This window comes from Streptomyces sp. NPDC048560, from assembly GCF_040650955.1.
In the GTDB taxonomy this organism is placed as follows: Bacteria; Actinomycetota; Actinomycetes; order Streptomycetales; family Streptomycetaceae; genus Streptomyces.
In genome coordinates this window covers 1-55,245 of record NZ_JBEZIJ010000014.1, presented here as the reverse complement: position 1 = coordinate 55,245, position 55,245 = coordinate 1, and the positions used below count along the sequence as shown (strand labels likewise).

General features: G+C 70.4%; 57 protein-coding genes and 1 pseudogene (1 of these 58 only partly in view). 28 read left to right on the top strand and 30 right to left on the bottom strand.

The features are described 5' to 3' along the window. The 4 genes from AB0C82_RS31510 to AB0C82_RS31495 form a co-directional block, all read right to left on the bottom strand. A protein-coding gene (locus tag AB0C82_RS31510; RefSeq protein WP_362848754.1) for an ABC transporter permease crosses the window boundary here: on the bottom strand, positions 1-165 show its 5' end (the start). The gene continues 792 nt to the left of window position 1, outside the view; the window shows 165 of its 957 coding nt (coding positions 1-165); it begins with the start codon at positions 163-165; its stop codon lies off the left edge, out of view. Beyond that, entirely contained in the window at positions 162-1,040 is an 879-nt protein-coding gene (locus AB0C82_RS31505) for an ABC transporter ATP-binding protein (protein ID WP_362848751.1), read from the bottom strand. The genes AB0C82_RS31510 and AB0C82_RS31505 overlap by 4 nt, the downstream gene beginning before the upstream one ends. Positions 1,041-1,044: 4 nt before the next feature. Further along, positions 1,045-2,115, bottom strand: a complete 1,071-nt coding sequence (locus tag AB0C82_RS31500; protein ID WP_362848748.1) for an ABC transporter substrate-binding protein — start codon at positions 2,113-2,115, stop codon at positions 1,045-1,047. 584 nt (positions 2,116-2,699) lie between these two features. Beyond that, positions 2,700-3,911: a bifunctional class I SAM-dependent methyltransferase/NUDIX hydrolase gene (locus AB0C82_RS31495; RefSeq protein ID WP_362848745.1), complete on the bottom strand. Its 1,212-nt coding sequence runs from the start codon at positions 3,909-3,911 to the stop codon at positions 2,700-2,702. 272 nt (positions 3,912-4,183) lie between these two features. Here AB0C82_RS31495 and AB0C82_RS31490 point away from each other — a divergent pair, with 272 nt between their 5' ends. Beyond that, a complete protein-coding gene (locus tag AB0C82_RS31490; protein WP_362848743.1) occupies positions 4,184-5,098 on the top strand; it encodes an adenosine kinase in 915 nt (304 codons plus the stop codon). A gap of 127 nt (positions 5,099-5,225) precedes the next feature. On the opposite strand, the gene AB0C82_RS31485 is transcribed toward AB0C82_RS31490, so the two are convergent. The 6 genes from AB0C82_RS31485 to AB0C82_RS31460 all read right to left on the bottom strand — a co-directional run bounded on the left by AB0C82_RS31485 (position 5,226) and on the right by AB0C82_RS31460 (position 12,006). Further along, positions 5,226-6,980, bottom strand: coding sequence for an ABC transporter ATP-binding protein (locus tag AB0C82_RS31485; protein ID WP_362849224.1), 1,755 nt, complete (start codon positions 6,978-6,980; stop codon positions 5,226-5,228). Positions 6,981-7,340: 360 nt separating this feature from the next. Continuing rightward, the gene (locus tag AB0C82_RS31480) at positions 7,341-7,829 is read right to left on the bottom strand and encodes an MSMEG_6728 family protein (RefSeq protein ID WP_362848741.1); all 489 of its coding nucleotides are present in this window, start codon (positions 7,827-7,829) and stop codon (positions 7,341-7,343) included. A 101-nt stretch (positions 7,830-7,930) separates the two neighbouring features. Then, complete coding sequence (locus tag AB0C82_RS31475; RefSeq protein ID WP_362848738.1) at positions 7,931-10,060, bottom strand: MMPL family transporter; 2,130 nt, start codon at positions 10,058-10,060, stop codon at positions 7,931-7,933. 127 nt (positions 10,061-10,187) lie between these two features. Then, positions 10,188-10,673: a MarR family winged helix-turn-helix transcriptional regulator gene (locus AB0C82_RS31470; protein WP_362848737.1), complete on the bottom strand. Its 486-nt coding sequence runs from the start codon at positions 10,671-10,673 to the stop codon at positions 10,188-10,190. Between the two features lie 4 nt (positions 10,674-10,677). Further along, positions 10,678-11,169 carry a hypothetical protein gene (locus AB0C82_RS31465; RefSeq protein WP_362848734.1) on the bottom strand — a complete coding sequence of 164 codons (492 nt, stop codon included), beginning with the start codon at positions 11,167-11,169 and terminating at the stop codon, positions 10,678-10,680. Positions 11,170-11,385: 216 nt separating this feature from the next. After that, positions 11,386-12,006 carry a TetR/AcrR family transcriptional regulator gene (locus AB0C82_RS31460; RefSeq protein WP_362848731.1) on the bottom strand — a complete coding sequence of 207 codons (621 nt, stop codon included), beginning with the start codon at positions 12,004-12,006 and terminating at the stop codon, positions 11,386-11,388. A gap of 162 nt (positions 12,007-12,168) precedes the next feature. Between AB0C82_RS31460 and AB0C82_RS31455 the strand changes: the two genes are divergently transcribed. Further along, entirely contained in the window at positions 12,169-12,381 is a 213-nt protein-coding gene (locus AB0C82_RS31455; RefSeq protein ID WP_362848728.1) for a DUF4287 domain-containing protein, read from the top strand. Positions 12,382-12,578: 197 nt separating this feature from the next. Then, positions 12,579-13,085 (top strand): DUF1877 family protein, encoded by a 507-nt coding sequence (locus AB0C82_RS31450; protein ID WP_362848725.1) that lies wholly within the window; start codon positions 12,579-12,581, stop codon positions 13,083-13,085. 107 nt (positions 13,086-13,192) lie between these two features. Here AB0C82_RS31450 and AB0C82_RS31445 read toward each other — a convergent pair whose 3' ends face one another. Then, on the bottom strand, positions 13,193-14,020 hold the full coding sequence (locus AB0C82_RS31445) for an alpha/beta hydrolase (protein WP_362848722.1): 828 nt from the start codon (positions 14,018-14,020) through the stop codon (positions 13,193-13,195). A 337-nt stretch (positions 14,021-14,357) separates the two neighbouring features. Between AB0C82_RS31445 and AB0C82_RS31440 the strand changes: the two genes are divergently transcribed. From AB0C82_RS31440 to AB0C82_RS31430, 3 genes are all read left to right on the top strand, one after another. Then, positions 14,358-14,882, top strand: coding sequence for a hypothetical protein (locus AB0C82_RS31440; protein ID WP_362848719.1), 525 nt, complete (start codon positions 14,358-14,360; stop codon positions 14,880-14,882). Between the two features lie 161 nt (positions 14,883-15,043). After that, the gene (locus tag AB0C82_RS31435; RefSeq protein WP_362848717.1) at positions 15,044-15,460 is read left to right on the top strand and encodes a CBS domain-containing protein; all 417 of its coding nucleotides are present in this window, start codon (positions 15,044-15,046) and stop codon (positions 15,458-15,460) included. A gap of 68 nt (positions 15,461-15,528) precedes the next feature. Further along, positions 15,529-15,924, top strand: a complete 396-nt coding sequence (locus AB0C82_RS31430; protein ID WP_362848714.1) for a DUF2795 domain-containing protein — start codon at positions 15,529-15,531, stop codon at positions 15,922-15,924. Positions 15,925-16,051: 127 nt separating this feature from the next. On the opposite strand, the gene AB0C82_RS31425 is transcribed toward AB0C82_RS31430, so the two are convergent. After that, positions 16,052-16,207, bottom strand: a complete 156-nt coding sequence (locus AB0C82_RS31425; RefSeq protein ID WP_362848712.1) for a DUF6131 family protein — start codon at positions 16,205-16,207, stop codon at positions 16,052-16,054. A gap of 176 nt (positions 16,208-16,383) precedes the next feature. Next, on the bottom strand, positions 16,384-16,542 hold the full coding sequence (locus tag AB0C82_RS31420; protein ID WP_362848709.1) for a CsbD family protein: 159 nt from the start codon (positions 16,540-16,542) through the stop codon (positions 16,384-16,386). 149 nt (positions 16,543-16,691) lie between these two features. On the opposite strand from AB0C82_RS31420, the gene AB0C82_RS31415 reads away from it, so the two are divergent. After that, positions 16,692-17,657, top strand: a complete 966-nt coding sequence (locus AB0C82_RS31415) for an LLM class F420-dependent oxidoreductase (RefSeq protein WP_362848706.1) — start codon at positions 16,692-16,694, stop codon at positions 17,655-17,657. A gap of 44 nt (positions 17,658-17,701) precedes the next feature. Then, positions 17,702-17,872, top strand: coding sequence for a hypothetical protein (locus AB0C82_RS31410; RefSeq protein ID WP_362848704.1), 171 nt, complete (start codon positions 17,702-17,704; stop codon positions 17,870-17,872). 29 nt (positions 17,873-17,901) lie between these two features. On the opposite strand, the pseudogene AB0C82_RS31405 reads toward AB0C82_RS31410, so the two are convergent. From AB0C82_RS31405 to AB0C82_RS31395, 3 genes and pseudogenes are all read right to left on the bottom strand, one after another. After that, positions 17,902-18,539, bottom strand: a pseudogene (locus tag AB0C82_RS31405) (DUF6766 family protein). Between the two features lie 17 nt (positions 18,540-18,556). Next, positions 18,557-18,883, bottom strand: a complete 327-nt coding sequence (locus AB0C82_RS31400; RefSeq protein ID WP_362848701.1) for a plasmid stabilization protein — start codon at positions 18,881-18,883, stop codon at positions 18,557-18,559. Positions 18,884-19,051: 168 nt separating this feature from the next. Then, positions 19,052-19,756, bottom strand: coding sequence for a hypothetical protein (locus tag AB0C82_RS31395; RefSeq protein WP_362848698.1), 705 nt, complete (start codon positions 19,754-19,756; stop codon positions 19,052-19,054). A 211-nt stretch (positions 19,757-19,967) separates the two neighbouring features. Here AB0C82_RS31395 and pgm point away from each other — a divergent pair, with 211 nt between their 5' ends. Next, positions 19,968-21,614 carry a phosphoglucomutase (alpha-D-glucose-1,6-bisphosphate-dependent) gene (pgm, locus tag AB0C82_RS31390; protein ID WP_362848695.1) on the top strand — a complete coding sequence of 549 codons (1,647 nt, stop codon included), beginning with the start codon at positions 19,968-19,970 and terminating at the stop codon, positions 21,612-21,614. A gap of 55 nt (positions 21,615-21,669) precedes the next feature. Here pgm and rho read toward each other — a convergent pair whose 3' ends face one another. The 5 genes from rho to mutA form a co-directional block, all read right to left on the bottom strand. Then, complete coding sequence (gene rho / locus AB0C82_RS31385; protein WP_362848692.1) at positions 21,670-22,809, bottom strand: transcription termination factor Rho; 1,140 nt, start codon at positions 22,807-22,809, stop codon at positions 21,670-21,672. A 378-nt stretch (positions 22,810-23,187) separates the two neighbouring features. Next, positions 23,188-24,852, bottom strand: coding sequence for an ATP-binding cassette domain-containing protein (locus tag AB0C82_RS31380; RefSeq protein ID WP_362848689.1), 1,665 nt, complete (start codon positions 24,850-24,852; stop codon positions 23,188-23,190). A gap of 357 nt (positions 24,853-25,209) precedes the next feature. Next, positions 25,210-26,232, bottom strand: a complete 1,023-nt coding sequence (gene meaB / locus AB0C82_RS31375; protein WP_362848686.1) for a methylmalonyl Co-A mutase-associated GTPase MeaB — start codon at positions 26,230-26,232, stop codon at positions 25,210-25,212. 12 nt (positions 26,233-26,244) lie between these two features. After that, positions 26,245-28,485 (bottom strand): methylmalonyl-CoA mutase, encoded by a 2,241-nt coding sequence (gene scpA, locus AB0C82_RS31370; RefSeq protein ID WP_362848684.1) that lies wholly within the window; start codon positions 28,483-28,485, stop codon positions 26,245-26,247. Then, the gene (mutA, locus tag AB0C82_RS31365) at positions 28,485-30,347 is read right to left on the bottom strand and encodes a methylmalonyl-CoA mutase small subunit (RefSeq protein ID WP_362848681.1); all 1,863 of its coding nucleotides are present in this window, start codon (positions 30,345-30,347) and stop codon (positions 28,485-28,487) included. Before mutA ends, scpA begins: the two co-directional genes overlap by 1 nt. 297 nt (positions 30,348-30,644) lie before the next feature. Between mutA and AB0C82_RS31360 the strand changes: the two genes are divergently transcribed. From AB0C82_RS31360 to AB0C82_RS31345, 4 genes are all read left to right on the top strand, one after another. Continuing rightward, positions 30,645-31,442, top strand: coding sequence for a tyrosine-protein phosphatase (locus tag AB0C82_RS31360; protein WP_362849220.1), 798 nt, complete (start codon positions 30,645-30,647; stop codon positions 31,440-31,442). 125 nt (positions 31,443-31,567) lie between these two features. Continuing rightward, a complete protein-coding gene (locus AB0C82_RS31355; protein ID WP_362848678.1) occupies positions 31,568-32,491 on the top strand; it encodes a hypothetical protein in 924 nt (307 codons plus the stop codon). Positions 32,492-32,576: 85 nt separating this feature from the next. Next, positions 32,577-32,981, top strand: a complete 405-nt coding sequence (locus AB0C82_RS31350) for a DUF1992 domain-containing protein (RefSeq protein WP_362848675.1) — start codon at positions 32,577-32,579, stop codon at positions 32,979-32,981. Positions 32,982-33,014: 33 nt separating this feature from the next. Beyond that, entirely contained in the window at positions 33,015-33,506 is a 492-nt protein-coding gene (locus AB0C82_RS31345; RefSeq protein WP_362848673.1) for a GNAT family N-acetyltransferase, read from the top strand. A gap of 91 nt (positions 33,507-33,597) precedes the next feature. Here the strand turns inward: AB0C82_RS31345 and AB0C82_RS31340 are convergent, their stop codons facing one another. Further along, positions 33,598-33,984 (bottom strand): VOC family protein, encoded by a 387-nt coding sequence (locus tag AB0C82_RS31340; RefSeq protein ID WP_362848670.1) that lies wholly within the window; start codon positions 33,982-33,984, stop codon positions 33,598-33,600. 194 nt (positions 33,985-34,178) lie between these two features. On the opposite strand from AB0C82_RS31340, the gene AB0C82_RS31335 reads away from it, so the two are divergent. Further along, positions 34,179-34,748 (top strand): DUF6328 family protein, encoded by a 570-nt coding sequence (locus AB0C82_RS31335; RefSeq protein ID WP_362848668.1) that lies wholly within the window; start codon positions 34,179-34,181, stop codon positions 34,746-34,748. Positions 34,749-34,762: 14 nt separating this feature from the next. On the opposite strand, the gene AB0C82_RS31330 is transcribed toward AB0C82_RS31335, so the two are convergent. Then, a complete protein-coding gene (locus AB0C82_RS31330; RefSeq protein WP_362848666.1) occupies positions 34,763-35,584 on the bottom strand; it encodes a VOC family protein in 822 nt (273 codons plus the stop codon). A gap of 126 nt (positions 35,585-35,710) precedes the next feature. Then, positions 35,711-36,046, bottom strand: a complete 336-nt coding sequence (locus tag AB0C82_RS31325) for a DUF6479 family protein (RefSeq protein WP_362848663.1) — start codon at positions 36,044-36,046, stop codon at positions 35,711-35,713. A gap of 175 nt (positions 36,047-36,221) precedes the next feature. On the opposite strand from AB0C82_RS31325, the gene AB0C82_RS31320 reads away from it, so the two are divergent. The 6 genes from AB0C82_RS31320 to AB0C82_RS31295 all read left to right on the top strand — a co-directional run bounded on the left by AB0C82_RS31320 (position 36,222) and on the right by AB0C82_RS31295 (position 42,651). Further along, complete coding sequence (locus AB0C82_RS31320; protein WP_362848660.1) at positions 36,222-36,608, top strand: hypothetical protein; 387 nt, start codon at positions 36,222-36,224, stop codon at positions 36,606-36,608. A 104-nt stretch (positions 36,609-36,712) separates the two neighbouring features. Then, positions 36,713-37,324 carry a 2Fe-2S iron-sulfur cluster-binding protein gene (locus tag AB0C82_RS31315; protein ID WP_362848657.1) on the top strand — a complete coding sequence of 204 codons (612 nt, stop codon included), beginning with the start codon at positions 36,713-36,715 and terminating at the stop codon, positions 37,322-37,324. After that, positions 37,321-38,331: a xanthine dehydrogenase family protein subunit M gene (locus AB0C82_RS31310; RefSeq protein WP_362848654.1), complete on the top strand. Its 1,011-nt coding sequence runs from the start codon at positions 37,321-37,323 to the stop codon at positions 38,329-38,331. Before AB0C82_RS31315 ends, AB0C82_RS31310 begins: the two co-directional genes overlap by 4 nt. 18 nt (positions 38,332-38,349) lie before the next feature. Continuing rightward, a complete protein-coding gene (locus AB0C82_RS31305; RefSeq protein ID WP_362848652.1) occupies positions 38,350-40,446 on the top strand; it encodes a xanthine dehydrogenase family protein molybdopterin-binding subunit in 2,097 nt (698 codons plus the stop codon). Positions 40,447-40,633: 187 nt separating this feature from the next. Then, entirely contained in the window at positions 40,634-41,095 is a 462-nt protein-coding gene (locus AB0C82_RS31300) for an ATP-binding protein (protein ID WP_362848649.1), read from the top strand. Positions 41,096-41,247: 152 nt separating this feature from the next. Beyond that, a complete protein-coding gene (locus AB0C82_RS31295) occupies positions 41,248-42,651 on the top strand; it encodes an NADP-dependent succinic semialdehyde dehydrogenase (RefSeq protein WP_362848647.1) in 1,404 nt (467 codons plus the stop codon). 147 nt (positions 42,652-42,798) lie between these two features. Here AB0C82_RS31295 and AB0C82_RS31290 read toward each other — a convergent pair whose 3' ends face one another. Beyond that, entirely contained in the window at positions 42,799-43,203 is a 405-nt protein-coding gene (locus tag AB0C82_RS31290; protein WP_362848644.1) for a hypothetical protein, read from the bottom strand. 153 nt (positions 43,204-43,356) lie between these two features. Beyond that, a complete protein-coding gene (locus AB0C82_RS31285; protein WP_362848642.1) occupies positions 43,357-44,472 on the bottom strand; it encodes a chemotaxis protein in 1,116 nt (371 codons plus the stop codon). A gap of 104 nt (positions 44,473-44,576) precedes the next feature. Between AB0C82_RS31285 and AB0C82_RS31280 the strand changes: the two genes are divergently transcribed. The 3 genes from AB0C82_RS31280 (at position 44,577) to glsA (ending at position 47,105) form a co-directional block, all read left to right on the top strand. After that, positions 44,577-45,071: a DUF1269 domain-containing protein gene (locus AB0C82_RS31280; protein WP_362848639.1), complete on the top strand. Its 495-nt coding sequence runs from the start codon at positions 44,577-44,579 to the stop codon at positions 45,069-45,071. A 108-nt stretch (positions 45,072-45,179) separates the two neighbouring features. Continuing rightward, positions 45,180-45,740 carry a hypothetical protein gene (locus AB0C82_RS31275; RefSeq protein WP_362848636.1) on the top strand — a complete coding sequence of 187 codons (561 nt, stop codon included), beginning with the start codon at positions 45,180-45,182 and terminating at the stop codon, positions 45,738-45,740. A gap of 12 nt (positions 45,741-45,752) precedes the next feature. Continuing rightward, positions 45,753-47,105, top strand: coding sequence for a glutaminase A (gene glsA / locus AB0C82_RS31270; protein ID WP_362848633.1), 1,353 nt, complete (start codon positions 45,753-45,755; stop codon positions 47,103-47,105). Positions 47,106-47,160: 55 nt separating this feature from the next. On the opposite strand, the gene AB0C82_RS31265 is transcribed toward glsA, so the two are convergent. Beyond that, positions 47,161-47,973, bottom strand: coding sequence for an endonuclease (locus tag AB0C82_RS31265; RefSeq protein WP_362848630.1), 813 nt, complete (start codon positions 47,971-47,973; stop codon positions 47,161-47,163). 293 nt (positions 47,974-48,266) lie between these two features. Between AB0C82_RS31265 and AB0C82_RS31260 the strand changes: the two genes are divergently transcribed. The 4 genes from AB0C82_RS31260 (at position 48,267) to AB0C82_RS31245 (ending at position 52,275) form a co-directional block, all read left to right on the top strand. After that, entirely contained in the window at positions 48,267-48,479 is a 213-nt protein-coding gene (locus AB0C82_RS31260; protein ID WP_362848627.1) for a hypothetical protein, read from the top strand. A 120-nt stretch (positions 48,480-48,599) separates the two neighbouring features. Continuing rightward, positions 48,600-49,757 carry a methyltransferase gene (locus AB0C82_RS31255; protein WP_362848625.1) on the top strand — a complete coding sequence of 386 codons (1,158 nt, stop codon included), beginning with the start codon at positions 48,600-48,602 and terminating at the stop codon, positions 49,755-49,757. 100 nt (positions 49,758-49,857) lie between these two features. Beyond that, positions 49,858-51,036, top strand: a complete 1,179-nt coding sequence (locus AB0C82_RS31250; RefSeq protein ID WP_362848622.1) for an acyl-CoA dehydrogenase family protein — start codon at positions 49,858-49,860, stop codon at positions 51,034-51,036. 57 nt (positions 51,037-51,093) lie between these two features. Then, on the top strand, positions 51,094-52,275 hold the full coding sequence (locus AB0C82_RS31245; protein ID WP_362848620.1) for a 4-hydroxybenzoate 3-monooxygenase: 1,182 nt from the start codon (positions 51,094-51,096) through the stop codon (positions 52,273-52,275). A 50-nt stretch (positions 52,276-52,325) separates the two neighbouring features. On the opposite strand, the gene AB0C82_RS31240 is transcribed toward AB0C82_RS31245, so the two are convergent. From AB0C82_RS31240 to AB0C82_RS31230, 3 genes are all read right to left on the bottom strand, one after another. Continuing rightward, complete coding sequence (locus AB0C82_RS31240) at positions 52,326-53,306, bottom strand: hypothetical protein (protein ID WP_362848617.1); 981 nt, start codon at positions 53,304-53,306, stop codon at positions 52,326-52,328. A gap of 22 nt (positions 53,307-53,328) precedes the next feature. Continuing rightward, on the bottom strand, positions 53,329-53,841 hold the full coding sequence (locus AB0C82_RS31235; protein WP_362848614.1) for a hypothetical protein: 513 nt from the start codon (positions 53,839-53,841) through the stop codon (positions 53,329-53,331). 248 nt (positions 53,842-54,089) lie between these two features. After that, positions 54,090-54,608, bottom strand: a complete 519-nt coding sequence (locus tag AB0C82_RS31230; RefSeq protein ID WP_362848611.1) for a hypothetical protein — start codon at positions 54,606-54,608, stop codon at positions 54,090-54,092. Between the two features lie 379 nt (positions 54,609-54,987). Here AB0C82_RS31230 and AB0C82_RS31225 point away from each other — a divergent pair. Then, on the top strand, positions 54,988-55,245 hold a 258-nt coding region (locus AB0C82_RS31225), incomplete at its 3' end, for a hypothetical protein (RefSeq protein ID WP_362848608.1).

Sequence of the window (55,245 nt, the reverse complement as noted above, 5' to 3'; positions counted from 1 at the left end):
GGCCCCCGCCGTGGAGGTTCGGCGCGCTCCCGACGGTGACGCGTCACGGGGCGGGGAGACGGTGGACGTGGCAGAGGCGGGGGAAGGGGCAAGGACGGGCTCGGCGGCGCTCACCGGGTCCGCGACCGTGGTCTTCTCGATGGCCGTGCCGGATATGGGGCTCATACGGAAGCCTCCTCCTTCTCCAACTGCTGGGCCCTGGCGACCTCGTCGTGCAGCAGTGACCAGAGCTCGTGGCGGTGTCGTGCGAATTCGGGACTGGAGCGGAGATCGTCCGTCGCCGTACGGGAGTTGAAGGCGACCGGCACGATCTGCTTGATGCGGCCCGGCCTCGATGTCATGACGGCGACGCGCTGCCCCAGGTAGACGGCCTCGTCGATGCTGTGCGTGATGAAGACGACGGTCTTGCCCGTGCGCTGCCAGATGCGCAGCAGTTCGTCCTGCAGCGACTCCCGGGTCTGGGCGTCCAGGGCGGCGAACGGTTCGTCCATGAGCAGGACATCGGGGTCGTAGGCGAGGCTGCGGGCGATCGCCACCCGCTGCCGCATCCCGCCCGACAGCTCGTGCGGATGGCGCTCCTCGAACCCGGTCAGGCCGACCAGGTCCAGGAACTCCCGTGCCAGTTGGGCGCGTTGACGGCGTGGAGCGCCGATGGCCTCAAGGCCGAACTCCACATTGCCCAGGGCCGTGCGCCACGGCAGCAGCGCGTACTGCTGGAACACGATGCCCCGGTCCAGGCCCGGGCCCGTGATGGGCTTCCCGTCCAGGAGGACCCGCCCGCCGGTGGGCTGGGTGAGGCCCCCGAGCAGATCCAGCAGTGTCGACTTTCCGCAGCCGCTGGGACCGACCAGGACGATGAACTCACCGGCCGCTATCTCCAGGTCGATGCCGTCGAGGGCGGTGAACCGGGTCGTCCGTCCGGCCCCCGCGCGGTCCGTGGCCGCTCTGCCCTTCCCGGCCCGGCCCTTGACGGCGAATTCCTTCCGCACGCGCTCGAACACGATCTTGGGTGTGCTGGATTCCTTCGTGTATGCAGACATGGGGTCAGTTCCCGCTCGTCGAAGGGGAGGGGGCGGCCGGGGAAGCCCCCGCGCCGGCCTTGCCGGCGGCGTTGAACTCGTTGGTGTAGAGGTCGGACAGGGTGACCTGGCCCTTCTGGATGTCACCGCGGCCTGCCAGCCAGTCGATCCACAGGCTGAGTTCCTTGCCGGTGATCCGGCCGGCCGTCTCGGCCACGCCGTAGGAGCGCCAGTACTTCAGCGGGTCGGTGTCCTCGTTGCGGCCGCGCTTCTTCACGATGTCGGTCATCCGGGAGATGACCTCGTCGCGCGGAGTGGAACGGGACCACTCGATGGCACGCCCCACCGCGGTGACGAAGGTCCGCGCGGTGTCGGGGTTCTGCTTCAGGAAGCGGTCCGTCATCACGTACGTGCCGGCGCTGAACGCGCCGAGCAGCTGATGGTCCGTGAACAGCGGCCGTATGCCCCCGGTGGCCAGCGCCTTGTCGCGCAGGATGCCGCCGAGCACGGCCACCTCGATCTGCTTCTGACGCAGCGACTGCTCGGTGTTGACCGGAGGCACCACGAGCGGCTCGACCTTGCTGATGTCCGCCCGGGACAGGCCGCCTCGCTGCAGATAGATGTCGAGCATGGCCTCGGAGTGGGCTCCGAGCGTGTTCATCCCGACCTTCTTGCCGAGCAGGTCCCGGGCCGAGCGGATCGGGCTGTCGTCGAGGACGTAGAAGCCGTTGTACGCGTGCTTGTCGGCGCCGTAGTAGCTGATGACGGCCTTGATGGGAGCGTTGTTCGCCGCCAGTTTGACGACCGCGCCGTTGAAGGCACCGCCGAAGTCGGTCTGGCCGGTGGCCGCGGACTGGATGTCCTGGGGCCCGCTGATGGTGTTGCCGACCCACTCCAGTTTCACGTCCTCCAGATAGCCGAGATCAGCGGCGAGCTCCGGCAACGTGACCTGACCCGCCCAGCCCTGGTAGCGCAGCGCCTTGGTCTGACCCTTGCCGGGGGTGGCTCCGGTCGCGGTGGTACCGCAGCTCACGGCCAGCGCCGAAAGACCGAGCAGAGAGAGGAAGTGACGTCGGGTCGATGCCGTGGGAGTCATGGAGAAGGGTCCTGTTCGAACGAATGGGGACGGCGGACGGGGAATCGGCGGACGCGCCTGCCCGGAGTGGCGAGAAAGCGACGCATGACGGTGTTCTTCGGCATGAGGGATCCCCACCCGAATGGGTCACGCGGTGTCTGGGCGCGGCAAAGCGAACACGGAACGGGGATACGGGAGCCGGCAGGAGTGCCTGGGAGAAATCAGTGGTCTACGACGGCGGTGGAACGGTCGCAGCAGCCGATTTCAGGAAAGGGAGCGAGAGAGCGCAGCGCTCGTCGGCAGGTTCAGTGGCCGACGGCACAGATGGCGCTGGCTTGACGTCGCAGATCGACGTGCAGGCGCGCGGCGAGGTTCTCGAAGTTGCTCACAGGCAAGAGAGTTGCAGCGATATCGGGCCACGTCAACGGCGTGTACGCCCATGTCTCATATCCTGAACCGCCCGACATACAGGTGAAGTAAGGCGTTCACAATTGCCTGGACCGCAGGCTGCGGGACGCCCTCAGATCACGCCGATTCCGGCCGGCGGATGCCGGTGATCACGAGGGGTACGGCCCTTGGGCCTGCGGCCGAAGCGGTCCCGCTGCTCATTCGGCCTGGACTCGGGGCCGGTCGGCCGCCTCCGGCTGTGTGGGCGTGGCGTACGGGGTGAAGTGAGCGGGGGTGTGGTCGATCGGCAGGTCCGGGCGCCAGGCGGTGAGGATCTGGGCACTGCACACGAACAGGCCGTCGGGCAGCTGGTCGAGGGGGTTCCACGTCCAGTCGCCGACGCTCTCGTGCGGCTGCGTGGCCGGCTGGCCCTGCCAGCCGGTGACGATGGCGCCGACGGTGACCCGCACGACGCCCCCGACGTGATCGACGAGTGTGCCCAGGAGCCTGACACCGTCGGTCGTTGCCGTCAGACCGGTCTCCTCGGCCAGTTCACGGATCACGGTCTCTTCGAGGGACTCCCCGGGCTCCACGGTTCCGCCGGGCAGTTCGAGGGTGCCGTGACGGTGACGGCCCAGGAGCAGGCCCCGGTCGCCGAGGACGATGGCTCCGACCCCGATGGCCCCATGTGGTGTGGGTGGTCTCGCTGTGCGGGAGCGGCTGGAGATGCGTCTCGGCGGATCGGGGATGCGGCGGGCCCTGATGAGCTGCTGTACGACGGTGCCGCTCTCCCCCGGGCGGCGTAGCAGGTCGATGGACTCGACCCGGAAGCCGTGTTCGGTGAGCAAGGCCTCCCACAGCCGGGGTGCCAGGACCCACATCTGTGTGGGGAGCGGCGGGTCGTCCCTCAGCAGGATCAGTTGCTCACGAGGTGCGACCGTGGTGGCGGGGCCGTGACCGTGCAGGTCGGTGTGGATGAGTGAGAGGACCAGCGGCGCTCCGGGGCGCAGGCCGTCACGCAGAGCGGGCAGAGCGCGGTGCGGGTCGGTGAAGGCCAGGGTGCCGATGGCGTACGCGGCGTCGAACGGCTCGGCGGTGCGAAGGTATTCGACCACGTCGCTCTGCACGAACCGCACACCGGGGACATCGCCGTGGGTGCCGACGGCACGCTGATGCTGTGTCGGCGACAGGTCGATCGCGGTCATGTCCGCGCCGTGGGCCCGGGCCAGGTGGACGGCGATGTGGCCCGTCCCGGAACCGATGTCCAGGACGCGGCGGCCGGCGATGTCACCGAGGATCTCGGCACCCGGACCGACACCTTCCCACGGCGCCCAGTTCAGCCGCTCCGGGACGGGCGGCATGAACGCACGGTCGAGTTGACGTCGGCCGTAGACGGCGCAGGCGTCGGCGTTCAGGTCCTCGACTGACACGGGCACTCCTCAGGTCACGCCGGCTGCGGAACGGTGGCACGTTCTACGTCGTGGAGCTCTCCGAGTCAGGTCCAGGGCGCCGGTCGCGCCCAGAGCGGCAATGACCTCGGACCCGATGTGCAAGAACTTTCGGTAAGTATCTGCAAGTTGTTGCCAAGGTGGTGACCGGCTGCTTGACTCTCCTGCCGGTGGACACAGATGACGGCCCGTTGACCGCGTGGGGGTAACGACGCCTCCGCGCCCCGCCCACCCACGGTTCGAGAGGTACGCACATGAGCACCGAGACCGACGTCCTCGTCCTGGGAGGCGCGGGCGTGGACACGATCGTGTACGTACCCGAGTTGCCGCTGCCCTACGCCGACAGTTACATGGTGCGGCCCGGAATCGAGACACGGGCGGGGCAGACCGGGGACTTCGTCGCTCTGGGAGTGAGCGCTCTGGGCCTGCGTACCCATCACCTCGATATGATCGGCGACGACCACGAGGGAGACCTGGTACGCGCGCTGCACCGCGACCGGGGCGTCGCGTTCACCGAAGTCCCGCTGCCCGGTGGTACCAAGAGGGCGGTCAACCTCGTCGGTCCCGACGGACGCCGGCTGTCCTTGTACGACGACAGCCGCTCGCGTGAGGAGGACCGGCTGCCGCCCGCGACGGTCCGGGCCCTGGCGGCGACGAGCCGCCACGCCCACGTCTCCATCACGTACCCCTGCGCCTTCGCCCTCCCCGAGCTGCGGAAGGCCGGCGTCTCCGTCTCGACCGACCTGCACAACTGGGACGGGGTCAACGCATACCACGAGCCCTTCGCCTATGAGGCGGACATCGTGTTCCTGTCCACCACCGCCCTGACGGACACGGAACGGACCATGCGTCAGGTCGCCGAGCGCGGCCGGGCCGACGTGGTCGTCGCGACGGCGGGGGCCGAGGGAGCGTACCTGCTGGCCGAAGGGGAGCTGAGCCACGTTCCGGCCCTCACGCCACCGCGGCCGGTGGTGGATTCCAACGGCGCGGGCGACGCCTTCGCGGCGGGGTTCCTCTTCGGCCGGCTGACCGGCGAGCCGCCCCGCCGGTGCGCTCTGTACGGCGCGGTCGCGGGAGCCCATGCCTGCACCGTTCCGGCCACCCGAGCCGACCCCATCGGCCGGAGCGAGCTCCTCGCCCGCGTCGCGGAGTACGACTCCGCGGCATGACCGACCACGCATGAAAGGCTGCGCGGGACCCAGGCGCAGGCAGGCCTGGGTCCCGCGCAAGTCGCAGGAAGGCCTCGCCGGACCTCACGTGCAGGCGGTCCCCCCGGACACCGGGCGCAGGAGGAGCCTATGCGGGGGCATCGTCCAGGAAGCCACCCGACTGGTGCTGCCACAGCCTGGCGTAGGAGCCGTCGGCGGCGAGCAGTTGCTGGTGCGTGCCCTGCTCGACGATACGTCCCCGGTCCAGGACCACGAGCCGGTCCATGGTGGCGACCGTGCTCAGCCGGTGCGCCACGACCAGTGCCGTCCGCCCTTCCATCAGGTGCCACAACGCCTTCTGGACGAGGACTTCGCTCTCGGAGTCGAGTGCGCTGGTCGCCTCGTCGAGGAGCAGGATCGGCGCGTCCCGCAGGATCGCCCTGGCGAGGGCCACCCGCTGGCGCTGGCCGCCGGACAGTTTGACGCCCCGCTCACCGACCATGGTGTCGAAGCCGTCCGGCAGCGCGTCGGCGAACTCCGTGACGTGAGCCGCCTCGGCGGCCCGGCGGATCTCGGCGTCCGTGGCGTCAGGCCGCGCGAACGCGATGTTCTCCCGGAGCGTGCGGTGGAACATCGCCGGGTCCTGCGGCACGTACGCGAACAGGCTGCGCAGATCGGCCTGCCGCAGCTTGCTGATGTCCTGTCCGCCGATGAGGATGCGGCCGGCGTCGATGTCCGTCATACGCAGCAACAGGCGGCTGAGGGTGGTCTTACCGCCGCCCGACCGGCCGACGAGCCCGATCTTCGCGCCGCTGCTCACCTCCAGGTCGAGGCGCTCGAACAGCGGCTTACCGCCGGCGTGGGCGAAGGTCACCTGCTCGAAGCGGACGTCGGCGGCCTCGGCGTACAGCGGCTCCGGTGCCACCGGGTCGAGCACCGTCGGCTGTGTGAGCAGCAGTTCGGTGAACTGGCCGGCCTCCGTCATCGAGCTCTCCAGACGACGGTAGATCTGGTTGAACTCGAACATGATCCGCGTCGCGTTGGTGTAGTACGTGAAGGCGACGACGACCGCCTCCACTCCGTGCCCGCCGCCGCCGAGGGTGACGGCGAGCAGCAGGCCCATGACGTTGGTCAGTACGGACATCGGAGCGACCAGCGTGTCGATGCGCAGGTTGCCGTAGTCCCAGGACCGCAGCGTGAGCCGCCGTGACTCGGCGACACGGGAGCGGTGTTCGGCCGCCTCCCGGTCTTCGGCGCCGAAGGCCCGGACCGTGTCCATGTTCATCAGGCTGTCGGCCACATGACCCGACACCTGCGCGATCGCCTCCTCGCGCCGGTCCACGAGTGCCTGACGGCGTCGGATGAGTGGCATGACACAGAACGCGGTCAGCGTGATCATCGCCAGGAGACCCACGACGAGCAGCGGGTCGTAACTCCACAGCACGACCGATCCGAACAGCAACGGCACGAAACTGCCCACGACCGAGAACGTCAGGGTGTCGACGAACTCCTCGAAGCGCGAGGCGAAGCTCAGGACCCGCTTGGTCAGCGACCCCGCGAAGTTCTCATGGAAGAACGTCGCGTCCTTCGCGAACAGCTCGTCCATGCCGATCACGTACAGCTGCTCGATGCCTCGGGCGTCGAGCCGGTTCAGGAAGTGCAGACCGATGCGCCACATGGCCTCCGCGAGCAGCAGCACCCCGGCGAAGCCGAGCAGGTAGGGCGTCATCGTGGCGAGGCCGGTGCTGCCGTCGTCGGCGATGTGGCCGACGAGCTTCGCGACGATCAGCGGCGCGATGTAGTGGATGCCGATGTTGCCCAGTGCCGGCGACAGCATCGCGGGTGCCGTCAGCCATCGGAGCCGCACCAGCTCCCGTCCGTAGTAGCGCAGTGCCAGGAGCACCGAACCCTTCCCCGGCGGCGGTTCCTCACGCGATTCAGGCAAAGCCCACTCCCACCCTGTGCGGTCGTCGGTGCGTGCGGCCGGAGCGTCCTGCGGCGCGCAACTCCCGACGGCGGGGCCCCCGGTGCGCTCGGCGGCGACGTGTCCGCGCGAGTGCGGGAGACCAGGAATCGCAGTGTCCCGCGAGGGCGTGAGGGCGGTCCACGCGTTTTTCTCGGCCATCGGCGACGCCGCGAACGCGTCACCCGCTCGCTCCGACGGCCGTCCGGGCACGAGGAAATGGCTCGAATGCACGGAGGGCCAGGTGCGTCCGGGCGTGACCGGGGCGGGCGCGTCACGGACGCGGCACCCGCTGCGAAGTCACCGGGGGCGGGGCCCCGGTTCGGGGTCGCGGTCCGACGGAGGCCATACGTAAGGGAGGTCGTCCGGCACTCCGGTGAACCGGCCGCGGTAGTGGTCCGGGTCCTTGCGGAGCAGCGCGGACTGGTGGCTGCGGTGGAACTCTGGCGCTCCGAGCCAGGGCGGAAGCTCCCCCTCCGCGCCGAGCCGGGCCTGCGAGCGCACCACCGTGCCGGGCCGGTGGGCCAGGAAATCCGAGAGCAGCGTCGCGGCACAGGTGTCCGCGCGCCCCTCGGTCGTCCACGCGGCGCAGATGTCCAGCCCGTACCGGACCAGCGCCTCCTCGTAACCCGCCCACATGCGGACCGCCGGATGTCTGCGCCAGCCGTATCCGGGCACGGTCAGACCGCGAAACACCTGCAGTGCTTCCACCCGTTGCTTGCCGAGCCGCCTGGAGTCCAGGACCGCCGCGGATTCCGCGAAGTCAGGAAAGGGAAGAAAAGTCTGCATACGACCTGTCTACCCGTGCGGGCACAGTCCCGCGCCCCGGTCCCGGGCCCGCGTCACGCGCGAGGCCCGGTACCGGGGGAGTGAGTCGGTCCGGGTTGAGATCAGGCCACGGGGGCGGGCTCCCGCTCTCCCGCCGGTTCGGGTTCCGGACGACGGCTCAGCGCGCCGGGCCACCACGCCTTCGGGCCGATGTCCCTGACGAGCGCGGGCACGAGCAGCGACCTCACCACGAGCGTGTCGAGGAGGACGCCGAAGGCGACGATGAACGCGATCTGGACGAGGAACGCGAGGGGGATGACTCCGAGCGCGGCGAACGTGGCGGCGAGCACGACACCGGCCGAGGTGATGACGCCCCCCGTCGCGACGAGGCCGCGCAGCACTCCCTCACGCGTACCGTGCTTCAGCGACTCCTCCCGGACGCGCGACATGAGGAAGATGTTGTAGTCGACGCCCAGGGCGACCAGGAACACGAACCCGTAGAGGGGCACCGAGGCATCCGTACCGGAGAAGCCGAAGACCCCCTGGAAGACGAGCGCGGACACGCCCAGGGTCGCCAGGAAGTTCAGTGCCACGGTGGCCACGAGCAGAACCGGCATGAGGACGGAACGGAGCAGTCCCACCAGGATGACCAGGATGATCGCCAGCACGACGGGCACGATCAGCATGCGGTCGCGCTCCGCGGTCCTCTGGGTGTCGTACTGCTGGGCGGTGTACCCGCCGACGAGGGCGTCGGCGCCGGGGACCGCGTGTACGGCCTCACGCAGCCGGGCGATCGTCTCCTTCGCGGCGTCACTGTCCGCCGGTGCCTGCAGTGTCGCGTTGATACGGACCTTGCCGTCGGCCACCAGGGGCGCACCGCCACCGGGCTGCCCGGACGCCGTGACGGGGCTCGCGGTCGCCACGCCCTCGGTTCCGGCGGCCGCCGCGGTGACCTCGTCCACGGTGTCGGCGGTGGCGATGACGACGGCCGGGTTGCCCGAACCGCCGGGGTAGTGCCGGCCCAGGGTCGCCTGCGCGGAGACGGATGGCGCGTCGTTGACGAAGAGTTCGTCGAGCGGGACGCCCTTCGATTCCAGCATCGGCGCGAAGGCCGCACACGCGAGCAGCCCGGCCAGCGTGATGGCCCAGACCTTGCGCGGAGCCCGGTCGACCAGGGCGGCGACCCGGGGCCACACCCCTCGGCCGCCGTTGCCCTCGGAGGCGCCGGCGGGCTTCGGGCGTGCTGGCCAGTAGGCGCTGCGGCCCAGAAGTACGAGTGCGGCGGGGAGGAACGTGAGGGAGCTGAGCACGGCGCAGACGATGCCGATGGCACCCACCGGCCCCAGGGCGCGGTTGTTGGTGAGATCGCTGAGAAGCAGCGCGATCAGGGCGAGGGCGACGGTGGCGGCGCTCGCCACGATCGGGCCGGCGGACTCGCGTACCGCGGCCCGCATGGCCGTCACCCGCTCGCCGTGGCGCTCCAGTTCCTCCCGGAAGCGGGCCGTCAGGAGCAGGGCGTAGTCGGTGGCGGCGCCGATCACGAGGATGGAGAGGATCCCCTGCACCTGCCCGTCGACCCGGACGATGTCCCGCTCGGCCAGCGCGTACACGACACCGCACGCGAGGCCCAGTGCGAATACGGCGCCGACGATGATGACGAGCGGGAGGAGGATGCTGCGGTAGACCAGGAGCAGGATGATCAGGACGGTGGCGAGGGCGACGCCCAGCAGCAGGCCGTCGATGCCCGCGAACGCGTCCGAGAGGTCGGCCTGGCTGGCCGCGGGGCCGGCCATGTGAACCGTCGTACCCGGTACCTGCTGCGCCGCCGCCGTCACCTTCTCCAGAACGACGGGCAGTTGGTCGCCGAGGTCCGGGCGGAGCTGGACGACGCCCTGGAGGGCTTCCCCGTCCTTGGACGGAACGGCCGCCGACGCCTGGCCCACGGTTCCGGTCAGCCCTGTCAGCGAGGCGAGGGCTTCCGTGGCCGACGCGCCCTGCCGGCCGGTCACGTCGCCGCCGCCGGACACGGTCCAGACCACGATCGCCGGGAGCGTCTCGTCCTGACGGAACGCCTTCTGGGCCTCGATGGCCTGGGTGGACTCGGCGTTCTGCGGCAGGAAGGCCGCCTGATCGTTGGTGGCGACCTCGCCGAGCTTGCCGGCGTAGGGGCCGAGCGTGCCGCCGACTCCTAGCCAGGCAACGAGGAGGGCCACGGGGACGAGCCACCGCAGCAGCCGAGAGGGGCTGGACATTGCACTCCAGATGAGGGTGAGGTCAGTATCTCTTGATCGTAGAGTATCTCAATCGTTGAGATAGTTTTCGAGTGCCCCGTCCTGACGCCCTGATCGACGTGACCCGGCATGATCCGCACGAAAGGAGCTAACGGCGCAGCTGGTCCAGTTCCTCGTTCAAGGTGGCCAGGAACCGCAGCACGGTCGTGAGCTCATCCCCGCTGAACCGCTCCTGCGCGCGGGCCGTGGCCGCGGCGAGAGGCATGAAGGAACTCCGGGCGGCCGACCTGGCCTCCGGCAGGTAGTGCAGATGCACCACGCGACGGTCGGCGCTCTCCCGGGCCCTGCGGATGTGCCCCGCCCGCTCCAGCCGGTCGAGGCAGGCGGTGACGGCGCCCGATGTGAGGCCCAGGTGCCGTCGCAGGCCCCCCGGAGTGAGCGGTGTCTCCGAGTCGAGGATCGCGCCGAGGGCCTGGATGTCCGTGGCGTGCAGCCCCTGCTCGGCCGCGAAGGCATGGGCGAGCCGGTTGATCTCGCCGTTCATGTGCCGGAGCTGCATCGCGAAGGCGCGGAGCTCCGGCCCGCCCGCCGGTGCGGCGGACTGCGCCGCCGGTGTCTTTCCTGTACTCGCCACGTGGTCAGCCTATAGAGGCGTCACCACCGGCCCTTCCGAAGACCTCGCTGTCGACGTACGGATCGAGCCTCAGCTTCGTCCTGCACGAGCTGACCTTCGCCAGAGCCCATGCGTGCACGCCGGGCGTATCGTCCGCCAGGTCGTACACCTCCTGAGCCGACCGCAGGCCCGGGGACGCGGGTGTGCCGGTCTCCTGGGACAGGAAGTGTTCGAGCAGTCGACGGGCCCCGGTGGCGTCACCGCTGAGCGCGGCGGCGATGCCGGCGTCGAAGCCGTCCCAGGGGTAGCCCCGCCGCAGTGGCTGTGCCGCGAGGTGACGGGCGGCCGAGGTCACATCGGGGAACTGGCCCCGGTAGCCGGCGATGCGGGTCGAGGCCAGCTGGGCGAGATCCTCCGCCGCCTTGGCGAACTGGGCCTCGTTGCGGAACGGCTCGTGTCCGCCCTCCCGGTGGCCGAGGTGGAACGCGAAATGGTCGATGTCGTGCCAGAGCCACATCACTCCCACGTTGAGGTGGCTGCTGGCTCCAGCTGGAGGGCTGGAACTCGACCACGCCGAGCCACCATCCTCGGTCGTCGAGCCAGATGCGGGAGCGTCCGCGCTGCCGCAGGCCGATGGGGCGCAGGACCGAGCGCGCCGCGGCCGTGACCAGACGGGTGGCCGGTGAGGTGGTCGACATGCCGGTCATTCTGTACGCCGTCGCGGAAGGCCGGGTCAGCGGTAGGCGGCCAGGAACGCGCGGACACCTTCGGTGGCGTAGTGGTCCAGTTCGGCCTCGGTGTGCTGAGGGCCGCCGTGGAACATGGCCTTGTTCACCGGAATCCACAGCAGCAGGCCGGAGAACTGGTGGGCGGCCAGGAGCGGTTCGTCGATCCTGAGCAGTCCGTCGTCGGCCAGGCGGCCGAACGTCGCGGCCAGCGTGGCGAGTACACGCTCGAAGCCCTGCTCGTACCAGGCGGCGCCCAGTGCGGGGAACGTGTCGGCGTTGGCGATGATCAGGCGGCGCAACTGGAGCACCTGCGGCTGGGTGAGCGCGGTGAGGAACTGGCGGGCGAGCCGGGTCAGGTTGTCTTCCAGTGCGTCCGCGTCGGCCGGAATGTCGGCCACGAGGTCGATCATGGCGTCCACGCGCCCGGTGGTGGCCAGGACGATCTCCGCGAAGAGCTTCTCCTTGTCGGTGAAGTGCTTGTAGACGGTCTGCTTGGACACCGTGGCCAGCCGCGCGATGTCGTCCATGCTCGTGCCGGCGTAACCCTTCACCATGAACGCATCCGTGGCGGCCTCCATGATCGCCCGGCGCTTGCGCGCCGACCTGCCCTCCTCGTTCGCTTCCATACCGCCTCCGCCACCTGGAGTACTGGACAGTCCAGTTTCCATATGCGTACTCTACCGTTCGAGGACGGGCAGTACCACACCGTCCAGTTCTTGACCGGCTCGTCGGCGTGACGCAGCGGCCTCAGCCGGACACCCGTGTACGGACAGATGGGACATCGCTCCATGACTCAGCCGGCCAAGGGCCCTGCCAGTTACTTTCCTTCGATCGAGGCCAAGTACGGCCGCCCGGTGGGGGAGTGGAAGGACATGATCCGCGCGTCGCCCCTCACGAAGCACATGGAACTCGTCTCCTGGCTCAAGGCCGATCACGGCCTGGGGCACGGTCACGCCAACGCACTCGTCGCGCACACTCTCGCCGAGGACAGCGCCAAGTGACGCCTGCGCGACCGGCGTCGGCGCGGACGGACCGCCGCTGATCGCCGAAGCGGGCGCAGAGCCCAACGCCTGTCCCACCCGCAACACCGCGGGCCCGTCCGGCCCCGCTCGCTCCCGTCCCGCTGTCAGTGCCCGCCCCTACGCTGTGAGCTCTGACAGCCCGCGCACGCCGGGACGTTCGGGACGAGGGATGTGACATGAGTTTCCACATGCATCTGCGCGCGGTCGATCATGCCGCGGTCCGGTCGGACCATGCCTGGCTGGAGGAGTTCATGGGCGCCGCCTGGGACTGGGATGTCCGCCGGGCGGAGCACGACGCGGGCGTCTCTACGTCCGTACAGAAGGACTTCGGTTCTCTGCACGAGTTCTACGAAGCGGCCGGGCGCCTCTCCGAGGGGCCCGACAGCAGATGGGAACTGCCCGTCTTCGGCGGCGAGATCGTCCACCACGGCCCGGCCGACGAGAAGCCTCCCTTCGTGCGCCTGGCACCGGACGCCACGCGGTGCGCAGCCGCGTTCCTCGCCGACTTCCCGTTCGACGCCGCCTGGGATTCCGCCGGGCCCGCGCTCAGGGCGGCGTTCGGCCCCGGGTGGGCGGAGGAGGACGTAAGAGGCATCTACGCACAGCACCACACCGGACTGACCGCCTTCTACGGGCGCACCGCGACGGCCGGAAAGGCCGTCGTCAAAGCCTTCTGGTACTGAGCCGCGGGGGGTCGCGGCCACAGACGCCCGCGAGGCCCCCTCCGAACGGCCGGCCATGCCGACCTCGGCCGCGGCCGACACCGGTGCCGGCGCGGCCGTCGTCGGTCTCAGCCCCTGAGGAAGTCCAGCAGGTCCTCGGTGAACCTCTCCTTGTCGCCGGGCACGAGCGCGATGCCGTGCGAGGCACCCTCGTAGACCTTGAGAGTCGCGTCGGGGATGAGTTCGGCGGACTTGCGCGCGGTGGCGTCGAGCGGGACGATCCGGTCGTCGTCACCGTGCACGATCAGGGTCGGCACGTCGAACGTCCTGAGGTCCTCGTGGAAGTCGGTCGTGCCGAACGCGTCCACGCAGTCGACGCCGCCCTCGATGGTCTGTGCCATGGCCATGTACCAGAACGCGTCCTGGTTTCCCTGCGTGGCCCTGCTGCCCTCGCGGTCGGCGGAGAAGAAGCCGACGGCGGTGTCCTTCCAGAACTGCGACCGCTCGGTGAGGATGCCCTGCTTGATGCCGTCGAAGACGGACTGCGGCACACCCGCCGGGTTCCCGGGCCCTTGGAGCATCAGTGGTGTGATCGCCGAGAGGAGCACGGCGGACCTGATGCGCCCGGTCCCGTGCCGGCCGATGTACCGGGCGAGTTCGCCCCCGCCCATGGAGTGGGCGACGAGGGTGACGTCGCGCAGGTCGAGCCGGGTCAGGAGATCGTCCAGATCGTCGGCGAAGGTGTCGAAGTCGTAGCCGCTGTACACCGGGGTCGAACGGCCGTGGCCCCGCCGGTCATGGGCGATACCGCGGAACCCCGCGTCGGCGACCGCCTTCAGCTGGTCCTGCCAGGCATCGCCGTTGAGAGGCCAGCCGTGGATGAAGACCACGGGGCGGCCCTGACCCCAGTCCTTGTAGAAGATCTCGACACCGTCTCGCGTCGTGCAGATGGGCATGTCTTCCTCTCGGTCTCCGCCCGGCGAAGGGGGCGGCTCGCGATGTCGTGCGGGGGCGGCCTCGCCGCGCCCCGGGGCGCGGCGACGGCGTACTCCCCGCCTCCATCGTGCGTACGCCCCGGCGCCGCGCAACGCGGGCGGCCGGTGTTCCGGGGCCGTACGGGTGAGGCGGAGGTCAGGCGACCATGAGGAGCGCCGGCGTCGGGCGCCGCACCGTCCACGACCTCTTCGGCCTCTTCCTCGACGTGGCGGAATTTCCGGGTTCCGATCTCGAATAGGCGCTGAGGAACGGGGGTACCCAGGGCACCTGAACCGCCTCACCGAGCTTGGAGGAGCAATGAGGCTCGCGCCCCTCGCGCCGCTGTACCGACGGTCCGGCCCGTGGGCGAGCGGGTACGTCGAGACGTCCGTCGCCGACGCAGCCACCTGCCGCGCGGCGGGCGAGGCACTCGGTTCCCGCGCGCACGGCGACGAGGCGCCCGGCCATGCTGTGTTCGCCACGCGCGGCGAGGTGGTCCTGGATCCGGTGCCGGCGGCGCCGCCGGAAGGGTCCTCCTCCACGCGGCAGAGGCTCCCGCACGTGGAGCCTCTGCCGCGACTCGCTCCGGGCCTGCCCGACTGCCTCGTGGTGTTCATCGACAGGACCGGCGGCGATCTCCAGCGCCGTACCGCTTCCGGGACCCGCTCCGAGGGCGCGGTGGAACGCCGTGACCGGCCCGTGCGCCGCACCGCTTCGGGCCGGTCGGAACGGCACACCCCGGCGGCCGGTGAACCGGAATCCGTACCCGTCGGCGGCCTGGGCGCGCTGCTGCGCCGGACCACGGAGGGAGAACACCCGGAGACCGAATCCGGAACCCGCTGACCGAAGGCGTCCAGGGCGGCCCACGGGCCGCCCGCAGGCAGGCGCTCATCCCCTCGGAGGCCCGCAGCCGACACCCGGAAGCCCTACCCGCATCCCCACCGACGAAGCCCTGCCCGCAATCCCGCCAAAGCCTGTTGAAGGAAGAGAAGGACGTGTTCCACATGACCACTGCCCGGGAAATCATGACGCCCGACGCGACCTGTATCGGCGCGAACGATTCCGTCCTCGACGCGGCTCACCGGATGGCGGAGCTGGGCGTGGGTGCCATGCCCATCTGCAGTCCGGACGAGCGCCTGAAGGGGATGCTCACCGACCGCGACATCGTGGTCAAGGTCCTCGCCGCCGACAAGGACCCCGGCAGGACCACCGCCGGTGAGCTCGCCCAGGGCAAGGCCATCACGATCGGCGCGGACGACGACGTGGCCGAGGTCCTGCGCACGATGAGCTCACACAAGGTGCGCAGGCTGCCCGTCATCGACGGCCACACCCTGGTGGGCATGGTCGCCCAGGCGGACGTCGCACGCTCACTGCCCGACCCGGTGGTGGGGGACCTGGTCGAGGCCCTGTCGTCCAACTGAACGCGGGCTTCGACCCGTCGGTACGACGAGATGGAGGTGTTCCCGCCATGGAGCGAGGAAGCAGCCGCATGAGTCCTCGCGAGGACGATCAGCGCAAGCACGAACTGCAGGGGTACCTGCGGTCGGGTCGCGCCACCCACACGCAGGAGGCGTACGACCCGGAGCCGCCCGCCGACGACGACCCGCAGGTCGGCCCCGGCGGGCCGGTGCCGCCCCCCGGTGAGGAACGGGAGCGGGCCAGGGCCGAGGCCGAGGCCGAAGAGGTGAGGGTGGAACTCGCCCGTCATCTCAGCCGTGCGGACTTCCCCGCGGACCGGGCGGGACTGGTGGGAGCCCTTTCCTCCGCGCACGCTCCGGACGCGCTGACGGATCTGGTGCGAGGGCTTCCCGGAGACGACCGGTACGCGAACGCCGGAGAGATAGCCAGAGCGCTGGGATACCGTCCCCGCGTCCTGACTGCCTGACCATCACGGGAAGTTCTGGAACAGGAAGCCGACCCGAACTGCCGGTCCGGCAGTCGGACCACCGGCTTTCTGGGCGGTTCGGCGTACGGGTACGCCTCGCCGTATGCCGCCGGGCATCGGCGGCGCGCTACCAGTAGTGCTTTCGTCCGGCTACGGCGTGTCCCATCGATCCGAGGATCCACAGGACGACACCGATCACCACGAGCACGAGGCCGATCGTCCACAGAATGGAAAGACCGGCGATGAGCCCGATGACGAGAAGAATGATTCCGAGCAAGATCACGACCCGCTCCCTTCTCGCTATGCTGTGATCCCAGTTTGGCCCGGGCCGGGCGCGGCGGCAACTGCCTGGTCAGAGGGCTTCGCACACAGGTCTGGCACCGACCGGAGGGGCCGGTGCCAGACCTGTGTCATCAGGCAGGAGCCACGTCGACCGGGGGCCCGGTGGCGGGTGCGGGACTATGCCGGGCGGTCGTGACGGCCACGCAGCTTCCGCTTGGTCTCACCCTTGGTCTGCTCCATCTTGCCTTCGGCTTCCTTGCGACGGTTGCCGGTCAGCTTGCCCATGGCTTCCTTCGCCTTACCGGTGAGCTTGTCCTTGCCGCTTCCTTCGGGCATCGGAACTCTCCTTCGGTGTTCGCATCGGTTGCGTGAATCGGGACGAATCCACTGTGTACCCAAAGTAGGGCGTACTGAACATCGTCGCGCGGTGCGAGCGATGCGATGTGTGCGGGTTTCAACAGCGATAAACCGGAAAAGCCAACGATATGGTGCAATTCGGATACACGATGATGACCGAGCAAACCGGCCCCCGGGAGCTGGTCGACGACGTGGTCGCGGCCGAACGGGCGGGTTTCGACTTCTCCGTCGCCTCCGACCACTACTTCCCCTGGCTCGACGCGCAGGGCCACGCTCCGTACGCGTGGAGCGTGCTCGGCGCGGCGGCGCAGGCCACTTCCACGATCCCGCTGATGACGTACGTGACGTGCCCGACGGTCCGCTACCACCCCGCCGTGGTCGCGCAGAAGGCGGCGACGCTGCAACTCCTCTCGGAGGGGCGGTTCCGGCTCGGCCTCGGCTCGGGCGAGAATCTCAACGAACACGTCGTCGGTGCCGGCTGGCCGGCCGCGCACGTCCGCCTGGACATGCTGGAAGAGGCCGTCGGGATCATCAGCGCCCTCTTCGACGGCGGATACGTCAGCCACAGCGGCACCCACTTCGACGTGGACAACGCCAAGCTCTGGGATCTGCCCGGCACCCGCGTACCTGTCGGTGTAGCCGTGTCAGGGAGCCGTTCCTGCGAGATCGCGGGCAAACTGGCCGACCTCGTCATCGCCACCGAACCCAAGAAGGACCTGCTCACCGAATTCGACCGGCACGGTGGTTCGGGGAAGCCCCGCGTCGGCCAGCTTCCCGTCTGCTTCGACGAGGACCGCCAGGCCGCCGTCGAGCGGGCCCACGACCAGTTCCGCTGGTCGCTGGGAGGATGGAAGGTGAACGCGGAGCTCCCCGGCCCGTCCTCCTTCGACCAGGCCACCGCATTCGTGCGGCACGAGGACATCGAGAAGTCCGTTCCGTGCGGTGACGACGTCGGCGAGTTCGTCGACGCCGTACGCCCGTACGTCGAGGCGGGCTTCACGGAGATCGCGCTCGTCCAGATCGGCGGAGCACACCAGCAGGCGTTCATCCGCTGGGCGGAACAGAAGCTGCTGCCGGCGTTGCGTGAACTGTGACCGCGTCGGCACAGGCACCGGACCCGACCACTTGAGGACACACCATGGGAATGCGCACGGAAATCGCCCGAGCCAAGGTCATGCGGGCGAAAGGCGCCAAGATGAGGGCGGACGGCGCCGCCCTCGGGGACGAGCGCCTCAAGGCGCAGGGGCAGCGCTACCAAGCCGCCGGCCGGACGGCCGAAGCACGGGCGAGGGCGTCACGGCAGAGGTGAACGTCAGCGTCGCCGCGTCAGCGCGTACGTCACCCCTCCACACCGGTCGCCCGGTGCGAGGCCCCTACGGGTTTGGACTCGGGGGAGCCCCGCTGACGCAGATACACCGAAAGAATGATCATGGAAGCGACCGCCAGGAACTCGGACTGCCAGTTCTGCAGCGTGCGACTCCAGAAGTCGGCGGCGACAAGGTAGTCACCCCAGCTGACCGGTGCCTGCAGCTGCCGCAGCCGCTGCTCGTTGTAGGCCGAAACACCTGCCACGGACTGGACGAGCCAGGACAGCAGGAAGAGACCGCCCATGGTCAGCCCGAGCGAACGGGAGAACAGGAACCCGCGCCGGCCGCTCGCCGTGGCCCAGCGCGGGGAGCCGGGGCGTGCGTGCGGCCCGGTGCGCTGTTCCTCGTCGGATTCGAGCCCGCGCGGTGCATGACCTTCGACTCGGGCGAGCCCCGCTGGAGCAGCCAGACGGTGCCGAAGATGTACAGGAAGAACTGCAGGTACTCCGACTGCCAGTTCTCCGTCACGTCCACCGCGAAATCCGAGCGTAGGGCGGTCACCGTGGTCCTCGCAGGTGGTCGGCAGTGATGAGGCATTCTGCCGTCCTGTCCTGCGCCCCATACGCGGGACACGCTGCCGCCCCTCCCTGTGCGAAGGGGCGGTCGCAGGTGTCGTCACCGCCGGTTCAGCGGCCGACCGCCTTCTGGAGCTGTTCCTTGTTCATGGCCGAGCGGCCCTCGACGTTCTTCTTCCTGGCCTCTTCGTACAACTGGTCCTTCGTGGGACCCTGGGCGCCGCTGTGCGAGCGCTGACCACCGCGCTGCGACGCGGACTTGGGGTCACGGGTGGAGACCTTGCCGGGGTTCTTCGCCTCGCCGGAGCGCGCACGCTCCTTGTTCACCGTGCGGGCGGCGATCTCCTTCGCGCGTCGTTCGGACTCGCCGCGCTTCTCCGCGCTCTCCTTGACGTGCTCGTACTGGCGCTCACGTTTGTCGCTGGACCCTGCGGGCATGACGCACTCCTCGTAAAGGTTCGGCTCGTGGGTACGCGGGCCGTCGCGGCACGGTCATGCGGTGCCGTCACAGAACCCGGTTACCACCAGTCGACGTCCGAAACCCGTGAGGCGCGACATGGGTACACCCACCGGGCCGCCACCCGGGTGACCGGCGGCCCCGGCAGGTCACGGATCCGGTACGTAGACCGTGAACCACTCCCCGTCACGAGGGCGGTAGTTGTACGCGTCCAGCAGGCCGTGGACCACGGCGGGCATGTGCCCGGCGCCGTAGACCACGGCCACGGTGATCGGCTCGTGGCGCCGCTCGGTGTGAATCCGTGCCAGTGCGGCGAGCAGCCGCTCGTCACGACGGCCGAGGAGTGCGTGTTCCACGTCGTTGTCCGCCAGCATCTCGGCCCGGGCCGTCGACGGCAGGTCCTCCACCGTCAGGTCCGGATCCAGGAAGGCCCGCGGTCCGCGCAGCGCGAAGACCAGGCCCATGACCGGTGCCAGGAGGAGCAGCAGCCAGTACGTCCAGCGTGGCAGTTTGCGCAGCTCGTCCATCGCCTCGGCGGCGGTCACGTCCGGGGAGAGGACGGGGACTCCTGGCGGCAGCACGTTCGTGGTGGTCTGCTCCACCAGGCCGTTGCGGCGTCGCAGGGGGGCGAACCGGTAGGCCAGCAGCAGCACGGACGCCCGCCACGACTTCCCCGTGACCCCCTCCAGCACGATCAGGTCGCACTCCGCGAGCCGGCCCTTCACCTGGGCGTAGAAGGCCGGGGACGCCACATGGACCATCGGAAGGAGCAGGAACGTGAGGGGTGTGTCCTTCCGCCGCATCGTGAACACAGCGGAACGCACCGCGTAGTCGGACACGTCGATGAGCTGCATGAGCCCCCGCCCCCACCCCTGGCCCGGACGGCCGAGGCCGCACCCCACTGTCAACCCCTGCCAGGAAGCGGTCAAGACCTGAAAGACCGGCATTTCGGCCACGCCCCACCGGAGCCTGCCCGGCCGGAGGGCAGAATCAGGCAGGACACCCGCAGGCCGCGCGCCTCCAGCAGGGCAGCGGCAGCGGGTCCGCCGATACCGAGGAGACCAGATGGTGCACGAACGGGCCGGGCAGCCGGCACAGCCAGGAGATCTGGTGGACGTGGCACGGCTCGTGACGGCCTATTACGCCGTCCACCCCGACCCGGCCGAGGCCGGCCAGCGAGTCGCCTTCGGCACCTCGGGGCACCGGGGAAGCGCCCTTGCGGCCGCCTTCAACGACGACCACATCGCCGCCACCACGCAGGCGATCTGCGACTACAGGACCCACCAGGGAACCGACGGGCCGGTGTTTCTCGGGGCCGACACCCACGCACTCTCCGAGCCCGCCCGGGTCACCGCCCTGGAGGTCCTGGCAGCCAACGGCGTCACGGTCCTCATCGACTCCGACGACGGCTACACGCCGACGCCCGCCGTCTCGCACGCGATCCTGACGTACAACCTGAACCGCACCGGCGGCCTCGCCGACGGGATCGTGGTGACCCCGTCGCACAACCCTCCCGGCGACGGCGGGTTCAAGTACAACCCGCCGCACGGAGGCCCCGCCGGTTCGGACGCCACCTCGTGGATCCAGGACCGCGCCAACGTCCTCATCGAAGGCGGTCTGAAGGAGGTCCGCCGCGTTCCGTACGCCCGTGCGCTGGCCGCCGACACGACCGGCCGGCATGACTTCCTCACGGCGTACGTGGACGACCTGCCCTCCGTCCTGGACCTCGACGCCGTCCGTGACGCCGGTGTCCGCATCGGCGCCGACCCGCTCGGTGGCGCATCCGTCGCCTACTGGGGCCGCATCGCCGAACGCCACCGCATCGACCTGACGGTGGTCAACCCGCTGGCCGACCCCACCTGGCGCTTCATGACGCTGGACTGGGACGGGAAGATCCGCATGGACTGCTCCTCCCCGTACGCGATGGCGTCCCTCATCGCCCGGCGCGACGCGTACACGATCGCCACCGGGAACGACGCCGACGCCGACCGGCACGGCATCGTCACCCCCGACGGCGGGCTGATGAACCCCAACCACTATCTCGCCGTCGCCATCCGGTACCTGTACTCCCACCGCGACGGCTGGCCGGCGGGTACGGGCATCGGCAAGACCCTGGTCTCCTCGTCGATGATCGACCGGGTCGCCGCGGATCTCGGGCGCCCCCTGACGGAGGTGCCGGTGGGCTTCAAGTGGTTCGTCGACGGTCTCTACGACGGCAGCCTGGGCTTCGGTGGCGAGGAGTCGGCCGGTGCGTCGTTCCTCCGCCGCGACGGCCGCGTGTGGACCACCGACAAGGACGGCATCCTCCTCGCCCTGCTGGCCTCCGAGATCACCGCCGTGACGGGGTCGACGCCGTCCCAGCACTACAGCGAGCTCACCGCGCGGTTCGGCGACCCCGCCTACGCCCGTGTCGACGCCCCCGCGACCCGCGAGGAGAAGGCGGTCCTGGCCGGGCTCTCCCCGGAGCAGGTCACCGCTGACACCCTCGCCGGTGAACCGATCACGGCCGTCCTCACCGAGGCCCCCGGCAACGGCGCGTCCATCGGTGGCCTCAAGGTCTGCACCGACAGCGCCTGGTTCGCCGCCCGTCCCTCCGGGACCGAGGACGTGTACAAGGTCTACGCGGAGAGCTTCCAGGGGCCGGATCATCTGGCCGAGGTCCAGGACGAGGCCCGGGCGCTCGTCTCGGCCGCGCTGAACTCCGCGGGATGAGCCCGTGCGCCGCGGTGCCCTACGGCGCCGCGGCGCACCCCGCATCGCCCGCCGCTCAGGCGCCGGGCACGGTGTGGTGCACCTGACGGAGAAACGTCGCGTTGTCGGGGGTGCTGCGGATCTTGGCGAGCATCGCTTCGAGGGTGGTCTGTCCGTCCCTGGACCTGAGTGCCCGCCGCAACCCGCGTACGGTCGCCAACTCCGGTGCAGGCAGCAGGAGTTCCTCGCGCCGGGTACCGGACGGTGCGATGTCGACGGCCGGGAAGACCCGCTTCTCCGCGAGTGAGCGGTCCAGCCGGAGCTCCATGTTGCCGGTGCTCTTGAGCTCTTCGAAGAAGTAGTCGTCGGCCCTGGAACCGGTCTCCACGAGAGCGGTCGCCAGAATGGTCAGGGAACCGCCCTCCTCGGCCAGGCGTGCCGCGCCGAAGACCTGCTTCGGGCCGGTGAGCGCCGCCGCGTCCACTCCGCCGCTCAGTGTCCGGCCGCCCGTGCCCGCCGCGTTGTTGTGGGCCCGGCAGAGCCGGGTGAGGGAGTCGAGGAGGACCACCACGTCCCGGCCCTGCTCGACGAGGCGCTTGGCGCGCTCGACGGCCAGTTCGGCGAGGGCGATGTGCTCCTTCGCGGGCCGGTCGAAGGTGGACGCGTACACCTCGCCCCGTACCGATCGGCGCATGTCCGTGACCTCCTCCGGACGTTCGTCGAGGAGGACCACCATCAGATGGCACTCGGGGTGGTTGGTGGCCACCGCTGCCGCGAGCTGCTGGAGGAGCACGGTCTTGCCGGTACGGGGAGGCGCGACGATCAGTCCGCGCTGCCCCTTCCCGACCGGTGCGACCAGATCGACGAGCCGCATCGCGGGGCCGCCTCCGCGCGTCTCCAGACGGAGCCGCTCCCGGGGGTGCAGCGGAGTGAGGTCACGGAAGTGCGGCCGGGTGCGAAGGGCTTGCGGATCAAGGCCGTTGACGAGGTCGACCCGGCTCAGCACCCGGGGTCTGTCGCAGGTGCCCTCGACCACATCGCCTCTGCGCAGGCCGTGCCGGCGGATCAGGGAGGACGACACCTGGATGTCGCCGGGGGAGGGGTGGCCGCCGTCGGTCCGCAGGACTCCGTGGCCGCTCTGAGCGGTGTCGAGGACACCGGCGGTGCGTACGGGCTGATTCTGCTGGGCGACGGGGCGTTCGAGTGTGCTGGTCATGGGGAGGGGTCCTTTCGCGGACATGGCGAAGTGAAGGTCCGGCGGACGGCGAGGCGGTGGAATCACGCCCCGTACGCGGGAATGAGAGCCCGGGCCGGAAGGAGAGATACGAGAAGCTGGATCGCCGGTCGAGAAGGACGGGCGCAACAGCGGGTGGGACGAGAACAGCACCGGCGCCCGAAAGAAGGGGCGTACACGAATGCCATGAGCAATGTAGCACGACAGGATGTAGGCGTGACGTGAATAGCGCCTTGCTCGTCGAGGAGTTGGCGGGGGCGGGCGCCGTGGGACGGTGCCGGTCCGGACGCGTCCGGACCGGACCGGCACCGCTGACGGTTCGTGGCGACTGCCCGCGCCCGCCGCTCCTCGGTCCGCCCCTCAGTCGTCTTCCGGCGATTCCAGCAGCACACGGACCTCGTCGGCAGTAGTCTCCCGGAGCTCATCCCCGACCAGCAGCCAGCGGGTGATGCCGACGGAGTCCAGGAACGGCAGATCGTGGCTGGCGATCAGGAGCGCTCCCTCGTAGGAACCGAGCGCGCTCGTCAGCTGCCGGACGCTGGCCAGGTCCAGGTTGTTGGTCGGCTCGTCCAGCATCAGCAGCTGGGGGGCCGGCGCGGCGAGCATCGTCGCCGCGAGCGCGGCCCGGAAGCGTTCGCCCCCGGAGAGCGTCCCGGCGCGCTGTTCCGCGCGCTCCCCCTTGAACAGGAAGCGGGCGAGCTGGGCGCGGATGTGGTTGTCGGTGACGCCCGGAGCCATCCGGGCGACGTTCGCCGCGACGCTCAGCTCCTCGTCCAGCAGGTCGAGCCGCTGCGGAAGGAACCGCAGCGGGACGTACGTCCTGGCCTCGCCGGACAGCGCGGCGAGCTCGCCGGCCATGATCCGCAGCAGGGTGGTCTTGCCCGCGCCGTTGCGGCCGACCAGTGCGATGCGTTCGGGACCCCGCACATGGAGACCGGCCTCGCGCAGCCTGCCGTATCCGGGGCGCAGCTCGTGCAGGCTCAGGACGGAACGGCCGGCGGGTACGGCGGTGTGCGGAAGGCTCACCCGGATCTCGGCGTCGGCGCGGATCGCGTCCGCCGCCTCTTCGCGCCGCTCGCGCGCCTCGCCCAGCCGGTCCTCGTGTACGCCGCGGAGCTTGTCGGCCGACTCCTGCGCGGACCGCTTGCGCTCGCCCGCGACGATGCGCGGAGCCCTGCGCTGGGCGTCCATCTTCTTGCTGTGGCGCTCGCGGCGGGCCACCTTGATCCTGGCCTCCTCCAGTTCCCGCTTCTGTCGGCGTACGTCGGCGTCGGCGGCCCGCAGCATCCGCCCGGCCGCCTCCTGCTGGGTGGCGAGGGTCTCCTCGTACACGGACCAGCCGCCCCCGTACCAGTTCACCGTCCCGGACCGCAGCTCGGCGATCCGGTCCACGCGCTCCAGCAGCTCGCGGTCGTGGCTGACCACGACCAGCACGCCGGAACGCCAGGACTGGACGGCGTCGTAGAGCCTGCGACGCGCGAACACGTCGAGGTTGTTGGTCGGCTCGTCGAGCAGCAGGACCTCGGGGCGCTCCAGCAGCAGGGCGGCCAGGCGCAGCAGCACGGTCTCCCCACCCGACAGCTCGCCCACGGTCCGGTCGAGCCCCGCCTCGGCGAGACCGAGCGAGCCCAGTGTCGCCAGGGCCCGCTCCTCGACGTCCCAGTCGTCACCGACCGTCTCGAAGTGCTTCTCGTCGACGTCTCCCGCCTCGATGGCCCGCAGCGCGGCACGCCGCTCGGCGACACCGAGGGCCTGGTCGACGCGCAGCGACGTGTCCAGGGTGATGTTCTGCGGGAGGTACGCCAGGCTGCCGGTGACGCTCACCGACCCCTGGGAGGGGCGAAGCCGTCCGGCCAGCAGCCGGAGCAGCGTGGATTTGCCCGAACCGTTGGTACCGACCAGACCTGTGCTGCCCCGGCCGATGGTGAGGGAGAGCCCGTCGAAGACGGGCCTGCCGTCCGGCCAGCCGAACGACACGGCGGAGCAGGTGATGGCGGCAGGGGTGTGCGCGATGGGGTGGCTCATGAGGATTCTCGCAGTCGCAAACGCAGGGATGGGGGCGTCTTGTGCGAGCACCACGCGGCGACCGAACCGGGAAAGGACGGGCGAGGGCCTCCGGAGAACGGGGAACGGCCCAGGGCACCGAGGTCGCATCCGCGCAGGGTCACGGGCGGCAGGAAGCCGGCTACAGCGTGACGGGCGTACGGCGACTGCCGTACGGCGCGATGATCGCGAACCTCAGATGCGCAACGTCCACCTCAATCGGAGACAACAGGACACGAAAACTGTACCTGAGGCACCGGAGACCGTGCAGGCGATTAATTGCTCCGTACGGCCGTGGAGCTGTGGCCGGCCTTCCACGGGAAGGCCGGCCACGAGACGTCAGCCGGTCGGGCCCGCGCCGTCCACGGACTCCGGCGCACCGCCTCGGAACGCGCCGAGAATCTGCTCGGCGGCGAGTGTGGCGGTCAGCTCGCCTTCACGTACCCGCTGTTCCAGTGCGGGGGAGAGCGACCGCACCTCGGGGTGGTTGCGGAGACTGTCCAGCAGCTCGTCGCGGACCATCGCCCACGTCCAGTCGACCTGCTGCTCCCGGCGCTTCGCCGTCAGCCTGCCGGTCGAGTCGAGCAGGGTGCGGTGCTGCTCCAGCCGCTCCCACAGAGCGTCGAGGCCACTCGACTCGCGGGCACTGCACGTGAGGACCGGCGGAGTCCACGCTGCGTCCGCCGGGTGCATCAGCCGTAGCGCTCCCGCCAGTTCGCGCGCCGCCGACCTGGCGTCCCGCTCGTGCGGGCCGTCGGCCTTGTTGACCGCGATGACGTCCGCCAGCTCCAGCACGCCCTTCTTGATCCCCTGGAGCTGGTCACCGGTACGGGCGAGGGTCAGCAGCAGGAAGGTGTCGACCATGTTGGCGACCGCCGTCTCCGACTGTCCGACCCCGACCGTCTCCACGAGCACGACGTCGAAGCCCGCCGCCTCCATCACCACGATGGACTCGCGGGTCGCCTTCGCCACCCCGCCGAGCGTCCCCGCGCTAGGGGAGGGGCGTACGAAGGCCCGGCTGTCCACCGCCAGCCGTTCCATCCGGGTCTTGTCGCCCAGGATGGAACCGCCCGTCCTGGTGGACGACGGATCCACGGCCAGCACCGCGACCCGGTGTCCCAGGCCCGTGAGCATGGTGCCGAGGGCGTCGATGAACGTGGACTTCCCCACGCCAGGCACCCCGCTGATACCGATGCGCCGGGCCCGGCCCGCGTGCGGCAGCAGCCGGCTCAGCAACTGCTGGGCCAGGATCCGGTGCTGGGGCCGGGTCGACTCGACGAGAGTGATGGCGCGCGCGATGTACGCCCGCTTCCCGTCGAGCACCCCTTCCGCATACCTGTCGATGTCGATGGTCACAGCCATACGGTCAGCGGCTCACAGCTCGTGGCCGAGCGCGGCACCGAGCCGCGTGACCAGGTCGTGGGCCGCGTCCGGGATCACCGTGCCGGGCGGGAACACGGCGGTGGCCCCGGCCTCGTGCAGCGCCTCGATGTCCTGCGGGGGAATGACCCCGCCGACCACGATCATGATGTCCTCGCGGCCCTCCGCCGCCAGCTCCTCGCGGAGCGCCGGTACGAGGGTGAGGTGCCCGGCCGCCAGCGAGGAGACACCCACGACGTGGACGTCCGCCTCGACCGCCTGCCGCGCCACCTCGCCCGGCGTCTGGAAGAGCGGGCCGACGTCGACGTCGAAGCCCAGGTCGGCGAAGGCCGTGGCGATCACCTTCTGGCCGCGGTCGTGTCCGTCCTGGCCCATCTTCGCGACGAGGATGCGCGGACGACGGCCCTCCGCCTCCTCGAACGCGTCGACCAGCGCGCGGGTGCGGTCCACTGCGGGGGACTCTCCTGCCTCTTTGCGGTACACCCCGGAGATCGTACGGATCTGGCCCGCGTGCCGGCCGTACACCTTCTCCAGAGCGTCCGAGATCTCGCCGACCGTGGCCATCGCCCTGGCGGCGTCGACCGCCAGCGCCAGCAGATTCCCGTCCAGATCCGGACCGGGCTCCCGTCCGGCGGCGTCGGTCAGGGCACGCAGCGCGTCCTGGCACGCCGTCTCGTCGCGCTCCTCGCGCAGCCGCCTCAGCTTCTCGATCTGCTGGGTGCGCACGGAGGAGTTGTCGACCTTGAGCACGTCGATCTTCTCGTCGGTCTCCACCCGGTACTTGTTGACCCCGATGACCGGCTGGCGCCCGGCGTCGATCCGCGCCTGCGTACGGGCGGCGGCCTCCTCGATCCGGAGCTTGGGGATACCGGCGTCGATGGCCTTGGCCATACCGCCCGCGGCCTCGACCTCCTCGATGTGCTGCCAGGCCCGCTGCGCCAGGTCGTGCGTGAGCTTCTCCACGTACGCGCTGCCGCCCCACGGGTCGATGACCCGGCAGGTACCCGACTCCTGCTGGAGGAGCAGCTGCGTGTTACGGGCGATCCGCGCGGAGAAGTCCGTCGGCAGGGCCAGTGCTTCGTCCAGCGCGTTGGTGTGCAGCGACTGGGTGTGGCCCTGGGTCGCGGCCATCGCCTCGACGCAGGTCCTGGTGACGTTGTTGAACACGTCCTGCGCGGTCAGCGACCAACCCGAGGTCTGTGAATGGGTGCGCAGCGAGAGGGACTTGTCGTTCTTCGGCTCGAACTCCTTGACCAGTTTGGCCCACAGCAGGCGTGCGGCCCGGAGCTTCGCGATCTCCATGAAGAAGTTCATGCCGATCGCCCAGAAGAACGACAGACGCGGAGCGAACGCGTCGACGTCCAGACCCGCGTCGCGCCCGGCCCGCAGATACTCCACCCCGTCGGCCAGCGTGTACGCCAGCTCCAGGTCGGCCGTCGCACCGGCCTCCTGGATGTGGTAGCCGGAGATGGAGATCGAGTTGTACCGGGGCATCTTCTGCGAGGTGAACGCGAAGATGTCGGAGATGATCCGCATCGAAGGACCCGGCGGGTAGATGTAGGTGTTGCGGACCATGAACTCCTTGAGGATGTCGTTCTGAATGGTCCCGGCGAGCTTCTCCGGAGGCACGCCCTGTTCCTCGGCGGCCACGATGTACAGCGCCAGCACGGGGAGCACCGCGCCGTTCATCGTCATCGACACCGACATCTTGTCCAGCGGAATGCCGTCGAAGAGCTGACGCATGTCGTAGATCGAGTCGATGGCGACGCCCGCCATGCCGACGTCGCCCGTCACCCGGGCGTGGTCGCTGTCGTAGCCTCGGTGGGTCGGGAGGTCGAAGGCGACCGAGAGTCCCTTCTGCCCGGCCGCGAGGTTGCGCCGGTAGAAGGCGTTGGACTCCTCGGCCGTGGAGAATCCCGCGTACTGACGGATGGTCCACGGCTGATTGACGTACATCGTCGGGTAGGGGCCGCGCAGATACGGGGCGATGCCCGGGTACGTCCCGAGGAAGTCGAGACCTTCCACGTCCTCGTCCGTGTACAGCGGCTTGACCGCGATGCCCTCCGGTGTCTCCCAGAGGAGACCCTCGTCGGACAGGCCGGTCGCCTCCTTCACCGCGCCGCGCCAGCGGTCGACGGACGTCTCCGGAGCGAGAGGCGTGCCGAGCGGTACCTCGGAGAAGTCGGGGATCGGGTTCCCCGCAGCGGTGCCGGGGGTGGTTCCGGGGTTCTGCATCACGCCACTCCCATGCGGTCGAGTACGGAGGAGAGGACGGCGACCACGTCGCAGCCGGCGAAGACGTAACCGTCGACACCGGTGTACTCACCGGGCCGGCCCGCGAGGAACACCTGCTCGGCGCCTGCCGCCTTGAGGGCCGCTATGACGGGTTCGGCCTGTTCGGCGTAGAGCGCGTCGCTGGAACAGACGCAGGCAACCGTCGCGCCACTGGCGGCGAACGCGTCGGCGACCGTCGAGGCGTCCACCGAAAGGGGTTCGTGGACCGGTTCGATGCCACCGGCCCGGAAGAGATTCGAGGCGAACGACGCCCGCGCCGTGTGCGTGGCGGCCGGGCCGAGCGCGGCGAGGAACACCGTGGGACGCGAGCCGGAGGCCGTCACATGGGCATCGGACCGGGTCCGCAGTTCCTCGAACGCCTCGTCCCGGCGGACCTTCGGCAGCCCGCCGCCCGAGGACGCGGCGAAGGCGGGCGCGGGTTCGCGCTCCACGGCGGGCTCGGTCAGATTCGGGAACTCGCTGACCCCGGTCACCGGCTCCTTGCGGCGCGCGAGGTCCCTGCTGCGGGCCGCCCAGGTGGCGGCGAGCCGCTCACCCGCCATACCGGAGCGCAGGGCGGCGGCCTGGCCGCCCGCCCGCTCGATCTCCTGGAAGAACTCCCAGGCCGCAGCCGCCAGTTCGGTGGTGAGCCGCTCCACGTACCAGGAACCGCCCGCCGGGTCGATGACCCGCGCCAGATGCGATTCCTCCATCAGGATCGTCGAGGTGTTGCGGGCGATGCGTCGCGCGAAGGCGTCGGGGAGACCGAGCGCGTGGTCGAACGGCAGCACCGTCACGGAGTCCGCCCCGCCGACCCCCGCTCCGAGACATGCCAGCGTCGTCCGCAGCATGTTCACCCAGGGATCGCGGCGCGTCATCATGACCGCCGAGGTCACTGCGTGCTGCCGCTGGGCACCGGCGTCGAGGGACCCGCACACCTCGGCGACCCGCGCCCAGAGCAGACGCGCGGCACGCAGCTTGGCGATGGTCAGGAACTGGTCGGCGGTGGCCGCGAAGCGGAACTCCAGCTGCGCGCACGCCGCCTCGACCGAAAGCCCTGCCCCGGTCAGCGCCCTGAGGTAGGCGACGCCGGTCGCCAGCGAGAAGCCCAGCTCCTCGGCGGCCGAACCGCCGGCCTCGTGGTAGGGCAACGCGTCCACCGTCAGCGCCCGCAGACCGGGATGGCCCGCGTCGCAGACCTGCGCCCAGCGGATCGCGGCGTCGAAGTCCGGCTCCGTGCCGGTACGGGCCGCGCGGCCCAGCGGGTCGGCGCCGAGGCTGCCGCGCACGGCCTCCCCCGGAACTCCCTGCTTCTCGGCGATCCGCAGCAACTCCTGTGCGACGGAGTCGAGTTCGGCGCCGGCGTCGAGAGCCACAGGGGCCAGGTCGAGCAGGACCCCGTCCAGGGCGCGCGCCAGACCGGAGGCCGGGATCCCCGCGGGGCCGCCCACGGTCAGCCACAGGGAGGTGGTGCCGTTCTCCAGATCGGCGAGCACGGCCTCGTTGAGGCGCGCGGGGTCCGTCAGGGTGTGGCGCTGGCGTACGTCCCAGCCGCCCGCGGTGTTCCCTTCGGCCCTGCCGCCCCTGGTGAAGGGCGCGAAACCGGGAAGACCGGCACCGGGCGAGACGTCGTTCGAGGTGTAGAGGGGCCGGGTGGTGAGCCCGTCCTCCAGTGTGGTGGACAGTGCTTGCTCGGCGGCCGTGCCCGTGACTTCCTTGCCCGACTTGCGGAGCACGCCTTCGACAAGGCGCTGCCACTGTTCGTGGGAAGGGTCAGGGAACTCGGCGGCCAGAGGAAGCCCGTCAGCAGGCAGGACCGTCATGCTCAGATGCTAGGCCAGCCGCTCGGACGGTAGCGGGTGACCGGCTGTGACCTTGCCCTCTCAGGGACGGACTTGATCCTTTACGGACCGTGGCGTATCCGGGTGGCCGGGCGTGACCCGGCCGCCGCACTCGGCGGGGAGAATCGGCCGATCGGTGCCTATTATGTGGAAGTCTCCGCTTCATACTGAATGACATTGAATGCCGGGCTCCGGGGACGAGTTCCGGTGTTCTCCTTTGTCGAGATCCGCACTGCATGTCCTGGCCTGTGCAGTTCGTCGGGAAAGAGGCAGATGATCGTGCAGACCGCCCGAGCCGTCCCGGCCGCCACCGTCTTCAATCTGCGCGATCTGGGGGGTATCAGCCTCGCGCCTGGCCACCGGATGCGGCAGGGCATCATGCTGCGCTCGGGGCAGCTGAGCGACCTCGACACCGAGCGCGACATGGCGGTTGCCGCCCTCGGCATCCGTACCGTCGTCGATCTGCGCACCGCCGACGAACGGCAGTGGGCCCCCGACCGGCTTCCCTCGGGCGCGCGGCTGTTCGTCGCCGACGTGCTCAGGGACAAGCCGGGCGTCACCCCGGCCCGGCTCAAAGCGCTGCTGTCCGATCCGGCGGGAGCCCAGAAGGTGCTCGGCGACGGAAGGGCCGAGGAGCTCTTCGCGGAGACGTACCGGCAGATGGTGCTCTCGCCCGGTGCCGCTGCCGCCTGCCGGGCGTTCCTGGAGACGGCGGCCGATCCGCGCGCCAGGCCGGTTCTCTTCCACTGCACGGCGGGCAAGGACCGCACCGGCTGGGCCGCCGCGCTCCTCCTGCTGATCGCCGGGGCGTCGCGGGAGGCGGTGCGGGCGGAGTTCCTCGCCGTCAACCCGGCCGTGCGGGCCGCGTTCGCGCCGTACATCCGGGACTTCCTGGACGCCGGAGGCTGCCCGGACATCGCCGCCGCGGTCGTCGAGGTCCGCCCCCGGTATCTGGACGCGGCCCTCGACGCCGTCGACGAACGGTGGGGCGGGCTCGACGGATACCTCAGGGACGGGCTGCGGCTCCCTCAGTCGGTGGTGGAGCGACTGCGCCGCGAACTCGCCGTGCAGGCCTGACCCCGCACGGACCGGACGGGCGGCACCTCTGGCTCGCGAGCGGCACACCGAGCTTGACTTGATACCCCTAGGGGGTATGTTGGTGGGTGTCGGAAGCAGACCCGTCACATCTGGGGGAGACCGCCATGAACACCGGACTGAAGATCACCGCCTACGCCGCGGTGCTGGCCGCGACATTCGGCACCGCGTACGGCGTCGGCAAGAGCGCCGACCCCGTGATCGGCACCGCTCCTCAGCACGCCGGGCAGCACTCCGCGCAGGAGAAGGCGAAGCAGGAGGAGGCCGGGGGCGACGGACACGGCGGCCATCAGGAGAGCGCGCCGGCGCGGAAGGGCGCGGCAGCCGGGGGGCTGGAGATCTCCGAGGGCGGATACACCCTGGCGCTCGGAACGCCGACGGTCACCGCCGGTGAGCGCAGCGAGATCCGCTTCGCCATCAAGGACGACCACGGCGAGAACGTCACCGAGTTCCGCCGCGAGCACGGCAAGGAACTCCACTTCATCCTGGCTTCGCGCGACCTCACCACCTTCCGTCATCTGCACCCGGTACGGGAGGCAGACGGCACCTGGTCGACCCGCGTCGAACTGCCCGCCGCCGGCGGCTACCGCGCCTTCGCCGACTTCACCCCGGCGGGCGGGCGGAGCACGAACCACACGCTCGGTGCGGACCTCGCCGTGGCCGGGGCCTTCCGCCCCGCGAAGATGCCGCCCGCCCGCACCGTCGCCGAGACCGACGGCTACCGGATCGCACTCGACGGCGGACTGCGGTCCGGCCGGGCCGGTGAGCTCGCCCTGACCGTGAGCAAGGACGGTGAACCCGTCACCGACCTTGAGCCGTACCTCGGCGCGTACGGACATCTGGTGGCCCTGCGCTCCGGCGACCTGGCCTACCTGCACGTCCATCCGAACGAGGGCGGTCCCGGCCCGGAGGTCTCGTTCACCGCCACGGCGCCCAGCGCCGGTACGTACCGGCTCTTCCTCGACTTCCAGCACGAGGACAAGGTGCGCACCGCGTCGTTCACCGTCGACGTGGCCGCGGCGGACCACTGACGGCGCGCCGTCCGTGCCGGGTACCGTGGACGGGCCGGATTGTGAAGCTGTGAGCAGGAGTCGGACATCCTGAGAGGGGTCCACGGTGACCGAGCGCAAACCGCCGGGCGTCAGTTTCGAGTCGTGGGTGGACAAGCAGATCCGTGAAGCCGAGGAACGCGGCGACGTCTCGCAGCTGCCAGGCTTCGGCAAACCGCTCCCCGGCCTCGAGCGGCCCTACGACGAGACCTGGTGGATCAAGGCCAAGATGCGGCGCGAGGGCTTCTCGGTGCTCCCGCCGGCGCTGGCCCTGCGCAAGGAGGCGGAGGACGCCGCCGGGGCGGTGGCCCGCGCCGGGACCGAGGCCGAGGTGCGGAGGGTCCTGACCGAGGTCAACGAGAAGATCCACAAGGCGCTCCGGATGCCGCCGCAGGGTCCGCCGCTGAATCTGAGGCCGTTCGACGTCGATGCCGCGGTCCAGGAGTGGCGCGAGGCCCGGGAGCGGGACTGAGGGGCACCGCGGGGTGTGCGTAATACTCGGTCCATGCGATCAACCGTCACGGGACCGGTCAGGCCCGTGGACATCAGGCGCGCGACCACCAGGGATGCCAGACGGCTGACCCGGCTGGTCAGGACCTCGCGTGCGTACGAAGGCCCCTACGCGCCCATGGTGGAGGGGTACAGGATCGGCCCCGACTACATCGAGACCCACCGGGTCTTCGTGGCCGCCGATGCCGGGACGGGCCTCGTGCTCGGCTTCTACGCCCTGATCATCTCGCCCCCCGAGCTCGACCTGATGTTCGTCGGCGACGAGGCACAGGGGCTCGGCATCGGGCGCAGGCTCATCGGGCACCTGAAGGAGGAGGCGCGGCGGGCCGGCCTGACCTCCGTTCGCATCGTCTCCCACCCCCCGGCCGAGGGCTTCTACCGCAGCGTGGGCGCCGAGCCCGTCGGGACGGTCCTGGCCAACCCGCCCGCGGTGATGTGGGACCGGCCCGAGCTGGTGCTGAGGGCTGTCCCCCTAACCACCGACTGACCCGCTCCCCGCGACCCGCCTTCCCGCTCGGGTACGCGAAGAGGCCCGGCCGGGCCCCTGGACGGGATCCGGCCGGGCCCTCGTGTCCGCGTTACGACCAGCCGCCGTAGGGGACCGTGAGGATCTCCATGCCGTGGCCGCTCGGATCGGGGAAGTAGACACCCCGTCCGCCGTCATTGCGGTTGATCTCCCCGCGGAGCTTCTGCTGCGGATCCGCGAAGTAGGGAATTCCCCGCTCCTGGATACGCGCGAACGCCACGTCGAACTCCGCCTCGGAAACGAGGAAGGCGTAGTGCTGCGGAGTGATCGACTCGGCGGGAATGGACGCGAAATCCAGGGTGATGTCGTTCGCGAGCGGGAGCGGGACGAAAGGGCCCCACTGCTCTCCTGCTTCCAGCCCCAGAATGTGCGCCAGGAACTCGGCGGACTCCCGGTTGTCCTTGCAATGAACGATGGTGTGATTCAGCTTGACCGACACTGTGGAATGCCTCCAGCGGGCATCTCACGGGCTACCTCCACGCCTCACCCGGCCGGTGACCGACGCGCGATGCCGTGTCCACGATCCTAGAACAGTGGTCCGGGCTCGTCGAGGCACATTCGGCTTCTCCGCGGGATGCGGGGTCGGTCGAGTGCCACCATGGAAGGCAAGGCCCCCAGGGACGGAGGCACTCAGTGACGTCGACTTCGAGCGGCGCGGACGGGGGGAGCCGCGACAACGGCCGCCGGTGGAAGAACGGCCGGGAGGAGACCGAGGAGGAGCGGGCGGACCGGCGATGGAACGATCTGCTCCAGGAATTGCGGGTCGCTCAGACCGGTGTGCAGATCCTGTTCGGCTTCCTTCTCGCCGTCGTGTTCCAGCCCCGCTTCACCACCCTTTCGGACATCGACCGCGGCATCTACGTGGTGACCGTACTGCTCGGTTCGGCGACGGTGGCGGCGCTCATCGGCCCGGTGTCATACCACCGGCTGCTGACCGGGCGCCGGGTGAAACCCCAGACCGTCACATGGGCGTCGCGGGTGACCGTCGTGGGGCTCGTGCTGCTGTTCTGCACGATGTGTTCGGCGCTGCTGCTCATCCTCAGAGTGGCCTTGCACGACTCCCTCGCCCTGTGGCTCGTGGGATTCATGGCGCTGTGGTTCCTCGCCTGCTGGTTCATCGTCCCGCTCCGCGCCCGGACCCGGAGCGGTCCGCCGGCACAGGACGGCCCGGAGCCCCCGGACGAGCGGGACCCGGAGGACTGAGCGGGACGCCGGGTTCAGGCTTCGACGTCGGGGGCCCTGACATCCGTGACGGTGAAGAGTCCGCCGTCGGGGTCCCGCAGGGTCGCCTCGCGCCCGTGCTGGACCGGACGCCTCTCGACGAGCGCCCCGCCGTGCTCCACCGCGGACGTCACGGTCGCCTCCACGTCCGCCACCGGGAACTGGACCTGCCAGTGCGGGCGCACCAGCGGGTCCGGTGCGGACTCGACCGCGCCCGAGCTGATACGGGCCAGCGGCCGGCCCCCGCACCGGACGAGAACCTCGTCCTTCACGTAGGCGACCTCGCAGCCGCCGGGGTCCCCGCTGGCCCAGTCGAGTACCTCGCCGTAGAAGATCGCGGCGTCGAAGGCGTTGCGGGTCCGCAGCCGGAGCCAGGCGTGGGAATGGTCGGCGGGCGCCGGCGGAGAGGTGCTTGGCTCGGTCCGCTGCCAGACGCCGAACACGGCGCCGTCACGGTCGGACGCGAGGGCCGCGCGCCCCTTGCCGAGTGACAGAGGACCGACCGCGACCGTTCCGCTGCGCTCCCGGATGCGGGCGGTGGTGGTGTCGGCGTCCTTGACGGCGAAGTACGGGATCCAGGCCACGGCCACCTGATAGGCCGACGCCCCCGCCACCAGTCCGGCGACCGGCACGTTGTCGCGCCGCGCTACGGAGAACGCCCCGCCCAGCCGGCTCTGCCGGAACGTCCAGCCGAACACCGCCCCGTAGAAATACTGGGCGGCGTCCAGGTCCCGGGTCATCAGATTGACCCAGCAGGGCGCGGCGGCCCCGGTCAGAGGCACCGGGGCCCAGCTCGTGCGCGGTTCACTTCCGGTCATGGTCCCACTGCCTTCGTCGGTTCTGCGGCAAGGCGTGATCGGTGCCGCGGGGCCAGAACCAGCCTCATGGCACACGGGCACTCCCGCAACACGCGCCCCCCGCGGCGGGGGCGGGGGGCGGGTGGGTCACCTGGTGTCGCGCGGCGGGTCCGTGTCGGGCGGGATCGGCTGGTTGCCGTGGTCGCCGAGCTCGTACGGGGAGAGTCCCCGCCGGTCTTCGGGGAAGTGGTCCGAGATGTGCTTCCCACTTTCCTCGATGTGCGTGCGGTGTTCCGGCTTGATCGGCTGCTCCTCCGGGGTCGGCGGCGGCGGTTCCTCGTCCCGGCGGCGCTTGCCCAGCCAGAAGGCACCGATGATCATGGCCACCAGGGCGACCCCGACAATCGGCAGAGCGATGCCGTACGGGCCACCGTCGTCGGCGAGTGTGGCGGCGAGGAAACCATGCGCTCTCGTTACATCCATGCTTGCCCCGTACCCCGAGGAACCCCAGGCAGTCGGATATTGACATAAATTCACTGTTTGTGAGTGATTTGTGAAGAAAGGCGTTTCGCCCTCCCGTACCGCTCGTGTCGCAGCCGTCCGGCCGCGGGGTGAGCCTGGAGGGGATAGCCACCAGGCCCGACCGGAAGGAATCACGGTGAACAGCACAGCAGAGCAGGCCCCCGGCCATCAGGAGAGCCGGGACGTAGTGGTGGCGGTCACGGGCTGTGCGAAGGAGGACGCGCGGACGGTGTTCGACGTACTGCGCCGCTCCTTCCTCTCCGACCGTCCGGAGGACGACGAGCCCCAGGAGGCGTCGCCGACGCGCCCGACGGTGTGGTTCGCGACCGTCGATGTGAGCGAGACCAGGACCTCGGACGCCCCCGCACCGCTGACCGCGCCGGTGCTCATGGACGTGCAGGGCGGTTACTGGGCGGTCGACCGTTTCCGCAAGCACCTGGCCGAGTCGTTCGCCGTACGGATGGTCGGAACGGCCGCCGGTGACCAGGAGGAGGAGGTACGGCTGGAGCTGGCCAACCGGTAGCCCGATCGGCGTCAGGTGCCGACCGGCCCGCTCCGGTCCCTCGCGAACGGGCGCACATCTGGTAGGAACCAGGGCATAAGCCCCGGACCGGAAGGTGCTCGCGCATGGACCCCAGCAGTCCCGGGGAAGGCGGTACCGGCCAGGTCCGGGACGCCCCCCACGACCGGGCGACGCTCACCCTGCACGTCAACGGCAGCGCGCGGACGCTGACGCTCGATCACCGCACCACGGTGCTGGACGCGCTGCGCCAGCACCTCGGTCTCACCGGTGCCAAGAAGGGCTGCGACCACGGCCAGTGCGGTGCGTGCACCGTGATCGTCGACGGGCGGCGGCTCAACAGCTGCCTCCTGTTCGCCGTAGCCTTCGACGGCGCCCACGTGACCACCGTCGAAGGTCTGGCCGACGGGGACCGGCTCCACCCGGTCCAGCAGGCGTTCCTGGACCGGGACGCGCTGCAGTGCGGCTACTGCACCCCGGGCCAGATCTGCTCCGCCGTCGCGATGCTCGGCGAGGCGGCCGACGGGTTCCCCTCCCACGCCACGCCGTACGACTCCCTGGCCGCCCCGTACGGCTCCGCGGCCGCCCCGCACGACGACGCCCCCGTCCCAGCCGCCGCGCTCGGCGGGGACGAGATCCGCGAACGCATGAGTGGCAATCTCTGCCGGTGCGGCGCCTACCCCCACATCGTCGAGGCCATCGAGGACGTGGCGCCGTGAAGCCGTTCGCCTATCTGCGCCCCGCCTCCGTGGTGGAGGCCGTCCGCGCGGCCGGGGGTCATCCCGGAGCCCGGTTCCTCGGCGGCGGCACCAACCTCGTCGACCTCATGAAGCTCGGCGTCGAGACACCCGACCTGCTCATCGACGTCAGCCGGCTGCCCCTGGACCGGGTGAGCGTCACCTCCGCGGGCGGGCTACGGATCGGCGCGACGGTGCGCAACAGCGACCTCGCCGCTCACCCCGCCGTACGCACCCGCTATCCCGCCCTCGCGCAGGCCCTGCTCGCCGGCGCGTCCGGCCAGCTGCGGAACGCCGCCACCACCGGCGGGAACCTGCTCCAGCGCACCCGCTGCCCGTACTTCCAGGACATCTCCAAGCCGTGCAACAAGCGGACGCCGGGCGCCGGGTGCCCGGCCCGCGAGAGCTCCCACCGTGACCTCGCCGTCCTCGGGTACTCCGACCGGTGCGTCGCGGTCGGCCCCTCCGACATGGCCGTCGCGCTCGCCGCACTCGATGCCACGGTCCTGCTGCACGGTCCCGAAGGCGAACGGGCGCTGCCCGTCACCGACTTCCACCGGCTGCCGGGAGAGAACCCCGACCAGGACACGGCGATCCGGCCGGGCGAACTGATCACCGAAGTGGCGCTGCCGCCCGTGCGGGACAACGCCGTCTCCCTGTACCGAAAGGCCCGCGACCGCGCCTCGTACGCGTTCGCGCTGGCCTCCGTCGCCGCCGTGCTGGACGTACGCGACGGCCGTGTCGAACACGTCGCGCTCGCCTTCGGGGGCCTCGCCCACCAGCCGTGGCGCGCCCGCGCGGCCGAAGACATCCTGCGCGGGGCCCCGGCCACGCACGACACCTTCGTACGGGCGGCGCACGCCGAACTCGACGCCGCCCGGCCCCTGCGCGGCAACGCCTTCAAGGTGGACCTCGCACGCAACCTGGCCGTCGGCGCGCTCACCGAGCTCACCGCCCGCGCCGCCTCACCCGGGCCATCCCGTACCTGAGAGACCGAGGACCCCCGAATGAGCCACGCCCACCAGTCCACGGGGGCGCCCGTCGTCCGCCGCGAGGGCCGGGACAAGGTCACCGGCGCCGCCCGCTACGCCGCCGAGCACGCACCGCCCGGCTGCCTCCGGGCGTGGCCCGTGCCGGCCACCGTCGCGCGGGGACGCGTCACCGCGATCCGTACCGCCGACGCCCTCGCCCTTCCGGGTGTGCGCACGGTCCTCACCCACGTCAACGCGCCACGGCTGGAGGAACCGGACGACCCGATCCTGGCGGTCCTCCAGAACGACCGCGTCCCGCACCGAGGCTGGCCCGTCGCGCTCGTCGTCGCCGACACGCTGGAAGCTGCCCGTGCCGGGGCCCGTGAGGTGCTGATCGAGTACGAGAGCGGTGAGCACGACGTCGTCCTCACCGAGGACCATCCGGGCATGTACACGCCCGAGGAGGCGAACGGGGGCCACCCCGCCGTCCGTGAACGCGGCGACTTCGACCGTGCGTACGCCGCTGCCCCGGTCCGCATCGACGCCACCTACACCCTCGACGCCCTCCACAACCACCCCATGGAGCCGCACGCCTGCACCGCCCGGTGGGCCGACGGTCATCTCACCGTCCACGACTCCAGTCAGGGCTCCACGAAGGTCCGGGACAGCCTGGCCCAGGCGTTCGGGATCGGTACCGGGCAGATCACCGTCGTCTCCGAGCACGTCGGCGGCGGGTTCGGCTCCAAGGGCACCCCGCGCCCTCACGCGGTACTGGCCGCCATGGCCGCACGGCACACCGGACAGCCGGTCGAACTGTCCATGCCCCGGCAGCAGATGGCCGCCGTGGTGGGCCACAGGGCGCCCACCGTGCAACGCGTGCGGCTCGGGGCCGACGACGACGGGGTGATCAGCGCGCTGGCCCACGAGATCGTCACGCACACCTCCACCGTCAAGGAGTTCGTCGAGCAGGCCGCCGTGCCCGCGCGCGTGATGTACACCTCGCCCCACAGTCGCACCGTGCACCGGGTGACGGCCCTCGACGTACCCAGCCCGTCCTGGATGCGCGCACCGGGGGAGGCGTCGGGGATGTACGCCCTGGAGTCGGCCATGGACGAACTGGCCTGCGCCCTGGGCATGGACCCCGTGGACCTGCGCCTGCGCAACGAACCGGCGGCGGAGCCGGACACCGGGCGGCCCTTCAGCAGCCGCAGCCTCGCGGCCTGCCTCAGAGACGGTGCCGAACGGTTCGGCTGGTCCCGGCGCGACCGGCGGCCCGCGACCCGGCAGGAGGGACCGTCGCTGATCGGTACGGGCGTCGCCTCGGCCACGTACCCCGTACTCGTCGGCCCGTCCACCGCTTCCGCCCACGCGGCACCCGACGGTTCCTACCGCGTCCGGACCAACGCCACCGACATCGGGACGGGCGCCCGCACCGTCCTCGCCCAGATCGCCGCGGAGGCCCTGGACACCCCCGTGGAGAACGTGGCCGTCGAGATCGGCAGCAGCGACCTGCCCCGCGCCCCGCTGGCCGGCGGCTCCTCCGGTACGGCCTCCTGGGGCTGGGCGGTGCACAAGGCGGCCACCGAACTCGCAGGCCGGCTGCGCGAGCACACCGGGCCCCTGCCGGACGCCGGGATCACCGTCAGCGCCGACACCGGGCAGGAGGCGGCCGCAGAGTCGCCGTACGCCCGGCACGCGTTCGGCGCGCACTTCGCCGAGGTCGCGGTCGACTCCCTCACCGGCGAGGTGCGCGTACGGCGCCTGCTCGGCGTCTTCGCCGCCGGGCGCATCCTCAACGCCCGTACGGCGCGCTCCCAGTTCATCGGCGGCATGGTCATGGGACTGGGCATGGCGCTGACCGAGGGAAGCACCGTCGACCCGGCCTTCGGCGATTTCACCGAGAGCGACCTGGCCTCCTACCACGTCCCGGTCTGCGCCGACGTCCCCGACATCAGCGCCCACTGGATCGAGGAGGACGACCCGCACCTCAACCCCATGGGCAGCAAGGGCATCGGCGAGATCGGCATCGTCGGAACCGCCGCCGCCATCGGGAACGCCGTGCGCCACGCCACGGGCGCCCGGCTGCGTTCCCTGCCGCTCACCCCCGACAAGCTGCTGCCGTATCTGCCGTGACGCGATCTGCCGTGACGCGTCCGTTCGGCTCTCCTGACCTGCTGGGAACGCCTATTTGTTGCGGTATCGACCCCTTCGGGTCACCCTAATGAGTGACCCAGAAGTGATGACTGCTCACGCTTCGTATTCGGGGGTCGTCGGTTCGACAAGGTGAAGCATGTGGGCCTCGCGGTGAGGAGCCTCGACGATGACCGTTCCACTCGACCGGCACTATCAGGTCGAACTGCACGTATCGGCAGAGCGCGTTTCCCAGCTGCGGCGCATCGTGGCCGCGCACCTTCGTCACTGGAGTCTCGAACTGCACGTCCGGCCCGTGTGCCGGGCCGCCGAGGAACTGCTGACGAACGTCCACCGGCATGTCGGCGACGGCAACGAGGCCGTCGTCGAGCTCCGCTGGACCGGCCGGCACCTCACGGTGTCCGTGGCCGACAACGGCAGTGAGATGCCCAAGCTGCTCAGCGGCGGTGGTGGCGGCCTCAGCCGCGTCATGGCCCTGAGCGACAGCTGGGGCACCTGCCGGACCACCGAGGGCAAGGTCGTCTGGTTCACCCGCTACGCCCAGGCGCCGCGGAGCACCGAACTGGTGCCGCACCCGCCCCTGCCGGGCGTACTGGAAACGCGGGAACTGCCGGTCCCCGTCCTCGTATGACAGCACTGCCGGTGACGACCCGGCCGGTGCGGACGGCGTGCGCCCAGCACGCATGGTCCGCGCCGGCCGGGTACGTGTGTGCGGGGGGCCGCGTTTGCGCGAGGGAGCGCGGCGCGGCACGGTCGGAGTATCCACGCAAGGAGGCCACTGCCATGCCCATCGCGACGGTCAATCCCGCGAACGGCGAGACCATCAAGTCATTCGACGCGCTGGGACCGGAGGAGACCGAGTGGCGGCTCGCCACCGCCGCCGGCGCGTTCCGCGAATACCGCACCACCGCTTTCGACGAACGGGCCCGGCTGCTGAACCGCGCGGCCGACCTCCTGGACGAGGACCAGGAGGACATCGCCCGCACCATGACCACCGAGATGGGCAAGCCGGTGAAGGCGGCCCGCGCGGAAGCGGCGAAGTGTGCCAAGGCCATGCGCTGGTACGCGGCCAACGCCCAGCGGCTGCTCGCCGACGAACACCCCGAGGAGGCCGACGTGCGCGACGCGGGCGCCTCCAGGGCCTTCGTCCGCTACCGCCCGCTGGGTGTCGTCCTCGCGGTCATGCCGTGGAACTTCCCGCTCTGGCAGGTCGTGCGCTTCGCGGCCCCCGCCCTCATGGCGGGCAACGTGGGCCTGCTCAAGCACGCCTCGAACGTCCCGCAGACCGCCCTCTACCTGGAGGACCTGTTCCGCAGGGCCGGATACCCCGAAGGCTGCTTCCAGACCCTGCTGGTGGGCTCGGGCGCCGTCGAGGCGATCCTGCGCGACCCGCGCGTCGCCGCCGCGACTCTCACCGGCAGCGAGCCCGCGGGCCGCTCCGTCGCGTCGGTCGCGGGTGACGAGGTGAAGAAGACGGTCATGGAACTCGGCGGCAGCGACCCCTACGTGGTGCTGCCCTCCGCGGACATCGCGAAGGCGGCGGCCACCGCGGTCACCGCCCGGGTGCAGAACAACGGGCAGTCCTGCATCGCGGCCAAGCGCTTCATCGTCCACACCGACGTCTACGACGAATTCGCCGAGCGGTTCACCGAGGGGATGCGCGCGCTGACCGTCGGGGACCCGGCGCGGGAGAGCACCGACATCGGACCGCTCGCCAGCGAGCGGGGCCGTGCGGACCTGGAGGAACTCGTCGACGACGCGGTACGGCGGGGGGCCACCGCACTGTGCGGCGGCGCCCGGCCGCAAGGGCTCGGAGACGGCCTGGACGGCGGCTGGTTCTACACCCCCACGGTCCTCTCCGGCATCACGCCTGACATGCGTATCCACCAGGAGGAGACCTTCGGGCCCGTCGCCACGCTCTACCGCGCCGTCGACCTGGGCGAGGCGCTGGCGCTCGCCAACGACACGCCGTTCGGACTGAGTTCCAACGTGTGGACGCGGGACGCCGAGGAGATGGGCCGTTGTGTACGCGATCTGGAGGCGGGCGGCGTCTTCTTCAACGGGATGACCGCCTCGCACCCCGCGCTGCCCTTCGGCGGCATCAAGCGCTCCGGCTACGGCCGCGAGCTCTCCGGCCACGGAATCCGCGAGTTCTGCAACGCCACCACCGTCTGGTACGGCGCCTGACGGGTGCTGGCGATCCCGTCGGCACCCCGCCGAGGGGTCTTCCCCATGACCGACGCCACGGCCGGCCACGAACGCGCGGCGCCCGACGCGCCGCCGGCTACCTCGTGGCCGGCCTGATCTGCGGCGTCCTCCGGTGGGGGAGGGCCGTCAGCGCACGGTCACATGCACGACGGGCGAGACCGCGCCCCCACCGACGATCCGCAGCGCGTTCTCGCCCCGGACGCCCAGCAGTACCCGCAGGTTGTAGGTGTGGTCGCGGTTGGTCTTCATCGAAGCGGGCAGGGACACCCACTGCCCGCCCTGCTTCTGCTGGAGGGTGACCTCGGTGCCGGCCGGGATGTGCCGGGCCGGACCGTGGACCCGGAACTCCTGCCAGGCCAGGACGCTGCTCGCGGTCGCCGTCGCGCTCAGCGCGGGATGTGCCACCTGGCTCTGGGCGCTCGGGGGGACGGGCGGGGCGGGGACGTCGGACGAGGCGGCGGCCCCGCCCGCGCCCGCGAGTACGGCCACCGCCGTCACGACGGCCGCCGATACGCGCCTGTAGCGATCCATGAATGACTCTCCTTCGTGTGCAAGCCCGGGAGGACCAGCTGTAGAGCGTCAAACCTAGACATAAATCGCATAATCATCAGGCAAGGACACGCGAGGCCGTCGTGCGGACGGCCTCGCGTTCCCTCGTCCCTCGCGTTCCCTCGTCCCTCGCGTTCAGTAGCGCAGCGCCGCCGCGATCCGGCCGTGCGCGGTGAGGGCGTCGTCGGCGAGGAACACCACCTCCGCGCCGCTGTCCAGGGCCGCTTCGATGAGCTCGTCGACGATGTCCTCCCGGACCTGGCCCGCAGGCTCCCGGGCCGCCGTGAGGTCCACGGGCTCCAGGTGCCCCTCGGTGACCTCGACCGTCCGCTGGTAGTGCTCCTCCACGGCGACCAGACCGGCCCGGCCCTCCTGGACCGCGGCCCACACCTCGTCGAGGCCACCGGCGAACGAGCGGCTGCCGCGCGCGGCGTCGAGCCTGCCCTCGATCTCCTCGGCGGTGCGCTTGCTGTGACTGTCGAGTGCCGGGCGCAACTCCTTGAGGAGTTCGGCCGGTGAGGTGTCGGCGGGTGCGCCCTTGGCCACCCGGCCGACCGCCGACCTGGACGCCCCGCCCGACTCGTCCAGCAGGGAGAGCGCGGGGGCGAGCCCGACGAGGTACAGCGGGCGCGGATCGGCTGCCAGCAGTGTGCGCAGGTGCTCGTTCACGGAGCGCAGGAAGTGCCGCGTGTCCTCGTTGCTGAAGGTGCTGGGCGTGTCGCCGATCCGCTCCGTACGCTGCGGGTTCGGTGCCTCGTGCGGCGCCGTCAGTGGGAACCCGGCGCGCTTCTCCTCGCGTACCGCCTCCGCGGTCCCGCTCCACAGGGTGGCGTGGTCGGCGGACACGGTCAGCGCCCAGAACGGCCTGGCCTGCGCCTTGGCGGCGACCAGGTTCCGGGTGAGATAGGTGTCGCTGACGACCACGCGCTCCGGCGCGGTACGGGGTACCTGCCAGATCTGGAACTCGTCGGCCGTGGCGAAGACGACGAGAGCGTCCAGGGCCCGGCGCGTGTCCACCTCGGCGACCGCGCGGTCCAGCTGTTCCCTGATGGCGGTCCGGACCTCGCGCGTCACGTCCGGGTCCGCCTCCAGGCGGCTCGTCGCCTCCGCCACCAGGTTGCGCAGCCGCACGGCGTCCTGGGCGTTGTCAGGAGCGCGGCGGTGCGTCGGCATCGTCAGGGACAGGGCCGGATAGGGCCTCTTGGCCCGCAGGTCCTGCAGTAGGCCGGCGGTCAGGGCGTCCGTATCCATCGTTCCCTCCCGGGGGATCGTGGCGGGTGCTTCAACGAGTCAATTCATATCGGTTGATCCTAATATGGGCGAGTTGGTTGTCTCATAGCCTGGAGGTAGATGCGATGTCCACGCTGACCGTGTGGAAGTTCCAGTCGGCGGATGCCGCGGAGAGCGTCGAGACGACGCTGAAGTCACTCCAGAAGGAGGGGCTGATCAAGATCCTGGACGCGGCCGTCGTGAGCTGGCCGGCGGACCGCTCGAAGCCCAGGACGAAGCAGCTGCGCAACCTCGTCAGCGCCGGTGCGCTGAGCGGGACCTTCTGGGGAATGCTTTTCGGGCTCATCTTCCTGATGCCCCTGCTCGGCGCGGCCATCGGCGCGGCGGCCGGGGCGCTCGGCGGCAAGCTTGCCGACATCGGCATCGACGACGACTTCATCGACGAGGTCAAGAAGCAGGTGACGCCCGGCACTTCGGCCCTGTTCCTGCTCACCATGGACGAGGTGCCGGGCCGGATCAGCGACTCCCTCCCCGGCGGCGGCGCCGAACTGCTCCACAGCAACCTGGACACCGAGCGCGAGGCCAAGCTCCGCGACATCTTCGGTGACGACGCGGAGTGAACGGCGCCGCGTGATCTCCGCCCCGCTCCTTCCTCCGCCTGCGCCGTCCGCTCCACCTGCCCCTCCACCTCGACCCTCACCCGCACCTCCACCGAAGACGGAGCGTCCGTGAAACCGAACCGGTCCCGTGCCACCCGCCTCCTGGTCCCCGCCGCGCTCTTTGCGGTGATCGCCGCCGGTACAGCCGCCTGCGACAGCGACACCACCTCCGAAGGCACGTCCAACAGCGTCCAGACACTCACCCCCGCGCCGGCGGCCTCTTCCCCCACCGTCTCGTCCCCCACCGCCTCGGTGAGTCCGCGCACCCAGCGCAGCAAGGAGGCGTCCGTATCCGCCGACATCGCGCGGATCAGGGCCGAGGCGGCCAAGGTCCTCGCAGGCGCCGACGGACGGGGCAACGCCGTCAAGGACGTCTCGGTGACCGGCCGGCCCGTCACCGAGGGCGAGGATTTCCGCAGCGCACTGGTCCGGGTCACCAACCCCACCGAGGAGGAGGCCTTCTACGCCGTGCGCGTCGAGTTCGTCGACGCCGACGACAAGGTTCTCGACTCCGTCGTCCTCGGCTTCGAGGACGTGGCGCCCGGCAGTACGGTCAGCATGCAGGCGAACAGCCGCAAGGCGGCGGGCGTCACGACGTTCCCCCGGATCGCCCAGGCCGAGCGCGGCTGAGGGCCTGTCCGGGTGAGCGCCGCCGATGCGGTGACCGACGCTCTGGGCGAGCTCCACAGCCGGTTCGCCGGCGTCCGGGACGGCCGGCCCGCCGACTACATCCCCCAGCTGGCCGGGGCCGACCCGGACGCGTTCGGCCTCGCTCTCGTCAGCATGGACGGCCATCGCTACAAAACCGGTGACGCGGACGTCCCCTTCAGCCTGCAGTCCGTCTCCAAGCCGTTCGTCTACGCCCTCGCTCTGTCCGTGCTCGGCCTGGACGAGGTGGGCCGCTGGGTGAACGCCGAACCCAGCGGAGAGGCGTTCAACGCCATCAGCCTGGAGCCGGGCACCGGACGGCCGGCCAACGCCATGGTCAACGCGGGCGCCATCGTGACCACCGCGCTGATCCCCGGCACCCCGGACGAGACGGCGTTCGACCGCATCCTGGGATTCCTCGGCCGGTTCGCGGGGCGGGAACTGGACGTGGACGAGGCCGTGTACGTCTCCGAGGCAGCGACCGGGGACCGGAACCGTGCGCTCGGCTATCTGATCCGCAGCGCCGGAACACTCCCCTTCGACCCGGTGACGGCGGTGGAGACGTACTTCAGGCAGTGCGCCGTACGCGCCACCGCCGTCGATCTCGCCACGATGGCCGCGACCCTCGCGCACGGCGGCGTCAACCCGGTCACCGGCGAGACCGTCGTCACGGCGGACGTCGCTGCGCAGGTCCTCGCCGTGATGGCCACCTGCGGCATGTACGACGCGTCCGGCGACTGGCTGCTGCGGGTCGGACTGCCCGCCAAGAGCGGGGTGTCGGGCGGGCTGATCGCCGCGGGACCGGCGCGTTTCGGTCTCGCCGCGTACAGTCCGCCGCTGGACGCGACAGGCACCTCGGTGCGGGGGCACGCCGCGCTCGTCGCCCTCTCGCGGCGGTTCGGGCTCCATCTGATGAACAATCCGGCGCTCCCCGGATCGACCGTCACGCTCGCCACCACCGCCGACGACCTGCCCACGGCACCGGCCGGCGGGCCCGAACGCGCGCTGCGTGAACGGGTGGGCGTCGTCGCAGCGCAGGGCGCCCTGGACTTCACCGCCGCGGAAAGGGTGCTGTTCGCCCTGGACGAGTCGGGGCCCGACCGGACCGGATCGGTGGTCCTCGACCTGCGCGAGGTGACCAACATCGACAGCGTGGCGCTCGCCACGCTGCACGCGGGCCTGGCCCGGCTGGCCCGGGACGGCCGTCGCGCGGCTGTCGTCGACCCGGCGGGCCGTCTCGGGCCGCCGGATCTCACGCGGGAGCGCACCGGTCAGGACCTGCCGCGCTTCTCCTCGCGCGAGGAGGCGGTCGAGCGGTGCGCACGAGTCCTGGCCGAGCGCGACTGAGCGGCCTGAGCGGGCCCGCCGGCCCCGTACCGGAACCGGCGGGCCCGCTGTCCTGTCACCAGATGGCCTCGACCCATTCGGGGTGGTCTATGAACGGGTTCCGGTTGTGCTGGTACGTGTCGAAGATGACGTCGTTGCGGCGCTGTTCGAAGCTGTCCGGCGGGTCTTCCTGGCTCCACCGCTTCAGTACGGAGAGCCTCCCGATGTACGGGGCCGAGCCGTTGTCCACGTTCTCGTTCGGTTCGAGGTCGGCGAACGAGTCGTCACCCTCGTAGCGCACCGCCATGTAGAGGATCATGCGGGCGACATCGCCCTTGACGGCGTCACGCGGCTCGAAGGAGTCGCTGTCGGTGTAGTTGCCCGGCGCCTCGCCCACCTCGCCGCCACCGTTGTCGAAGTCCTTGCTGCCCCGGGTGGAGTTGACGGAGACGTCCTCGGGACGCAGGTGGTGGATGTCGGTGCCGGGTCCTGTCGCCGTACCGAAGTCGCCGTGCGACTTGGCCCAGACGTGCTCCCGGTTCCACTGGTCCGGCTCACCACCGTTCTCGTTCTTCGACTGCGAGCGGCCGGTGTAGAGCAGGAGCACGTTGGATGAGTCGGCGGGGTCCTCGTCGGTGTCCTTCAGCGCGTCCCACACCTGGCTGTAACCGAGCCTGGTCTGGTCGCTGATGATGGTGTGCAGCGCGGACTCCAGCGCGGGGCCGGTCTTGCCGAGGGCGGCCTGGTAGTACGTGTCGTCGAGGGTGGCGGAGGCCGTGGGAGTCATGGGGGCGGCAGCCGGTGCGGCGGCCGCCGTGCCGGTGAGCACCGCGACGGTGGCTACGGCGGCCAGAACCGGACGCGCGTAGACGCGGGGACGAACGGACATGTGGGGTGTCCTCTCCGGGAACGGGTGCACCGCGAGTCCGCTTCTGTGGGGTGCGGACGCGGTGGTCGTGCGAAGGCTGTTCAGGCCGGAGCCTTCCACACGCACCGTGACCGACGTGTGGACGCTGGGTACCCATCATGTGCAGGTCAAGTGGCGATCCGTGCCGGAGTCCCTCGACCAGCCGTGGACCGGCACCACCCGGGCTCCGGCACCCCCGGCACGGCGGGGCACGGCCCTTCGGATGCGGTCACGGCCGTGCGGCGTGAGAATTGCCGCAAGGACGAGGAGGCGGCATGAGCGAAGAGCCCGAATCCACCACCGTGACCGTGCCGGAGGTCCAGGGGGTGACTCCCGACCGTCTGCTGCACACCGGCGGGAGCGACCATCCCAGTGCCGAGGATCTGGTCCTCGCCTCCGGGCGGGACCTGACTCCCGAGAACCTGGAGTGGGCGCGAGGCAGGATCGCCGCGGAAGGCCGGTCGGCTATCGACAAGCGGCTTCCGTAGACGGCGCCAGGCAGGGCCCGGCAGGCGTACGTGTGACCGGGTCCCGGCGGACGGAGCCGTCGTCGTGGGCAGGGGAGCGTGTGGGGCGCTCCCCCTGTCCTCGGTTAGCCTGAGTGCACAATGAATCGTTTGACGACGTCACAGGGCGGATTCGATCTCGCCCGCTTCCCCGAGAACCCCCGCGACCCGTTCCGTGCGTGGGACGCCGCCGATGAGTACCTGCTGCGGCAGCTGGAGGGGATCGATGACGCCGCGCCGGTCGACCTGTCCGGCACCGTCGTGGTGGTGGGCGACCGGTGGGGCGCCCTGACCACCGTGCTCGCGAAACACGCGCCCGTGCAGATCACCGACTCGTATCTCGCGCAGCGGGCCACGCTGGCGAACCTCGCCCGGAGCGGCGCCGACGTGGACTCCGTACGGCTCCTCTCGGCCCTGGACGCCCCGCCGGAGCGGATCGACGTCCTGCTGGTGCGGGTGCCCAAGAGCCTCGCGCTCCTGGAGGACCAGCTGCACCGGCTGGCGCCCGCCGTCCACGCCGGCACGGTCGTCATGGCCACCGGCATGGTCAAGGAGATCCACACCTCCACCCTCAAGCTCTTCGAGCGGATCATCGGCCCGACCCGCACCTCTCTCGCGGTGAAGAAGGCCCGGCTGATCTTCTGCACGCCGGACCCGGAGCTGAGCCGCACCCCGAGCCCCTGGCCGTACCGCTACGACCTGCCCGGCGACGTGGGCATCTCCTCCGGCCGTACCGTCACCAACCACGCGGGCATCTTCTGCGCGGAACGGCTCGACATCGGGACCCGCTTCCTGCTCAACCACCTCCCCACGCGGACCGGCCCGGACCGGGTCATCGACCTGGGCTGCGGAAACGGTGTCCTCGGAACCGCCGCCGCGCTGGCCAACCCCGAGGCCGCGGTCACCTTCGTCGACGAGTCCTACCTCGCGGTCGCATCGGCCGAGGCGACCTTCCGGGACAACGCGGGTCCGGACGCCGAGGCGTCCTTCCTCGTCGGTGACGGGCTGGGCGACGTGGATAGGGGGAGCGCCGACCTCGTCCTCAACAATCCGCCGTTCCACTCCCACCAGGCGACGACCGACGCCACCGCCCGGAACATGTTCGTCGGTGCGCGCACCGCCCTGCGGCAGGGCGGCGAGCTGTGGGTCGTCGGCAACCGGCACCTCAGCTACCACGTCCTGCTCCGCCGGATCTTCGGCAACTGCACCACCATCGCGGGGGACCCGAAGTTCGTCGTCCTGCGCGCCGTCAAGCGCTGACCTCCTCCTGGTTCCACGGCCCTTCCAGATTCTTGCAACACGTTCTACTGTGTGCGCCGCCGCACACGGGCGACGCGACCGCGAGACACCTGGAGGGGCCGTGCACCTCGAATACACGCCTGAGCAGCAGCGGCTGCGCGCCGAGCTGCGCACCTACTTCGCCGCGCTGGTGCCCGACGACGCGTACGCGCGTTACGCCGAGCCCGCCGCCCAGAAGCGCTTCTACCGCGAGACGGTCCGCCGTCTGGGCACGGACGGCTGGCTCGGCGTCGGCTGGCCGAAGGAGTACGGCGGACGCGGGCTGTCCCCGACGGAACAGTTCATCTTCTTCGACGAGGCCGCCCAGGCCGGAGTGCCCCTGCCTCTGATGGCCCTCAACACCGTCGGACCCACGATCATGCAGTTCGGCACCGAGGAGCAGAAGGCGGACTTCCTGCCGAAGATCCTCGCGGGCGAGATCGACTTCGCGATCGGCTACAGCGAGCCGGAGGCGGGCACCGACCTCGCGGCCCTCAGGACACGCGCGGTACGCGACGGCGACGAGTACGTCGTCGACGGACAGAAGATCTGGACCACCAACGGCGACACCGCCGACTGGGTCTGGCTCGCCGCACGCACCGATCCGGACGCCCCGCCCCACAAGGGCATCACCATGCTCCTGGTGCCGACGAGCGACCCCGGCTACTCCTGCACGCTGATCAACACCCTGGCCTCGCACGACACCACGGCCAGCTACTACGAGAACATCAGGGTCCCCGTCTCCCACCGCGTCGGCGAGGAGAACAAGGGCTGGCGGCTCATCACCAACCAGCTCAACCACGAACGCGTGACCCTCGCCGCCCACGGCACCATGGCCGTACGTTCCCTCCACAACGTCCAGCGCTGGGCCGCGGAGACGAAGCTGACGGACGGCCGCCGCGTCATCGACCTCGGCTGGGTCCGCTCCCGGCTGGCCCGCACGCACACCCGCCTCGACGCCATGAAACTCCTCAACTGGCAGATGGTCTCGGCACTCCAGCACTCCACCCTCACCCCGCACGACGCGTCGGCCGTCAAGGTCTACGGTTCCGAGGCGCGCCGGGACGCCTACGCCTGGCTCATGGAGATAGTCGGCTCGGCGGGGCCGCTCAAGGAGGGCTCGGCAGGCGCGGTCCTGCACGGAGAGCTGGAACGCGGCTACCGGTCGGCCGTCATCTTCACCTTCGGTGGCGGCAACAACGAGATCCAGCGGGAGATCATCTCCTGGATCGGCCTGGGGATGCCACGAGTCAGGCGCTGACGGTTGGTGGAGGATATTTCGGGGAGATCGACCGGAAGTCCGCGACGAGGAGAACACATGCGCACCACCGTCGGAATCGTCGGCGGCGGTCCTTCGGGCCTGTTGCTTGCCCGCCTGCTGCACCGCGCGGGCATCGACAGTGTGGTCCTGGAGTCCCGCGACCGTGCTTACGTGGAGCGGCGCCAGCGTGCGGGCATCCTTGAGCAGGCCACCGTGGATGCCCTGTGTGCGGCCGGAGCGGGAGGGCGGCTGGCGCGGGAGGGGATCGTCCACGACGGCATCGAGCTGCGCTACGACCGACGCGCCCACCGCGTCGACTTCCCCTCCCTGACCGGTGGCCGCCGGGTGTGGGTCTACGCCCAGACCGAGGTCGTCAAGGACCTCATCGCTCTGCAACTGGCCGAAGGGGGACCGCTGTTCTTCGGTGCGGAGGTGCACGCGGTGGAGGGCGCGGACACCGCGCAGCCGGTGATCCGGTACACCCATGAGGGCCGGGAGCACTCGCTCACCTGTGACTACGTCGTCGGCTGCGACGGCTTTCACGGAGTGGCGCGCACCGCGGTGCCGGAGCAGGTCCGCTCGACGTACGAGCGGAGTTACCCGTACTCCTGGCTGGGCGTTCTGGCCGAAGCGCCGCCGGTCCACGACGAGTTGGTCTACGCCCACTCGGAACGCGGCTTCGCCCTGGCCAGCATGCGCTCCCCGCAGGTCAGCCGGCTCTACCTCCAGGTGCCGAACGGCACCGATCCCGCGCACTGGTCCGACGAACGGATCTGGGACGAGCTGGACGCCCGCTTCGCCCTCGACTCGGACCCCGCCTGGCGTCTGAACCGCGGAACGGTCACCGCCAAGTCCGTTCTTCCCATGCGCAGTTCGGTGACCGAGCCGATGCGATACGGCAGGGTGTTCCTGGCCGGCGACGCCGCCCACATCGTGCCGCCCACCGGCGCCAAGGGCCTGAACCTCGCCGCCGCGGACGTCATCGTCCTGGCGCGTGCGCTCGGTGCGTGGCACGAGAGCGGTTCGGTGGAACTGCTCGACGCCTACTCCGACACCTGTCTGCGTCGCGTATGGAGGGCCGAGCAGTTCTCGTACTTCATGACCACGACCCTCCACACCGACCCCGGGCAGTCCGGCTTCGACACCAGGCTGCAGCTCTCCCAGCTCGACAGGATCGCCACATCACCGCACGCCGCAGCCGAGCTGGCGGAGAACTACACCGGCCTCCCGCTCGGCTGACTCCGGTGTCACGGCGGTGTGGAGGGGCCGCGGCGAGCCCGCGGCCGGTGTCAGCCGGCCAGGGACTTGTTCGCCGCAGCGAGGGCCTTCACGTGCCGGTCCCGTGAGTCGGTCAGCTCACTCCTGTGCTGGGCGAGCAGCTTGTTCTGGATGGCGGAGTCCTCCTTGAACCAGATCGCCACCAGGCCGGTCTCCTCCTTGCAGTCGACCTCTGCCAGGGCGACAGCGATCTCCTCCTGCGTCGCTCCGCTCTCGGCATGAGGAACGATGTCGGCGGCCGCGAACGGGGTGGCGACCTCGTATCCCTTGCCCTTCATGCACTCCGACCAGGCCGCGGTCGCCTGCTTGACCGCAGGGGATTCCATCGACTGCGTGAAGCTCTGGCCGTTGAGCTCGGAGACGAGCTGGAAGTCGATGGCCGACCGGCCGATCCGGCCGTCGCTCCACCCCACGCAGCCGCCCTTGTGAATGGCCTTGCCCTTGTAGGTGGCGGCGGCGGGCTTCGCGACCGGCGCGGCGGCGGGGCCCGCGCTGGTGGGCTTGCCGTGGCCGGTCAGCACCCCGACCTGCTCCTCGGTCAGGTCGGGCATCCGCTGCCGTACCTGGTCGGTGAGGGCGTCGGGCAGCCCGTAGCCGTACTCGGCGGCGGCCTCACGGTCGGTGAGGCCGTAGCGGCGTTCCATGTTGGCGTCGTTGTCGTTCGGCGGGGGCGTGGAACCGGCCACGGGAAGCTGCAGGTCGATGCCGTAGTCGGCCATGCACTTCTCCTGGAGCGCGCGGGAGGCCCTGTCGAGGGTGACCGTGTCCTCGTAGGACTGCATGTAGGCCTCCAGAGGGAGCGAGAGCCCCTTGGCCAGGCCGCGCGCCGGAGTGGCCAAGGGCCAGTTGCCCTTGTCCACGATCGGTCTGTTCTCCGCGACCGGAGCGGTGGTTGCGTCATGGCCGGCGCCCGTGCCCGCACCGCAGGCCGTGATCAGGCCGATGGCGGCGGCCGTGACAGCGGCGGCGGCGGATCGCTTGGTCCAGTTCATGGGTGGCTCCTCGGGATTCGGATCAGGCGAAGTGCTGGGAGGCGTTGTTGTTCTTGAGCGCCGAGATGAGGTTGGTCAGGACGCAGTCGCCGTAGGGCTCGCGGTGGGCGAAGTACTGCGAGGTGCCGCCGTAGCCGGAGTTGTAGTACACGCGGTAGTTGTCCACGCCGCAGTTCTGCACGGAGGCGGCGTTGTTCTTCATGTACTCCCAGGCGCCGTTGCCGTTGCCGTTGAAGACGTAGCGGTACGTCGTCAGGGTCGAGCCCTGGTACTGGCTGGTCCCGTAGTAGTCGGAGACGTTCCCGTAGAACATGGACCAACTGGTGACGTAGGAGCCGTCCCGGATGGCGTACTCCTTGGAGTTGTACAGCAGCCACAGATCGCCCGAGGAGCAGGTGATCCACGGGACACTGCAGTTGCTCGTGGTCGTGTAGGTGGCCGCGTGCGCCGGGGTGGCGCCGATCAGCAGTCCGACGCAGGCGGCGATCGCGGTAGCGGCCGCGCTGATCCTGGAACGCGCCGTTGTGTTCTTCATGCTGGGCATACCCTTCCTCAGTGTTGGGTCATGATCGGACCGGTGTCCTCTGCTGCGTTCACGCGAGGGCGGGGACGTCCTTCTGTGCCTTCCTCGGCGGTCGCAGCCGAATTGGAGGGCTGCACGAGTGCCGCACCGACAGCCGTGGGAGTCGGACCAACGCGCACGGCCGTCGGAGTCGGCTCAACCGAGCCCGAGCCCGAGCCCGAGCAGGAGCCCGCATCCGAGCCCGAATCCGCCTGCGCGTCTCACCGAGCCGAGTCGGAGACTCCGGAGGTCGCCTCGGCAGCGAGCGGCTCGCTGGTGCAGGTGCTGCGTCCGAAGGTTCCTGACGCGGTGGAGCGTTGGACGTGCTTGCCGCGGACAGCGAGTGTGCAACTGGCCTGGCCGCCCTTTTCGCCGAGGGTGATGCTGACGATGGGCGAGGTGCCGAGCGGCACGTTCACCGTCTTCCTCCAGGGCAGTGCGGCGTCCGCGACGAGGCTGGCGCGGTCGCCCGCGCCGTCGCCGCGGTAGGTGACGTCGGCCGTGCCTTCGCCGAGCACTTCGTAGGTCACCGTGGCTGTGGGCACCGCTGAATCTTTGTCGGACCGGTTCTTTCCGGTGTCGAGGATTCCGTAGGTGACGAGTGCTCCGCAGGCGAGCAACAGCGCCGTGGCGACGGCGATGCCGCGACGGTCGGGGCTCAGGACCGATATCCCGGGGGATTCCGGGCTTTCGGACTGTTCCGGCTGATCCGGATCGGTTGATTCCTGCGTTGTGGGCATGGCCGTGCTTTCGGTCGAAGCGAGTTCGCCTGGGTTATACACCATCCGAATCGGCGCAGGCCAGGGCGCGGAAGAACCGGGCGAATCGGGGCACCCATTTGTGCGGCGCCCTTTTCGGGCTCGCCTTCCCCGGGGTCAAATACCCGAATTGCGAACTCCCTTGACCGGGCTTCAAGGAATCGGCTAGACAGCGTCCGACCTTGATCGAAACGTCTCCGGCCAGGCCACCTCCCCACGTGTGGGGGGGGTGGTCCGGTTGTCATGCCCGGAGACGGAGCGCTCGGGTCCGTCTTGAGTGCGACCGGCAGGGGGGCCTTGCCGGCGTGCCGATGAAGGGAATGGCGTGAAAGCGAGATTCGGGCGGGCTATGGCCTGCCTCGTGGTTTCGGCGGTCGCTTCCACCCTGCTGCCACAGGTCGCTTATGCGGCTGAGGTTTCGGGTGATGACGGTGACGGAATTGTCGATGTCTTCAAGGGCTGGTTCTCCGACGAAGACGGCGGGAATCAGCCGAAGGCAGCAAGGACTGGCGGAAATCCGATGCTGCCGAGCCGGGAGAAGTTGCCGGTCGGGAAGGTGGCGCCGAAGGCGAAGCGTGTCGCTGAGCTGACGGGCCGGCGGACGGCGAACGAGCGGTTC

What these genes read in the sequence shown, in the direction of transcription:
- AB0C82_RS31505 (WP_362848751.1), bottom strand. Translation starts at nt 1,040, where the DNA reads ATGTCTGCATACACGAAGGAATCCAGCACACCCAAGATCGTGTTCGAG.
- AB0C82_RS31500 (WP_362848748.1), bottom strand. Translation starts at nt 2,115, where the DNA reads ATGACTCCCACGGCATCGACCCGACGTCACTTCCTCTCTCTGCTCGGT.
- AB0C82_RS31490 (WP_362848743.1), top strand. Translation starts at nt 4,184, where the DNA reads ATGAGCACCGAGACCGACGTCCTCGTCCTGGGAGGCGCGGGCGTGGAC.
- AB0C82_RS31480 (WP_362848741.1), bottom strand. Translation starts at nt 7,829, where the DNA reads ATGCAGACTTTTCTTCCCTTTCCTGACTTCGCGGAATCCGCGGCGGTC.
- AB0C82_RS31475 (WP_362848738.1), bottom strand. Translation starts at nt 10,060, where the DNA reads ATGTCCAGCCCCTCTCGGCTGCTGCGGTGGCTCGTCCCCGTGGCCCTC.
- AB0C82_RS31465 (WP_362848734.1), bottom strand. Translation starts at nt 11,169, where the DNA reads ATGTGGCTCTGGCACGACATCGACCATTTCGCGTTCCACCTCGGCCAC.
- AB0C82_RS31460 (WP_362848731.1), bottom strand. Translation starts at nt 12,006, where the DNA reads ATGGAAGCGAACGAGGAGGGCAGGTCGGCGCGCAAGCGCCGGGCGATC.
- AB0C82_RS31455 (WP_362848728.1), top strand. Translation starts at nt 12,169, where the DNA reads ATGACTCAGCCGGCCAAGGGCCCTGCCAGTTACTTTCCTTCGATCGAG.
- AB0C82_RS31450 (WP_362848725.1), top strand. Translation starts at nt 12,579, where the DNA reads ATGAGTTTCCACATGCATCTGCGCGCGGTCGATCATGCCGCGGTCCGG.
- AB0C82_RS31445 (WP_362848722.1), bottom strand. Translation starts at nt 14,020, where the DNA reads ATGCCCATCTGCACGACGCGAGACGGTGTCGAGATCTTCTACAAGGAC.
- AB0C82_RS31440 (WP_362848719.1), top strand. Translation starts at nt 14,358, where the DNA reads ATGAGGCTCGCGCCCCTCGCGCCGCTGTACCGACGGTCCGGCCCGTGG.
- AB0C82_RS31435 (WP_362848717.1), top strand. Translation starts at nt 15,044, where the DNA reads ATGACCACTGCCCGGGAAATCATGACGCCCGACGCGACCTGTATCGGC.
- AB0C82_RS31430 (WP_362848714.1), top strand. Translation starts at nt 15,529, where the DNA reads ATGAGTCCTCGCGAGGACGATCAGCGCAAGCACGAACTGCAGGGGTAC.
- AB0C82_RS31420 (WP_362848709.1), bottom strand. Translation starts at nt 16,542, where the DNA reads ATGCCCGAAGGAAGCGGCAAGGACAAGCTCACCGGTAAGGCGAAGGAA.
- AB0C82_RS31415 (WP_362848706.1), top strand. Translation starts at nt 16,692, where the DNA reads ATGGTGCAATTCGGATACACGATGATGACCGAGCAAACCGGCCCCCGG.
- AB0C82_RS31410 (WP_362848704.1), top strand. Translation starts at nt 17,702, where the DNA reads ATGGGAATGCGCACGGAAATCGCCCGAGCCAAGGTCATGCGGGCGAAA.
- AB0C82_RS31400 (WP_362848701.1), bottom strand. Translation starts at nt 18,883, where the DNA reads ATGCCCGCAGGGTCCAGCGACAAACGTGAGCGCCAGTACGAGCACGTC.
- AB0C82_RS31395 (WP_362848698.1), bottom strand. Translation starts at nt 19,756, where the DNA reads ATGCAGCTCATCGACGTGTCCGACTACGCGGTGCGTTCCGCTGTGTTC.
- pgm (WP_362848695.1), top strand. Translation starts at nt 19,968, where the DNA reads ATGGTGCACGAACGGGCCGGGCAGCCGGCACAGCCAGGAGATCTGGTG.
- rho (WP_362848692.1), bottom strand. Translation starts at nt 22,809, where the DNA reads ATGACCAGCACACTCGAACGCCCCGTCGCCCAGCAGAATCAGCCCGTA.
- AB0C82_RS31380 (WP_362848689.1), bottom strand. Translation starts at nt 24,852, where the DNA reads ATGAGCCACCCCATCGCGCACACCCCTGCCGCCATCACCTGCTCCGCC.
- meaB (WP_362848686.1), bottom strand. Translation starts at nt 26,232, where the DNA reads ATGGCTGTGACCATCGACATCGACAGGTATGCGGAAGGGGTGCTCGAC.
- scpA (WP_362848684.1), bottom strand. Translation starts at nt 28,485, where the DNA reads ATGCAGAACCCCGGAACCACCCCCGGCACCGCTGCGGGGAACCCGATC.
- mutA (WP_362848681.1), bottom strand. Translation starts at nt 30,347, where the DNA reads ATGACGGTCCTGCCTGCTGACGGGCTTCCTCTGGCCGCCGAGTTCCCT.
- AB0C82_RS31355 (WP_362848678.1), top strand. Translation starts at nt 31,568, where the DNA reads ATGAACACCGGACTGAAGATCACCGCCTACGCCGCGGTGCTGGCCGCG.
- AB0C82_RS31345 (WP_362848673.1), top strand. Translation starts at nt 33,015, where the DNA reads ATGCGATCAACCGTCACGGGACCGGTCAGGCCCGTGGACATCAGGCGC.
- AB0C82_RS31330 (WP_362848666.1), bottom strand. Translation starts at nt 35,584, where the DNA reads ATGACCGGAAGTGAACCGCGCACGAGCTGGGCCCCGGTGCCTCTGACC.
- AB0C82_RS31325 (WP_362848663.1), bottom strand. Translation starts at nt 36,046, where the DNA reads ATGGATGTAACGAGAGCGCATGGTTTCCTCGCCGCCACACTCGCCGAC.
- AB0C82_RS31315 (WP_362848657.1), top strand. Translation starts at nt 36,713, where the DNA reads ATGGACCCCAGCAGTCCCGGGGAAGGCGGTACCGGCCAGGTCCGGGAC.
- AB0C82_RS31305 (WP_362848652.1), top strand. Translation starts at nt 38,350, where the DNA reads ATGAGCCACGCCCACCAGTCCACGGGGGCGCCCGTCGTCCGCCGCGAG.
- AB0C82_RS31300 (WP_362848649.1), top strand. Translation starts at nt 40,634, where the DNA reads ATGACCGTTCCACTCGACCGGCACTATCAGGTCGAACTGCACGTATCG.
- AB0C82_RS31295 (WP_362848647.1), top strand. Translation starts at nt 41,248, where the DNA reads ATGCCCATCGCGACGGTCAATCCCGCGAACGGCGAGACCATCAAGTCA.
- AB0C82_RS31290 (WP_362848644.1), bottom strand. Translation starts at nt 43,203, where the DNA reads ATGGATCGCTACAGGCGCGTATCGGCGGCCGTCGTGACGGCGGTGGCC.
- AB0C82_RS31285 (WP_362848642.1), bottom strand. Translation starts at nt 44,472, where the DNA reads ATGGATACGGACGCCCTGACCGCCGGCCTACTGCAGGACCTGCGGGCC.
- AB0C82_RS31280 (WP_362848639.1), top strand. Translation starts at nt 44,577, where the DNA reads ATGTCCACGCTGACCGTGTGGAAGTTCCAGTCGGCGGATGCCGCGGAG.
- AB0C82_RS31265 (WP_362848630.1), bottom strand. Translation starts at nt 47,973, where the DNA reads ATGTCCGTTCGTCCCCGCGTCTACGCGCGTCCGGTTCTGGCCGCCGTA.
- AB0C82_RS31260 (WP_362848627.1), top strand. Translation starts at nt 48,267, where the DNA reads ATGAGCGAAGAGCCCGAATCCACCACCGTGACCGTGCCGGAGGTCCAG.
- AB0C82_RS31255 (WP_362848625.1), top strand. Translation starts at nt 48,600, where the DNA reads ATGAATCGTTTGACGACGTCACAGGGCGGATTCGATCTCGCCCGCTTC.
- AB0C82_RS31245 (WP_362848620.1), top strand. Translation starts at nt 51,094, where the DNA reads ATGCGCACCACCGTCGGAATCGTCGGCGGCGGTCCTTCGGGCCTGTTG.
- AB0C82_RS31240 (WP_362848617.1), bottom strand. Translation starts at nt 53,306, where the DNA reads ATGAACTGGACCAAGCGATCCGCCGCCGCCGCTGTCACGGCCGCCGCC.
- AB0C82_RS31235 (WP_362848614.1), bottom strand. Translation starts at nt 53,841, where the DNA reads ATGAAGAACACAACGGCGCGTTCCAGGATCAGCGCGGCCGCTACCGCG.
- AB0C82_RS31230 (WP_362848611.1), bottom strand. Translation starts at nt 54,608, where the DNA reads ATGCCCACAACGCAGGAATCAACCGATCCGGATCAGCCGGAACAGTCC.